This is a genomic window from Brevundimonas sp. GW821-FHT10E09 (assembly GCF_058809375.1).
Genome location: NZ_JBXASO010000006.1, coordinates 108,926 through 164,608, shown reverse-complemented (window position 1 = coordinate 164,608; position 55,683 = coordinate 108,926). Strand labels below are relative to the sequence as shown.

55 protein-coding genes and 1 tRNA gene (2 of these 56 only partly in view) are annotated in these 55,683 nt (G+C 68.1%); 42 read left to right on the top strand and 14 right to left on the bottom strand.

All coding sequences use genetic code 11. From position 1 onward, the window contains the following. The 3 genes from AC1RSI_RS07795 to AC1RSI_RS07785 all read left to right on the top strand — a co-directional run. Positions 1–716: the 3' portion of an energy transducer TonB gene (locus AC1RSI_RS07795; RefSeq protein WP_183195616.1), read on the top strand. Its footprint begins 4 nt before the window's first position; 716 of the gene's 720 nt are visible here — the last part of the coding sequence; its start codon lies off the left edge, out of view; it ends in the stop codon at positions 714–716. Positions 717–857: 141 nt separating this feature from the next. Beyond that, positions 858–934, top strand: a tRNA-His gene (locus tag AC1RSI_RS07790). 101 nt (positions 935–1,035) lie between these two features. Beyond that, positions 1,036–2,022 carry an aldo/keto reductase gene (locus AC1RSI_RS07785; RefSeq protein ID WP_154725601.1) on the top strand — a complete coding sequence of 329 codons (987 nt, stop codon included), beginning with the start codon at positions 1,036–1,038 and terminating at the stop codon, positions 2,020–2,022. Between the two features lie 100 nt (positions 2,023–2,122). Here AC1RSI_RS07785 and AC1RSI_RS07780 read toward each other — a convergent pair whose 3' ends face one another. Beyond that, positions 2,123–2,545, bottom strand: a complete 423-nt coding sequence (locus AC1RSI_RS07780; RefSeq protein ID WP_008259611.1) for a DUF2147 domain-containing protein — start codon at positions 2,543–2,545, stop codon at positions 2,123–2,125. A 203-nt stretch (positions 2,546–2,748) separates the two neighbouring features. Between AC1RSI_RS07780 and AC1RSI_RS07775 the strand changes: the two genes are divergently transcribed. The 3 genes from AC1RSI_RS07775 (at position 2,749) to adhP (ending at position 6,547) form a co-directional block, all read left to right on the top strand. Then, on the top strand, positions 2,749–3,723 hold the full coding sequence (locus tag AC1RSI_RS07775) for a GAF domain-containing protein (RefSeq protein ID WP_035310113.1): 975 nt from the start codon (positions 2,749–2,751) through the stop codon (positions 3,721–3,723). A gap of 135 nt (positions 3,724–3,858) precedes the next feature. Beyond that, the gene (gene exaC / locus AC1RSI_RS07770; protein ID WP_008261774.1) at positions 3,859–5,376 is read left to right on the top strand and encodes an acetaldehyde dehydrogenase ExaC; all 1,518 of its coding nucleotides are present in this window, start codon (positions 3,859–3,861) and stop codon (positions 5,374–5,376) included. Between the two features lie 142 nt (positions 5,377–5,518). Next, complete coding sequence (adhP, locus tag AC1RSI_RS07765) at positions 5,519–6,547, top strand: alcohol dehydrogenase AdhP (protein ID WP_008261496.1); 1,029 nt, start codon at positions 5,519–5,521, stop codon at positions 6,545–6,547. 230 nt (positions 6,548–6,777) lie between these two features. Here adhP and AC1RSI_RS07760 read toward each other — a convergent pair whose 3' ends face one another. Further along, positions 6,778–8,019, bottom strand: a complete 1,242-nt coding sequence (locus AC1RSI_RS07760; RefSeq protein ID WP_230307540.1) for an acyltransferase family protein — start codon at positions 8,017–8,019, stop codon at positions 6,778–6,780. A 131-nt stretch (positions 8,020–8,150) separates the two neighbouring features. On the opposite strand from AC1RSI_RS07760, the gene AC1RSI_RS07755 reads away from it, so the two are divergent. Beyond that, a complete protein-coding gene (locus tag AC1RSI_RS07755) occupies positions 8,151–8,972 on the top strand; it encodes a LytTR family DNA-binding domain-containing protein (protein WP_196066330.1) in 822 nt (273 codons plus the stop codon). Here AC1RSI_RS07755 and ligA read toward each other — a convergent pair. Next, on the bottom strand, positions 8,969–11,299 hold the full coding sequence (gene ligA, locus AC1RSI_RS07750) for an NAD-dependent DNA ligase LigA (protein WP_154725599.1): 2,331 nt from the start codon (positions 11,297–11,299) through the stop codon (positions 8,969–8,971). The two genes, AC1RSI_RS07755 and ligA, sit on opposite strands and share 4 nt — an antisense overlap. Before the next feature lie 75 nt (positions 11,300–11,374). Here ligA and AC1RSI_RS07745 point away from each other — a divergent pair, with 75 nt between their 5' ends. The 15 genes from AC1RSI_RS07745 to AC1RSI_RS07675 all read left to right on the top strand — a co-directional run bounded on the left by AC1RSI_RS07745 (position 11,375) and on the right by AC1RSI_RS07675 (position 27,730). After that, on the top strand, positions 11,375–12,334 hold the full coding sequence (locus AC1RSI_RS07745; protein ID WP_447941539.1) for a M28 family peptidase: 960 nt from the start codon (positions 11,375–11,377) through the stop codon (positions 12,332–12,334). Beyond that, positions 12,334–12,843: a hypothetical protein gene (locus AC1RSI_RS07740; protein ID WP_035310561.1), complete on the top strand. Its 510-nt coding sequence runs from the start codon at positions 12,334–12,336 to the stop codon at positions 12,841–12,843. Before AC1RSI_RS07745 ends, AC1RSI_RS07740 begins: the two co-directional genes overlap by 1 nt. Before the next feature lie 270 nt (positions 12,844–13,113). Beyond that, a complete protein-coding gene (locus AC1RSI_RS07735) occupies positions 13,114–14,640 on the top strand; it encodes a beta-helix domain-containing protein (protein WP_154726760.1) in 1,527 nt (508 codons plus the stop codon). 75 nt (positions 14,641–14,715) lie between these two features. Continuing rightward, on the top strand, positions 14,716–17,370 hold the full coding sequence (locus AC1RSI_RS07730; protein ID WP_035310557.1) for a TonB-dependent receptor domain-containing protein: 2,655 nt from the start codon (positions 14,716–14,718) through the stop codon (positions 17,368–17,370). Positions 17,371–17,607: 237 nt separating this feature from the next. Further along, complete coding sequence (locus tag AC1RSI_RS07725; RefSeq protein WP_154726765.1) at positions 17,608–18,405, top strand: type II secretion system protein N; 798 nt, start codon at positions 17,608–17,610, stop codon at positions 18,403–18,405. After that, positions 18,402–20,558: a type II secretion system secretin GspD gene (gene gspD / locus AC1RSI_RS07720; protein ID WP_035310465.1), complete on the top strand. Its 2,157-nt coding sequence runs from the start codon at positions 18,402–18,404 to the stop codon at positions 20,556–20,558. Before AC1RSI_RS07725 ends, gspD begins: the two co-directional genes overlap by 4 nt. A gap of 4 nt (positions 20,559–20,562) precedes the next feature. Continuing rightward, on the top strand, positions 20,563–22,059 hold the full coding sequence (gspE, locus tag AC1RSI_RS07715) for a type II secretion system ATPase GspE (RefSeq protein WP_154726761.1): 1,497 nt from the start codon (positions 20,563–20,565) through the stop codon (positions 22,057–22,059). Further along, entirely contained in the window at positions 22,059–23,276 is a 1,218-nt protein-coding gene (gene gspF, locus AC1RSI_RS07710) for a type II secretion system inner membrane protein GspF (RefSeq protein ID WP_154726762.1), read from the top strand. Before gspE ends, gspF begins: the two co-directional genes overlap by 1 nt. 13 nt (positions 23,277–23,289) lie before the next feature. Then, positions 23,290–23,739, top strand: coding sequence for a type II secretion system major pseudopilin GspG (gene gspG / locus AC1RSI_RS07705; protein ID WP_008263479.1), 450 nt, complete (start codon positions 23,290–23,292; stop codon positions 23,737–23,739). Then, positions 23,708–24,172: a GspH/FimT family pseudopilin gene (locus AC1RSI_RS07700; protein WP_154726763.1), complete on the top strand. Its 465-nt coding sequence runs from the start codon at positions 23,708–23,710 to the stop codon at positions 24,170–24,172. Before gspG ends, AC1RSI_RS07700 begins: the two co-directional genes overlap by 32 nt. Further along, positions 24,165–24,572, top strand: a complete 408-nt coding sequence (gene gspI / locus AC1RSI_RS07695; protein WP_154726764.1) for a type II secretion system minor pseudopilin GspI — start codon at positions 24,165–24,167, stop codon at positions 24,570–24,572. Before AC1RSI_RS07700 ends, gspI begins: the two co-directional genes overlap by 8 nt. After that, the gene (gene gspJ, locus AC1RSI_RS07690) at positions 24,569–25,180 is read left to right on the top strand and encodes a type II secretion system minor pseudopilin GspJ (RefSeq protein ID WP_291755183.1); all 612 of its coding nucleotides are present in this window, start codon (positions 24,569–24,571) and stop codon (positions 25,178–25,180) included. The genes gspI and gspJ overlap by 4 nt, the downstream gene beginning before the upstream one ends. Then, complete coding sequence (gene gspK, locus AC1RSI_RS07685; protein ID WP_154726036.1) at positions 25,177–26,163, top strand: type II secretion system minor pseudopilin GspK; 987 nt, start codon at positions 25,177–25,179, stop codon at positions 26,161–26,163. Before gspJ ends, gspK begins: the two co-directional genes overlap by 4 nt. Beyond that, positions 26,160–27,260: a type II secretion system protein GspL gene (gspL, locus tag AC1RSI_RS07680; protein WP_154726037.1), complete on the top strand. Its 1,101-nt coding sequence runs from the start codon at positions 26,160–26,162 to the stop codon at positions 27,258–27,260. Before gspK ends, gspL begins: the two co-directional genes overlap by 4 nt. Beyond that, entirely contained in the window at positions 27,257–27,730 is a 474-nt protein-coding gene (locus AC1RSI_RS07675) for a type II secretion system protein M (protein WP_008259418.1), read from the top strand. The genes gspL and AC1RSI_RS07675 overlap by 4 nt, the downstream gene beginning before the upstream one ends. Positions 27,731–27,737: 7 nt before the next feature. On the opposite strand, the gene AC1RSI_RS07670 is transcribed toward AC1RSI_RS07675, so the two are convergent. From AC1RSI_RS07670 to AC1RSI_RS07650, 5 genes are all read right to left on the bottom strand, one after another. Further along, positions 27,738–28,505: an acid phosphatase gene (locus tag AC1RSI_RS07670; protein ID WP_035306624.1), complete on the bottom strand. Its 768-nt coding sequence runs from the start codon at positions 28,503–28,505 to the stop codon at positions 27,738–27,740. A gap of 30 nt (positions 28,506–28,535) precedes the next feature. Continuing rightward, complete coding sequence (locus tag AC1RSI_RS07665) at positions 28,536–30,122, bottom strand: alkaline phosphatase D family protein (protein ID WP_154726038.1); 1,587 nt, start codon at positions 30,120–30,122, stop codon at positions 28,536–28,538. A 68-nt stretch (positions 30,123–30,190) separates the two neighbouring features. After that, positions 30,191–32,398 carry a TonB-dependent receptor gene (locus AC1RSI_RS07660; protein ID WP_154726039.1) on the bottom strand — a complete coding sequence of 736 codons (2,208 nt, stop codon included), beginning with the start codon at positions 32,396–32,398 and terminating at the stop codon, positions 30,191–30,193. A gap of 274 nt (positions 32,399–32,672) precedes the next feature. Beyond that, complete coding sequence (locus AC1RSI_RS07655) at positions 32,673–33,926, bottom strand: TetR/AcrR family transcriptional regulator (protein WP_154726040.1); 1,254 nt, start codon at positions 33,924–33,926, stop codon at positions 32,673–32,675. 58 nt (positions 33,927–33,984) lie between these two features. Beyond that, the gene (locus AC1RSI_RS07650; protein ID WP_230307609.1) at positions 33,985–35,019 is read right to left on the bottom strand and encodes an SMP-30/gluconolactonase/LRE family protein; all 1,035 of its coding nucleotides are present in this window, start codon (positions 35,017–35,019) and stop codon (positions 33,985–33,987) included. A 255-nt stretch (positions 35,020–35,274) separates the two neighbouring features. Here AC1RSI_RS07650 and AC1RSI_RS07645 point away from each other — a divergent pair, with 255 nt between their 5' ends. The 11 genes from AC1RSI_RS07645 (at position 35,275) to AC1RSI_RS07595 (ending at position 44,907) form a co-directional block, all read left to right on the top strand. Next, complete coding sequence (locus AC1RSI_RS07645) at positions 35,275–35,694, top strand: helix-turn-helix domain-containing protein (RefSeq protein WP_008261975.1); 420 nt, start codon at positions 35,275–35,277, stop codon at positions 35,692–35,694. Positions 35,695–35,752: 58 nt separating this feature from the next. Further along, positions 35,753–36,196 carry a response regulator transcription factor gene (locus AC1RSI_RS07640; protein ID WP_035306612.1) on the top strand — a complete coding sequence of 148 codons (444 nt, stop codon included), beginning with the start codon at positions 35,753–35,755 and terminating at the stop codon, positions 36,194–36,196. Positions 36,197–36,210: 14 nt separating this feature from the next. Continuing rightward, positions 36,211–36,549: a hypothetical protein gene (locus tag AC1RSI_RS07635; protein ID WP_008260189.1), complete on the top strand. Its 339-nt coding sequence runs from the start codon at positions 36,211–36,213 to the stop codon at positions 36,547–36,549. Continuing rightward, a complete protein-coding gene (locus tag AC1RSI_RS07630; RefSeq protein WP_008264033.1) occupies positions 36,549–36,974 on the top strand; it encodes a hypothetical protein in 426 nt (141 codons plus the stop codon). The genes AC1RSI_RS07635 and AC1RSI_RS07630 overlap by 1 nt, the downstream gene beginning before the upstream one ends. Before the next feature lie 54 nt (positions 36,975–37,028). After that, positions 37,029–37,415: a hypothetical protein gene (locus AC1RSI_RS07625; protein ID WP_008264110.1), complete on the top strand. Its 387-nt coding sequence runs from the start codon at positions 37,029–37,031 to the stop codon at positions 37,413–37,415. Between the two features lie 180 nt (positions 37,416–37,595). Continuing rightward, positions 37,596–38,102: an RNA polymerase sigma factor gene (locus tag AC1RSI_RS07620; protein WP_164952572.1), complete on the top strand. Its 507-nt coding sequence runs from the start codon at positions 37,596–37,598 to the stop codon at positions 38,100–38,102. Then, a complete protein-coding gene (locus AC1RSI_RS07615; protein ID WP_154726042.1) occupies positions 38,092–39,066 on the top strand; it encodes a FecR family protein in 975 nt (324 codons plus the stop codon). Before AC1RSI_RS07620 ends, AC1RSI_RS07615 begins: the two co-directional genes overlap by 11 nt. A 97-nt stretch (positions 39,067–39,163) precedes the next feature. After that, positions 39,164–42,313 (top strand): TonB-dependent receptor, encoded by a 3,150-nt coding sequence (locus AC1RSI_RS07610; RefSeq protein ID WP_230307610.1) that lies wholly within the window; start codon positions 39,164–39,166, stop codon positions 42,311–42,313. 11 nt (positions 42,314–42,324) lie between these two features. Further along, positions 42,325–43,695, top strand: a complete 1,371-nt coding sequence (locus tag AC1RSI_RS07605; RefSeq protein ID WP_230307611.1) for a purple acid phosphatase family protein — start codon at positions 42,325–42,327, stop codon at positions 43,693–43,695. Positions 43,696–43,945: 250 nt separating this feature from the next. Further along, entirely contained in the window at positions 43,946–44,086 is a 141-nt protein-coding gene (locus AC1RSI_RS07600) for a hypothetical protein (protein ID WP_008263362.1), read from the top strand. Positions 44,087–44,097: 11 nt separating this feature from the next. Next, complete coding sequence (locus tag AC1RSI_RS07595; protein ID WP_052004830.1) at positions 44,098–44,907, top strand: universal stress protein; 810 nt, start codon at positions 44,098–44,100, stop codon at positions 44,905–44,907. On the opposite strand, the gene AC1RSI_RS07590 is transcribed toward AC1RSI_RS07595, so the two are convergent. Together AC1RSI_RS07590 and AC1RSI_RS07585 are read right to left on the bottom strand one after the other, a co-directional pair. Beyond that, on the bottom strand, positions 44,897–47,437 hold the full coding sequence (locus tag AC1RSI_RS07590) for a cation-translocating P-type ATPase (RefSeq protein WP_035306605.1): 2,541 nt from the start codon (positions 47,435–47,437) through the stop codon (positions 44,897–44,899). The genes AC1RSI_RS07595 and AC1RSI_RS07590 overlap by 11 nt on opposite strands. 14 nt (positions 47,438–47,451) lie before the next feature. Continuing rightward, positions 47,452–48,414, bottom strand: coding sequence for a universal stress protein (locus AC1RSI_RS07585; protein WP_492322677.1), 963 nt, complete (start codon positions 48,412–48,414; stop codon positions 47,452–47,454). Here AC1RSI_RS07585 and AC1RSI_RS07580 point away from each other — a divergent pair. From AC1RSI_RS07580 to AC1RSI_RS07540, 9 genes are all read left to right on the top strand, one after another. Beyond that, the gene (locus tag AC1RSI_RS07580) at positions 48,413–49,267 is read left to right on the top strand and encodes a universal stress protein (protein WP_050771617.1); all 855 of its coding nucleotides are present in this window, start codon (positions 48,413–48,415) and stop codon (positions 49,265–49,267) included. The two genes, AC1RSI_RS07585 and AC1RSI_RS07580, sit on opposite strands and share 2 nt — an antisense overlap. A gap of 24 nt (positions 49,268–49,291) precedes the next feature. After that, complete coding sequence (locus AC1RSI_RS07575) at positions 49,292–50,860, top strand: MBL fold metallo-hydrolase (protein ID WP_035306601.1); 1,569 nt, start codon at positions 49,292–49,294, stop codon at positions 50,858–50,860. 10 nt (positions 50,861–50,870) lie between these two features. After that, positions 50,871–51,371: a DUF2267 domain-containing protein gene (locus AC1RSI_RS07570; protein WP_008262406.1), complete on the top strand. Its 501-nt coding sequence runs from the start codon at positions 50,871–50,873 to the stop codon at positions 51,369–51,371. 7 nt (positions 51,372–51,378) lie between these two features. Beyond that, the gene (locus AC1RSI_RS07565; RefSeq protein WP_008261598.1) at positions 51,379–51,858 is read left to right on the top strand and encodes a host attachment protein; all 480 of its coding nucleotides are present in this window, start codon (positions 51,379–51,381) and stop codon (positions 51,856–51,858) included. A gap of 76 nt (positions 51,859–51,934) precedes the next feature. After that, positions 51,935–52,396: an Hsp20/alpha crystallin family protein gene (locus AC1RSI_RS07560; RefSeq protein WP_008261884.1), complete on the top strand. Its 462-nt coding sequence runs from the start codon at positions 51,935–51,937 to the stop codon at positions 52,394–52,396. Positions 52,397–52,419: 23 nt separating this feature from the next. Beyond that, on the top strand, positions 52,420–52,680 hold the full coding sequence (locus tag AC1RSI_RS07555; protein ID WP_008259074.1) for a nitroreductase family protein: 261 nt from the start codon (positions 52,420–52,422) through the stop codon (positions 52,678–52,680). Between the two features lie 141 nt (positions 52,681–52,821). Further along, positions 52,822–52,980 (top strand): hypothetical protein, encoded by a 159-nt coding sequence (locus tag AC1RSI_RS07550; RefSeq protein WP_008259103.1) that lies wholly within the window; start codon positions 52,822–52,824, stop codon positions 52,978–52,980. A gap of 67 nt (positions 52,981–53,047) precedes the next feature. Beyond that, positions 53,048–53,407 carry a c-type cytochrome gene (locus AC1RSI_RS07545; RefSeq protein ID WP_008260903.1) on the top strand — a complete coding sequence of 120 codons (360 nt, stop codon included), beginning with the start codon at positions 53,048–53,050 and terminating at the stop codon, positions 53,405–53,407. Beyond that, a complete protein-coding gene (locus AC1RSI_RS07540; protein ID WP_052004823.1) occupies positions 53,404–53,871 on the top strand; it encodes a pyridoxamine 5'-phosphate oxidase family protein in 468 nt (155 codons plus the stop codon). The genes AC1RSI_RS07545 and AC1RSI_RS07540 overlap by 4 nt, the downstream gene beginning before the upstream one ends. Before the next feature lie 7 nt (positions 53,872–53,878). On the opposite strand, the gene AC1RSI_RS07535 is transcribed toward AC1RSI_RS07540, so the two are convergent. The 4 genes from AC1RSI_RS07535 to AC1RSI_RS07520 form a co-directional block, all read right to left on the bottom strand. After that, positions 53,879–54,502 (bottom strand): sensor histidine kinase, encoded by a 624-nt coding sequence (locus tag AC1RSI_RS07535; RefSeq protein ID WP_052004821.1) that lies wholly within the window; start codon positions 54,500–54,502, stop codon positions 53,879–53,881. 73 nt (positions 54,503–54,575) lie between these two features. Then, a complete protein-coding gene (locus AC1RSI_RS07530) occupies positions 54,576–54,944 on the bottom strand; it encodes a response regulator (RefSeq protein ID WP_081836113.1) in 369 nt (122 codons plus the stop codon). Positions 54,945–55,010: 66 nt separating this feature from the next. Beyond that, positions 55,011–55,601 carry a response regulator FixJ gene (fixJ, locus tag AC1RSI_RS07525; RefSeq protein ID WP_035306590.1) on the bottom strand — a complete coding sequence of 197 codons (591 nt, stop codon included), beginning with the start codon at positions 55,599–55,601 and terminating at the stop codon, positions 55,011–55,013. Continuing rightward, positions 55,594–55,683 carry the end of a sensor histidine kinase gene (locus tag AC1RSI_RS07520; protein ID WP_008259660.1) on the bottom strand. The gene runs 1,371 nt beyond the window's last position, so the window shows 90 of its 1,461 coding nt (coding positions 1,372–1,461); its start codon lies off the right edge, out of view; it ends in the stop codon at positions 55,594–55,596. Before AC1RSI_RS07520 ends, fixJ begins: the two co-directional genes overlap by 8 nt.

Genomic DNA, 55,683 nt, shown 5'->3' with positions numbered 1-55,683 from the left:
CAGACGTCGCATATCATCGCAGTCGTTACGACGTACCCAAGAAGAAGGGCTTCATGGGGGTTTCCTACCCCGTACTGATCGTCTGCCTTCTGATCGTCACCCTCCTGTTCGCCCTGCTGATCTTCTTCCTTCAGCAGTCGAAGTTCAAACTCAAGGAGTTCAACTACGTCGACGAGTCCGTCGAGGTCGAGTTGGTCGAGCCGGTTCCGCCGCCTCCGCCGCCTCCGCCCCCGCCGCCTCCGCCGACGGATACGCCGCCTCCGCCCAAGCTTCAGGTGCGGGTGCCGGCTCCGGTTCCGAACGTGACGCCTCCTCCGCCGGTGAACATCACGCCGACGAAGAAGGAAGACCGGGTCGAGTACACGGGTCCGCCCGTGAACATTCCTGGACCGCCGCCGCCTCCGGCTCCGCCGGCTCCGCCGCGTCCGTCCACGATCACGAACGTGCAGTGGTCGCGTCAGCCGCGTCCGACCGCCGACGACTTCCCGGCTCGCGCTTTGGAACGGGAAATCAGCGGATCGGCCACGGTCGAGTGCACCGCTCGGTCTAACGGCTCTCCGGCGAACTGCCGCGTGGTGTCGGAAGAGCCTGCGGGTATGGGCTTCGGTCGGGCCGCTGTCCGCGTGGTTCAGCGTGGACAACTGTCCCCGCGTACCGTCGATGGCGCGGCTCAGGACGCCACCTTCCGCGTCCGGGTGCCCTTCACCCTCGGGTAAGGCGCTCCGTCGAAGAAAACAGACGCCTCGGAGAGCGATCTCCGGGGCGTTTTTCTTTTATGCCGCGCGGTGACGAAATCTGATGAAGCCGCTTGATCCCCTGCCGCAGTCCCGGTAGAGAACGCGCCTCGCGATGCGCGGGCCGCCTTAGCTCAGTTGGTTAGAGCGCCGGTTTGTGGAACCGGAGGTCCTCAGTTCAAGCCTGAGAGGCGGTACCATCGCGCAGCGCGGCCGGGCTTGCGGCCCGTCGCTGCAGTGACCATCTCCTGATCGTCGGCGTCTTTCAGCGCTGATCCCCCACATCGACAGGAGAGCGCAGATGAAGACGCGCAAGTTGGGCCTGAACGGTCCTGAGGTTTCGGCCATAGGCCTGGGCTGCATGGGCATGAGCGCCTTCTACGGCGGCGCGGACGAGGGACAGTCCATATCCGTCATCCACCGCGCCCTCGACCTGGGCGTCACCCTGTTCGACACGGCCGAGATGTACGGCCCGCACACCAATGAGATGCTGGTCGGCAAGGCGCTGAAGGACCGGCGCGATCAGGCCTTCATCGCCACCAAGTTCGGCATCAACTACAACGCCGACCGCTCCAAGCTTCTGGTCGACGGCAGTCCGGCCAATGTCCGCCGCGCCATCGAGGGCAGTCTTCAGCGTCTCGGCGTCGATCACGTCGATCTGTACTACCTGCACCGGGTCGATCCCGACACGCCGATCGAGGAGACGGTCGGGGCGATGGCGGAGCTCGTCAAGGAGGGCAAGGTCCGCTTCCTGGGCCTGTCCGAGGCCGCGCCGGACACCCTGCGCAAGGCCCATGCGACCCATCCGATCACCGCCCTGCAAACCGAATATTCGCTGTGGACGCGGGACCCGGAAGACGAACTGTTCGCGGTCGTGCGGGAACTGGGCATCGGCTTCGTGCCCTACAGTCCGTTAGGTCGAGGCTTCCTGTCCGGCGACATCAAGTCCATCGACGATCTGGAGGCGGACGACTTCCGCCGCACCAATCCGCGTTTCATGGGCGAGAATTTCCAGAAGAACCTGGATCTGGTCGAGGCAGTGAAGGCCATCGCCGCCGACAAGGGCGTGACCGCCGCCCAACTGGCCCTGGCCTGGGTCCTGGCCCAGGGCGAGGATCTGGTTCCGATCCCCGGCACCCGCCGCATCGCTACTCTGGAACAGAACGCCGCCGCGACGGACATTGTCCTGACGCCGGAAGACCTGGCGCGCATCGATGCGGTCTTCCCCAAGGGCGCGGCCGTGGGCCACCGCTATGCCGAGGCGGCGCGTGTGGCCCTGAACCGCTAGGGGCGCAGGCCACCCGAGGCCGATCCGTCAAGCCTGACGGCAGGCATGAAAAGGCCCGGCCGGAGCGATCCGGCCGGGCCTTCGTCTGTCTGGGTCGGGCCTACTGGATGCGGGTCCAGGTCTGGGTCTTGCACAGGGGGGCGACGACACAGCCGCGCAGGTTCAGGCTGTTGTCGTTGGTCATGGTAATGGTGCCGCGATAGGTGCGGCCGTCGGCCGGGTTATAGACCGAGCCGTTGCGCCATTCGGTCGGGCCGCCGGTGAAGCCGGTCAGCATCGGCAGGTTCCGCAGGGTGCGGCTACGCAGGGCGGTGTCGCGATTATGCTCGTCCCGGACGTCGGCGTCCGCCCGGATATGGTTCGACGTCACCAGGGTTCCACACAGGGCCTGGCCGCAACGGGCGATCCGCACCTGGCCGCCGTTGGTCGGGGTCTGCCACAGGCCGGTCGGATCCGCGGCCAGGGCGGGAGAGGCGAGCGCAGCCGCCAAGGCGGCGGCGGCCAGCATGATCTTGGTCTTCATGGTCGTTCCCTTTTCTCGGGCCGGTTCGGCGACCCGTTGATATGCAGGGTGATCCGGGTTTCGGTTCAAAACAAGGCTGAACTGATCCCCTATCGCCAATGAAAACCGGACCTTAGGGAAGCTTTCGTGGCGTTCAGCCGGGTCGCCTTGACCTTGTGGCGCGGCAAGCGTCTGATCTGGCGAAACAAGCCTTGGGAGACACCATGGGCGATCGGCCAGGAAACGATCACGGAAGCCTGATCAAACAGGCGCTCGACAACGGCGCCGAGCCGGCGCGTTCGGCCCTGGCCGCATCCTGGCGTCGGTCCATGTCGCTGTACGGCCTGGATCCCGAGGACGGCGGCCGTCCCCAGACCCTGACCGAGGCGCAACTGCATGAGGCGCGCCAGGCCATGGAGCCGATGACGCGGGCGGCGCAAGGGGTGCTGGATCGGCTGTTCCTGGCCGTCGGCGACACCGGCTGCTGCATCCTGCTGACCAATGCCGACGGGGTGCCGCTGGAGCGCCGGGGCGCGGCGGCGGATGACGACATCTTTCGCCGCTGGGGGCTGTGGCCCGGCGCCATATGGTCCGAGGCGGTCGAGGGCACCAACGGCATCGGCACGGCCCTGGCGGAACACCGGCCCCTGACCATCCATCGGGACCAGCATTTCCATACCCGCAACACGGCCCTGAGCTGCACCAGCCATCCGATCCACGATCATCTGGGACGCCTCGCCGGTCTGCTGGACGTCTCGTCCTGCCGGGCCGATGCGACCGCGGGCGTGCTGGGCCTGATCGCGGCGGCCGTGGCGGATGCGGCGCGGGCCATCGAGGCCCAGACCTTTCGTCAGGCCTTCTCCCAGGCGCGGATCGTCCTGGCCGGGGATCCGGTCGAGCGGAATACGGCGGCCCTGCTGGCGGTCGATCGGGACGACCTGGTGATCGGCGCCACCCGCGCGGCCCGCCTGGCCCTGTCCATCACCGACGAGCGGATCGCGGCCCAACTGGCGGCGTCAGAGGTCCTGGGGGCGGGCTGTGTCGAGACGGAGCTGCTGGAGGCCGAGCGCGGGGCGGTGCGTCGCGCCCTGGCGCGCAGCGGGGGCAATGTCTCGGCCGCCGCGCGGGCCCTGGGGATCAGCCGTGCGACCCTGCACCGCAAGCTGCACCGGCTGGGGCTTTCGCGCGAACCTCACTGAGCCGACTGTCGCAGGCGTGCGACAGGTTTGCGCTGCACCATGAACGGCCCGTCTGGCGGATCGGCCGGGGCAGGCAGAGCTTCCCGTTCCAACGACGTCGGCAATCGACGCCCGAGGGAACGTTAGGAGTGTTTCATGACCAAACCCGAATTCGCGCGCGCCGCGACCCCCAAGTTCAAGACGCGCTATGACAATTTCATCGGCGGCCAGTGGGTCCCGCCGGTCAACGGCCGCTATTTCGAGAACACCTCCCCGGTGAACGGCCGCGTCCTGTGCGAAGTCGCACGCTCGGACGCGGCCGACGTCGAACTGGCCCTGGACGCCGCCCATGCCGCCAAGGACGCCTGGGGCAAGACCAGCGTCGCTCAGCGCGCCGTCATCCTGAACAAGATCGCGGACCGGATCGAAGCCAATCTCCAGGCCGTGGCCGAGGCCGAGACCTGGGACAACGGCAAGCCGGTGCGCGAGACCCTGGCCGCCGACATTCCCCTTGCCATCGACCATTTCCGCTATTTCGCCGGCTGTATCCGCGCGCAGGAAGGCGGAATCTCGGAGCTGGACCACGACACGGTCGCGTATCATTTCCATGAGCCGCTGGGCGTGGTCGGCCAGATCATCCCGTGGAACTTCCCCATTCTGATGGCGACGTGGAAGATCGCCCCGGCCCTGGCGGCGGGCAATTGCATCGTGATGAAGCCGGCGGAACAGACCCCGGCCTCGATCCTTCTGCTGATCGAACTGATCCAGGACCTGTTGCCCGCAGGTGTGCTGAACATCGTATCCGGCACGGGCGCCGAGGTGGGCGAGCCCCTGGCGACCAATCCGCGGATCGCCAAGATCGCCTTCACCGGTTCGACCGCCGTGGGTCAGAAGATCATGGAGTATGCCACCAAGAACATCATTCCGGTGACGCTGGAGCTGGGCGGCAAGTCGCCGAACATCTTCTTCAAGGACGTGATGGACGCCGACGACGCCTTCCTGGACAAGGCGCTGGAAGGCTTCGCCATGTTCGCCCTGAACCAGGGCGAGGTCTGCACCTGCCCGAGCCGGGCCCTGATCCATGAAGACATCTATGAGGCCTTCATCGCCAAGGCCATCGCCCGGGTCGAGGCCATCGTCCAGGGCGACCCGCTGGACCCGGCCACCATGGTCGGCGCCCAGGCGTCGGAACAGCAGCTGAAGAAGATTCTCAGCTATCTGCAGATCGGCAAGGACGAGGGGGCCGAGGTGCTGACGGGCGGCGAACAGTCGCTGCTGCCGGACGACCTGTCGGGCGGCTATTACGTCAAGCCGACCGTGTTCAAGGGCACCAACGACATGCGGGTCTTCCAGGAGGAGATCTTCGGTCCCGTCCTGGCCGTGACCACCTTCAAGACCTTCGAAGAGGCGATGGAGATCGCCAACGACACCGAATACGGCCTGGGCGCCGGGGTTTGGTCGCGCGACATGAACACCGCCTATCGCGCGGGTCGTACCATCCAGGCCGGTCGGGTCTGGACCAACTGCTATCATCAGTACCCGGCGCATGCGGCCTTTGGCGGCTACAAGAAGTCCGGCATCGGGCGAGAGAACCACCGGATGATGCTGGACCACTATCAGCAGACCAAGAACCTGCTGGTCAGCTACAGCCCCGACAAACTGGGCTTCTTCTGATCTGCATCAAGGATGGCCGGTTCCGGATCGGCCATTCTCCGATCGCTCTCTGATCCGTCTGTCCGGAGAGCTAACTCCCAGGCGGGCGGGCCGGTGTCCTGCTTCCGGTCCGCCCGTTCCCCCAAATCGATGAGGATGTTCCATGTCCAGAACCATGAAGGCCGCAGTCGTGCGCGCATTCGGCCAGCCGCTGACCATCGAGGAGGTGGCGGTCCCCGAGCCGGGTCCGGGCCAGATCCAGGTCAAGATCGAGGCCTCTGGCGTCTGTCACACCGATCTGCACGCCGCCGAGGGCGACTGGCCGGTCAAGCCGAATCCGCCCTTCATTCCGGGCCACGAGGGCGTCGGCTATGTCTCGGCTGTGGGGGCGGGGGTCACTCTGGTCAAGGAGGGCGACCGGGTCGGGGTGCCGTGGCTCTACTCGGCCTGCGGCCACTGCAAACACTGCCTGGGCGGCTGGGAGACCCTGTGCCACGACCAGCAGAACACCGGATATTCGGTCAACGGCGGGTTTGCGGAATACGCCATCGCCGACCCCAACTACGTCGGCCATCTGCCGGCCAACGTCAGCTTCACCGACATCGCCCCGATCCTGTGCGCCGGGGTGACGGTCTACAAGGGGCTGAAGATGACCGACACCAAGCCGGGCGACTGGGTGGTGATCTCGGGCATCGGCGGCCTGGGCCATGTGGCGGTTCAGTACGCCAAGGCCATGGGGCTGAACGTCGCCGCCGTGGACGTGGACGACGCCAAGCTGGACCTGGCGCGGCGGCTGGGCGCGACCGTGACGGTCAACGCCAAGACGTCCAACGACCCCGCCGCCGACATCAAGGCCCAGACCGACGGCGGCGCCCAGGGCGTGCTGGTCACGGCCGTCTCGCCCAAGGCCTTCGAACAGGCGGTCAACATGACCTCGCGCGGCGCGACCGTGGCCCTGAACGGCCTGCCGCCCGGCGACTTCCCCCTGTCGATCTTCGACATGGTGCTGAACGGCACCACGGTGCGCGGCTCCATCGTCGGCACCCGTCTGGACCTTCAGGAGGCGCTTCAGTTCGCCGCCGACGAGAAGGTCAAGGCCACGGTCTCGGTCGAGCCGCTGGAGAACATCAACAGCATCTTCCAGCGGATGCGCGACGGCCAGATCGAGGGCCGGATCGTCATGACGATCTGAGATAGACTCGGTCCACTCCAAAAAATGGAGTCTATTTCGTCTAATTCGTCTAATTCCGACGTTCAGGGCCGGTGCGTCGGGGCTGTCCGATCGCGATGTCAAAGACCTGGGCGGGATCATAAGCCCGTCTGCGAACGTGACGGATCAGGGGCTTGAATCAATTTCAAGCCCCTGATCCAGCGACGGTTTTGTTGCGGAATTAGGAGGGCTGGGCCGTCCCAGCCCTTGCATCAGGCGGGCGACCGCGCGGTTCGCTCCGCCTTCTGCGGCTTCACCCCCAGCAACAGGCCCAGCCATCCGATCCGGCGCGCGACCTCGTAGGCGAGGAGGCAGCCCAGGGCGGTGATCAGGATCAGCAGACCGGCCTCCACGCCCAACGGCAGGTGGAGTGCGGCCAGATTATAGGCCGCCACGACCGTCACCGTCTGGTGGACGATATAGAAGGGGAAGACCCCTGCCGAGAGATAGCGCAGCGCCGGAGCGTCCCGGTTCAGCCATCGCGCGCCGAAGCCCAGAATGGCGGCGATGAAGCCCGCCTGATCCAGCGCATAGACGATCCGCATCGCCTGCCTGAGCGGCTCGGACGGATTGACGTCGCCGCGATAGACCCAGGCATAGGTCGCCCAGGCCGCCCAACTGCACAGGGCGATGATCAGGGCCGGCCAACGCATCCGCATCAGGGTCTGACGCGCCGCCTCGGACCGGGCGATCAGATAGCCGAACAGGAAGGCGCCGAAGCTGAGGGCGTGGTTGTACCAGTCGTCGGTCAGGGCATGGGTGATCTCGAACCGGGGCGCCAGGAACCAGCGGATCAGGATCAGATACAGGATCGGCCAGACCACCAGACCCCATCCCCGAAAGACCCGATCGCCCGCCGCCTGAAGGGCGCGCCGAACGGTCGGCAAGGCGATCATCGCCGCCAGCAACAGGCTGTAGGGCAGCAGATAGGCGATGAACCACAGGTGGTTCCACGTCGGCGTGGTCAGGCAGCCGTCGGCGTCGCACCAGTGGCCGGTCGAGGTGACGTAGCGCAGCCAGAAGTCCTTGAGCACCAAGCTGTGCGCCGGGTCGGCCATCCCCAGGCCCTTCGCCGCTTCGACGATCTCGTAATAGCTCTGGGGCGGCACAATGACGAACATGCCGAACAGCAGCGGCGGCAAGAGGCGCAGGATGCGCGATCCGGCCAGCGCCCATCCGCTTTGCCCGCGCGCCTCGAACCCGTCCGCCAGAAACCGGGTCGCACAGCCCGAAACCAGGAACAGCAGGGTCAGCCGCCAGGGGTTCGTCAGCAGCATGATCGGCTCAAGCGCCTCGACCGGACGTGGGCTGTTCACATGGTAGTCCCAGGGCACGTAGAACATGCCGACGTGATAGAGGATCAGCAGCATGAAGGCGCCGACACGGATCCAGTCCAGATCGTATCGTCTGCCCTTCATCGCGGACGGCGACACGAGCGGGGGCGGAACAGACATGCGAGAACTCCATGGCGAATGATGCAGGCCCCGTCCTCGCGGAACGACGGACGGGTCAGCAATCGCCCGGGGCTGTGCGGTCGTCTGGCCGGGACGACGCCGGGGGCGCGGGGACGAACGGCGCGCGTATCGTGACGAGCGGATGGGCGCGTATAACGCGACGGCTGAACGGTCGTGACCTGTGGCGCTGCGCCCTGGCGGCTCTGGCCTTTTCGCTGATCAACACGCCGGTCAACATCCTGACGGCTCAGGCGGACAATCCGGATGTGGCCGCATGGATGCCCATGGTCTGGGAGGTGTCGAGCGCCATCACCCTGATGGCGGCGATCTGGATTCCCTGGCTGGCCGCCAGTCTGGCGCCGCCGGACGAGGCGGCGGGCGAGGGATGGCGGCCCAAGGCGCGGTTCGCCGTGATCCATCTGGCGGCGCTTCTGGCCTATTCAGCCCTGCACGTCAGCGGCTTCGTGGCGTTGAGGAAGCTGGGATACGCCGTCATGGACGCGGGCGCTTATCAGTTCGGCGAACGGTTCGGCTATGAGCTGCGCAAGGACCTGGTGACCTATGTCCTGCTGGTCGGGGGCTTCGTGCTGATCGCCTATCTGCGGCGGCGGCGGGACGAACCGGTGCGGCCGGTTAGTTTCGACATCCGCGACGGCGCCCGCATCATCCGCGCGCCCCTGGCCGACATCCTGGCCGTCAGTTCGGCGGGGAACTATGTCGAGTTCCTGCTGGCGGACGGGCGGCGTCCGCTGATGCGCGCGACCCTGGCGGCGGTCGAGGCCGAACTGTCGCGGTTCGGCTTCGTGCGGGTCCATCGCTCGTGGCTGGTCAATGCGGCGCGCGTCACCGGCTTGCAGCCCGACGGCTCCGGCGACTGGACTGTGGAATTGGGGGCGGTCAATGCGCCCCTGTCACGCCGCTATCCCGCCGCCCTGGCGACGCTGCGGGGCTAGCCGACCAAGGCCAGCCATTCGTCCTCGGTCAGGACCTGAACCCCGTGCTTCTCGGCGTCCTTCAGCTTGGAGCCGGCGCCGGGGCCGGCGACGAGGTAGTCGGTCTTTTTGGACACGGAGCCCGAGACCTTGGCGCCCAGGCTTTCGGCGCGGGCCTTGGCTTCGTCGCGGGTGAAGCGTTCCAGGGCGCCGGTGAAGACCACGGTCTTGCCGGCGACCGGGGTGTCGGACTTGGGCCGTTCCGCGTCGAGGATCTGGGTCAGCTCGGCCTCCAGCGCGGCGACGACCTGAAGATTGTGCGGCTCGTGGAAGAAGTGGGCCAGGGCCAGGGCGGCGACGGGGCCGACGCCGGTCACGCCGGCGATCTGGTTCAGGATTTCGGACGGGCCTTCCTCGCGCGCCACGCGGGCCAGTTCGACCAGGCCGGACCAGTCGCCCGTCATCGTCGCCAGAGACCGGCGAGCGGGGGCGGCCATGCCGGGGAAGGCCTGGCTGATCTTCATGTCCATGGTCGCCTCGGGCCAGGGATCGGCGGCGGGGGGCGTCGCCTCGGCCATCAGGGTCAGGACGCGGGGCGATATGGCGTGGGCGCCGGCCAGGGCGGTCCAGGCGTCGGACGGCACGCCCGAGGCGGCCTGGAGACAGGCGGCCTTCAGCGCGGGCCAGCTCTCGAAGGCGCGGGCCAGGACGATGGAGGTCTGTTCGCCGATGTCGCGTATGCCCAGGCCGAACAGGAACCGGTCCAGCGAGATGACGCGACGGGCGTCGATGCCGGCGACCAGGTTGCGGATGCTGGTCTCGCCATAGCCGTCTTCGCGTTCCAGCTCCTTCAGCCGCGCCTCGTCGCGCGCCAGGCGGAAGATGTCGGCCGGTTCCTTGATCCAGCCGCGCGCATTGAAGGCGGCCAGCTGTTTCTCGCCGAGGCCCTCGATGTCGAAGGCGCGGCGGCCGACGAAGTGCTTCAGCCGTTCGACGATCTGGGCGTCGCAGATCAGGCCGCCGGTGCAGCGGCGCTTGACCTCGTCGCCCTCGCGCACCGCCTCGGAGCCGCAGACCGGACATTTGTCGGGGAAGACATAGGGGACGGCGTCGGCGGGACGCAGGTCGGGGACGACGCCCAGGATCTGGGGGATGACGTCGCCGGCGCGTTGCAGGCGGACGGTGTCGCCGATACGGACGTCCAGACGTTCGATCTCGTCTTCATTGTGCAGGGTGGCGTTCCTGACCACGACGCCGCCGACGGTGACGGGGTGGAGCCGGGCGACGGGGGTCAGGGAGCCGGTGCGGCCGACCTGGATGTCGATGCCTTCCAGCACCGTGGTCGCCTGTTGCGCCGGGAATTTGTGGGCGATGGCCCAGCGGGGGCTGCGGGCGACGAAGCCCAGGCGGCGCTGCCAGTCGAGGCGGTCGACCTTGTAGACCACGCCGTCGATGTCATAGCCCAGGGTCGCGCGGTCGCGTTCCAGTTCGCGATAGACGGCGATCAGGCCCTCGGCGCCCTCGACCCGGCGCGAGCGGGCGTTGACGGGGAAGCCCCAGGCCTTGAGCTTTTGCAGGGCCTCCCACTGGGTCTCGGCGAAGTCGCTGGAGTGTTCGCCCCAGGCGTAGGCGAAGAAGTTCAGCGGGCGTTTGCCCGTGATCCGGGCGTCCTTCTGACGCAGGGAGCCGGCGGCGAAGTTTCGGGGGTTGGCGTAGGTGCGGCGGCCCTCGGCCTCGGCGGCGGCGTTGAAGGCGGCGAAGGCGGCGTTTGGGGCGTAGACCTCGCCCCGGATCTCGATCCGGTCGGGCCAGTCGTCCCCGGCCAGGGTCTGTTTCACATCGGCGATGGTGTTCAGATTGGCGGTGACGTCCTCGCCGGTGCGGCCATCCCCTCGTGTGGCGCCGAGGGTCAGCCGGCCGTCGACATAGAGGAGGTTGGCGGACAGGCCGTCGATCTTGGGCTCGGCGACGAAGGCGATGGGTTCGTCGGAGGGCAGTTTCAGGAAACGGGCGATCCGGGCGACGAAGTCGCGCACCTCGCCCTCGTCGAAGGCGTTGTCCAGCGACAGCATGGGCACGCCGTGGCGGACCTCGGCGAACTGGCTGGAGACGGCGGCGCCGACCTTGTGCGACGGGGAGTCCGGGCGGACCAGGTCGGGGAAGGCGGTCTCGATCGCCAGGTTCCGGGCGCGCAGGGCGTCGTAGTCGGCGTCGGAAATCTCGGGCGTCGCCTCATTATAGAGGGCGTCGTGGCGGGCCATCTCGGCGGCCAGCCAGGCCAGTTCTTCCGCCGCCGTCTCGGCGGTCAGGTCTTCGACGGGCGGGAAGGGGGGAATCGCGCTGGACATGTCGTCGTCTCATTACCACGGGCTGACGCCGGGCGATCCGCACGCTAGGCTGAATCATCGTTTACGGAGTCGTCCATGCTGTCCGCCGCCGCCCGATCCCTTCTGCTCGGCGGATGCGCCGCCCTGGCCCTGAGCGGCTGTGTCGAGCCCATCAGCCCGCCGCCGCCCGCGCCGATGCCCGCCGCCGACTATGGCTCGCTGCTGGACGATGTGCGGATCCTGTCGGTCGACGACATGGAGGGGCGGGGAACCGGCACGCCGGGCGGGGAGCGGGCGCGGGCCTATTTGGTGTCGCGACTCGAGGCGCTGGGCGTCGCGCCCGCGCCGTTCGGGCGGCTGCAGCCGTTCGAGGGGACGGGGCCTTCGCCGCAGGGGCCTGTCACCTATCGCGGGGTCAATGTGCTGGGCCTGATCCCCGGAACCCGGGTGGGCGACCGCTATATCGTGGTCAGCGCCCATTATGATCATGTCGGCATGCACGACGGCCAGATCTACAACGGCGCCGACGACAACGCCTCGGGGGTCGCCACGATGCTGGAGCTGGCCAAACGGCTGAAGGCCCAGGCGCCGGAGCACAGCGTGCTGCTGGTCGCCTTCGACGGGGAGGAGCGGGGGCTGCTGGGTGCGCGCGAGTTCGTCAAGGCGCCGCCCGTGCCCCTGTCGTCCATCGCCCTGAATCTGAACTTCGACATGACGGCGCGGGCCGAGACCGACGGGCATCTGTGGGTCACGGGGACATACCAGCACCCGAACCTGCGCCCGATCCTGGAGCCCCTGCCAGCGGTCGGCCCGGTCAGTTTCGCCTTCGGCAAGGACACGCCGCAGGACGAGGGGGAGAACAATTGGGTCTCGGCGTCGGACCAGGGCGCCTTCCACGACAAGGGCGTGCCCTTCCTCTATATGGGCATCGACTATCACCCCGATTATCACCGCCCGACCGATGACTTCGAGCGGATCAGGCCTGAGGTCTTCACTGCGGCGACCGAACTGGCCATCGCCGGCTTCCGCGCCCTGGACCGGTCGCTGGATCGGTGATGCGGCGTCTTTTGGCGCCAGCCCTGGTCTGTCTGGCGGCGCTTGCGGCTTGTGAGCGGCGCGAGGCCGGCCCGGCGTCCACGGCGACGGCGCCCGCCGCCACGGCGTCCTTCCGGCATCGGCTCGAAGGCGACATCTCGGGCGACTATCGGCCGGTGTCCGAACCGACCCAGGGGTGGCGGGTCGAAAGCCTGTTCATTGGCCAGGCCTCGGCCCTGGAGGCGTGGGAAGCGGCGCAGAGGGGCGGCGCACCCCTGATCCTGACGCTGTCGGGGCCGGACGGCGCGGTGCAGATCACGCCGCGCGCCTATGACCTGACCGACGAGCGCCTGCATTTCGTCGGCGTCATGCCCGATGGGCGACAACTCGTTCTGGACGCCCGCATCGATCCCGGCGCACTGGCCACCGCACGCCGCAATCTGGGCGACCGCACCCCGGTGATCACCGGCGCCATGACGGTGAAGGGCCACAGGATTCCGTTCAACCTGGGCTGGTGGAACGGCGACTGATCGGGCGAAGCTCGGCGTCTGCGCCTCTGCAACCACCGACAGCAGACGTATTCGATGTGGCGTATTGATCGGAAGGCAGATCAATCGTCGCAAAACAGATTCTATTTCTCCGCAAAACCTCCGCCGAACCTTCATGCCGAGGCGCATGCGCCGTCACACAGCATCCCTAATGACTGGAGCCGGGCAGGAGGGACGATCACGTCATCGCGGCCGGGCATGAGCTCGGTCGTCCCCTGTCATAGCTCTTTGACCAGACACGGTGGACTGACGATGACCGGCCTTCAGCTCAAGACCCTTCTCGTGACGGCGGCCAGCGCCCTCGCGCTCGCCGCCTGCGGCTCCGCCGAGGTGGCTTCGCCTGGTGAAGGCGATTTCGGCAACGGCGGCGGCGGCACGCCGACCACGCCGACGACGCCGACACCCGGCACCCCCGCCGCCGACTGCCCCACCGGCCTGACCAATGTCGGCACCATCGCCAACGGCACTCTGCGCGTCTGCCAACTGCCGACCCAGGTTCTAGGCAACCTGACCCTGTCGGTTCGCGCAGGCACCATCTACGCGATCAGCGGCCGCACCGAAGTCGGCACCGACCGTGGCGTCGATCCGGCCTCGACTACGGGCACGCAGGGCATCCTGACGATCGATCCGGGCGTGCGGGTGTTCGCCTCCAACGGCGGCGACTATCTTCTGGTCAATCGCGGTTCGCAGATCTTTGCCGAAGGCACCGCCACCAACCCGATCGTTTTCACCAGCCGCCAGGACGTCGAGGGCACGACTACGCCGACCTCGCAAGGTCAGTGGGGCGGCATCGTTCTCGCGGGCCGCGCGCCTGCGGCTAACTGCCAACTGACCGCGCCGGTCACCTGCACCGGTCAGATCGAGGGCACCAACGCCTTCTTCGGCGGCAACACCCCGGCCGATAACTCTGGCCGCCTGCGCTACATCCAGATCAAATACTCCGGCTTCGAAATCGCGACCGGCAATGAGCTTCAGGCCCTGACCCTGGCTGGCGTCGGCTCGGGCACGACTCTGGACCACATCCAGTCGTACAACAGCTCGGACGACGGCATCGAAATCTTCGGCGGCAACGCCAATCTGAAGCATATCGTCATCAACGGCGCCGACGACGATGGTCTGGACACCGACACCGGCTGGCGCGGCGGCGCCCAGTTCGGCATCGTGACCCAGCGCGCCCCGAACTCGACCAGCCGTTCGGCCGGCTTCGAGTTCTCGTCCGCCCCGACCTCGACGCCTTACGCCTCGCGTTATCTGTCGCAGCCGAAGATCGCCAACTGGACCCTGGTCGGCCGTAACTCGCCGACCGACGCCCACACGGTCATGCACTTCGACACCGGCACCAACCCGAACCTGATCAATATCGTCGCCACCTCGACCACGGGCTCGGTCGCCGGCTGCTTCGACATCGCCGACGGCGACACCCAAACCAGCTTCGACAGCGGTTCGACGCCGTCGCTGCGTTCGATCTTCATGTCCTGCTCGGTTTCGTATCGTCCGGCCAACGTCGCCCGCTCGACGGCGGTCTTCACCAACGCCCGCAACACCAATGTGACGGCGCTGGGGACCTCGACCCTGACCGCTCCGACCTCGGGCACGACCATCACCAACCAGAACCTGGCGTTCATCAACGGCGCCAATGAAAACGCCGTGACGGCGGTTGATCCGAAGACCCTCTACGGCTTCTTCGACAGCGTGACCTACATCGGCGCGGTGCGGAACGCTCAGGACACCTGGTGGCAGGGTTGGACCTGCGGCCTGACCTCCGGCTCGACCTGCTGACGATGACAGTTCCGGCGGCGACCATGAGGTCGCCGCCGGTTCTTCGCGTTTCCTGACCCCTTCAAGGCGCAGACCATGAATAGACTTACTCTGACCCTGAGCGGGGTCCTTCTCGCCACCAGTGCGCTGATCGCACCCGGCCTGGCGTTCGCCCAGACGGCCCCGACGACTTCCCCGACCGCGCAGACCCCGGCCGAACAGGTCGAGGAACAGGCGACCGAAGTCGGCGAGATCGTCGTCCTGGGCCGTTATATTCCCGAACCCAACCGCGAGAGCTCCGAAGTCGCGGCCTTCCTGACATCCGAGGACCTGGAGCGCACCGGCGACAGCAACGCCGCCGCCGCCCTGACCCGCGTGACCGGCCTGTCGATCGTCGAGGGCCGGTTCATCTACGTCCGCGGACTGGGCGAGCGTTATTCTTCGGCCCTGCTGAACGGTTCGCCCCTGCCCAGCCCCGAGCCGCTGCAGCGCGTCGTGCCCCTGGACCTGTTCCCCTCCAGCATCCTGGACGGCGTGACGGTTCAGAAGACCTATTCGCCGAACTTCCCCGGCGAGTTCGGCGGCGGCGTGATCGATCTGCACACCATCGACGCCCCGAACGAACCCTTCTTCAACATGAAGCTGTCGCTGGGCGGAAACACCGAATCCACCGGCAAGGAAAACCTGATCTATTACGGGTCGCGCACCGACTTCACCGGTTTTGACGACGACACCCGCGAAGTGCCCGGCGCCATCGCCATCGCCTTCGACCAGGGCAAGCAGATCAACAGCGCCAACTTCACTGCCGACCAACTCCAGACCATGGGGCAGTCGCTGGTCAATGCGCCGCTGCGCCTGCTGCAACGCGAAAAGACGCCGATCGACGGTGGTGTGGAACTGGCGGGCGGCTTCTCGCAGGACACGGGTTTCGGCACCCTGGGCCTGATCGCCGTCGCCGGATACGACAACAGCTGGCGCGCCCGTGGCGGCGTCCAGGAAGAGGGCCAGTTCCAGGGCGAAGTCCTGGTGCCGGTTTCAACCTATGACGTCGACTCGAACCAGAACGACATTCGCCTGAACTTCCTCGGCGGTCTGTCGCTGTCGAACGCCGACCACGAGGTCAAGTGGACCAACCTGTACGTCCGCAACACGACCAAGGAAGCCCGCTCGGTGGCCGGTCCGGACTTCGACGCCGGCGGCAGCGTCATCCGCAACGACTATACGGAATGGTTCGTGCGCCAGCTTTGGAGCAGCCAGCTGGCCGGCGAACATCAGTTCATGGATGGCGCGCTGGAGATCGACTGGCGCGCGGCCTATGCCAAGACGTCGCGGGACGCGCCCTATGAGTCGCGCTTCCAGTACGGCGTCAATGCGAACGGCGACTACATTCACAACGTTCAGGGCAATCTGATCTCGTTCAGCGAACTGGACGACGATATCGTCTCCGGCGGCGTGGACGTGGCCTACACCCTGCCGCTGTCCTCGGCGCGCGAAGCCGTCATCAGCGCGGGCGTCGCCACCCTCGACAACAACCGCGAAGCCAGCCGCCACGATCTGCAGTTCGAAGCCGTCAACGGCCTGACCGATAGCCAGCGCCTGTCGCGCATCGACTATCTGTTCTCGGACTACAATATCAATCCGACGACGCTGCAGCTGCGTGAAATCGCCGGCAGCAACGGCGCCAGCGCCTATGACGCCGAGCTGAAGGTCAACGCCGCCTACGCCATGGTCGATGCGGAAATCATCCCGCTGGTCCGCACCACGGTCGGCGTCCGCTTCGAAGACGGTCAGCAGAGCGTCACGCCGCGCGACGTGTTCGGCGGAACCTCGACCTACGAGGCCACCGAGATCGAAGAACAGTATTGGCTGCCTTCGCTGACCGCGACCTGGAACTTCGCCGAGGATCAGCAACTGCGCTTCGGCGTGTCGCAGACGATCGGCCGTCCGCAGTTCCGCGAACTGGCGCCCCAGGCCTATACCGATCCGGAAAGCGACCGCATCTTCATCGGCAACCCCTATCTGGTGGACACCGAACTGCTGAACCTGGACGCGCGGTACGAATGGTACTTCGCCCGCCAGCAGTTCATCACCGCCGGCGTCTTCTACAAGGACATGGACAAGCCGGTTGAATCCGTCATCGTCGAAGTGGGCAACCAGCGCCAGCAGTCGTATCTGAACGCGCCCAAGGCGACCATCATGGGCGCCGAGGTCGAGGTGAAGAAGTATTTCGAGTTCCCCGACCAGACCATGAGCTTCATCGCCAACAAGCGTTGGCTGGTGCAGGCCAACTACACCTACTCGGACTCCGAGGTTAAGGTGGGCGAGGGCGACACCGTCCTGACCCTGGGTGGGGCAGGTGCGCCGGAACAGGCGTCCTTCTTCATTCAGGACGGCAGCCGTCTGCAAGGCCAGTCGGACCATGTCGCCAACCTGCAACTGGGTTGGGAAGACGATACGGCGCGCTCGCAGGCGACGATCATCGTCAACTATGTCAGCGACCGGATCACCGCCCGCGGCGCGGGCACCGGCGCGAGCCGCGAGCCTGACTTCATCCAGGAGCCCGGCGTGTTCCTGGACTTCGTCTATCGCAAGGACTTCACCGTCATGGCCCGCGACATGGGCTTCGCCCTGGAACTGCGGAACCTGCTGGGAACCGAGTTCGACGAATACCAGGAACGGGGCAACAAGATCCGGGTCAACAACTACGACCTGGGCCAGAGCGCCTCGGTCAGCCTGACCGCCCGCTTCTGATCTTTGGAACAAGTGACGCGTTGCGACCGGGAGGCCTCGGCCTTCCGGTCGTTTTCGTTACTGAATGATCCGTATGGATCGCATCTGTCACCAGATGTTCTTCGTGTCTTCACACTTCGGTGCGGCCCGCATACGGACGATTAGTCTAGATCGCGGGATGGCCGTCGGGGTCGGAACAGGCATGGCGTCGTGATCGCGGCTATCCGTAGTTTTAACGTCTCTTCGGTGGCCGACCGTATGCGTCGTCTGCCGCTGCGTCGCATCGTCGAGGTCGTGCTGATCCTGCTGCTGCTGGTTCAGACGGGGCGGCTTGTCTGGCTGTTCGCAGGGCCTCAGCCGAAGCTCGAACCGCGCGGCGGCGCCGCCGCGGCGGCGCCGGTGGACATGAGTATTCTGTCGCGGTTCGACGCCTTCTTCCGCACAGGCGGGCAGGGCGCCCTGGCCGGCGCCTCGGGCGCGGACGCCAGCCAGATGCGGCTGTTCGGCGTGCGCGCGGGCGGCGTCGGCGGCGGATCGGCCATCATCGGTCTTGCGGACGGGCGTCAACTGTCTGTCGGCGTCGGCGAGGAGGTCGAGCCCGGCCTGGTCTTGCAGTCTGTCGGGTCGGATTTCGTCACCCTGGCGCGCGGCCAGTCCCTGAGCCGTCTGGAGTTCGCCGACACGCCCGCCGGGGCCGCTGCGCCGCCCCCGCCGCCGTCGACACCCCAGGTCGTGGCCCCGCCGACCGCCGCGCCCGCCTCGTCTCAGGGCGTGGTCGTCGATCCCCAAAGGCTGATGGCCCAGGCCGCGCTGCGGCCCCGGATCCAGGGTCTGGGCGTCAACGGCTTCACCGTCTCGTCGGCCGGCAATGCGTCCGAGCTGCGCAGCGCCGGGCTTCAGTCGGGCGACGTCATCCTGTCCGTCAATGGCGTGGCGCTGAACAGCCCTCAGGCCATCGGCGCCCTGCGTGGCCAGCTGGCCAGCGCCCCGTCCGCCGACATCCAATATGAGCGCGCGGGCGAGACGCGCACCACCACCATAAGGACGCGTCCATGACCGCCTCTCTGCGCAATCGCCTGAAGCGTTCCGGCGTCGGCGCCCTCGCCGCCGTCCTGGCCCTGCAGGCCCCCCTAGCCGCCGCGCCCGTCATGGCCCAGGAGGCGCGCCAGACCCTGAACGTCCAGGGCGCCGACATCCGCGCCTTCATCCAGGACGTGGCCCGCACCACCGGCCGCACCTTCATCGTCGATCCGGCCGTGACCGGGACGGTGACGGTGACCAGCGATCGGCCGCTGGGCCGCGCCCAGATGTTCGAGGTCTTCCTGTCCACCCTGCGGGCCAACGGCCTGGTGGTCACCCCGACCCAGTCGGGCGCCTATCGGATCAGCCCGGCCCAGGGCGCGGCCCAGGGGCCGTCGACGGTCGGGGCCGAACGTTTCTCGACCGAGGTCTTCCAACTGCGCAACATCGACGCAGCCTCGGCCGCCGAGACGATCCGGCCGCTGGTCGGGGCCCAGGGCCAGGTCCTGGCCAATCCCGGCGCCAACAGCGTGGTGGTGGCCGACTTTTCGGACAATCTGGCCCGTATCCGTTCCCTGATCGGCCGGATCGACGTGGACCGGTCCAGCTATGAGGTCGTGGCGCTGGAGAACGCCTCGGCGCGTGAGATCGCCGGGGTGTTGCAGCAGGTGATGGCGGCGCCGAGCGGCGGCGGGCAGGGGATGGTCACCGTCACGGCGGTGGAAAGCTCGAACTCCATCGTCCTGCGCGGCGACGGCCAGGCCCTGGCCCGCGTGCGCGGCCTGATCCATGACCTGGACGGCCGCTCGCGCGCCAGCCAGGACGTGAACGTCGTCTTCCTGGAACACGCCAACGCCGAGCAGCTTCTGCCGGTGCTGCAGCAGGTGGTGGGCCAGCCGGTCACGGCCTCGACGGGCGCGAGCCAGGGCTTGCGCACCGCCCCGACCGGATCGACGAACGGCGCGTCGAGCGGCCTGTCGCGCGCCGCCTCCAGCCTGGGTGGAGCGGACGCGGACCGCGGCGCCATCGGTTCGTCCACTGTCACCGCGACCGGACAGCGCGCCACCATCGCCCGCTTCCCCGGCGCCAACGCCTTGGTCATCGCTGGGCCGGCCGACATGCAGCGGACCCTGGCCGACGTCATCCGGCGGCTGGACGTGCGCCGCCAGCAGGTGCTGATCGAGGCCATCGTGGTCGAGCTGAGCGACAACGCGGTGCGCGAGCTGGGCGTCCAGTGGCTGTACGGCGGCGAGAACGGCGTCGGTCTGACCAACTACACCGCCAACGCCACCCCGCTGGTGAACATGGCCGGCGGCGCCTATGCCGGGCAGCTGGACAAGGACGATCCGCTGCGGGAACAGCTACAGACCCTGGCCCTGAACAGTCTGGTGGGCGCCAACGGCTTTATCGGCGGCGCCGGGGTCGAGGTCGGCGACGGCCTGTTCGGCTTCATCATCAATGCGGCCAAGACCGACAAGGGCTCCAACCTGCTCCAGACCCCGTCGATCATGACGCTGGACAACGAAGAGGCCACCTTCCTGGTCGGACAGGAGGTGCCGATCACGACCGGCCAGACCCTGCTGGACGGCAATTCCAACCCCTTCACCACGACCGACCGCAAGGACATCGGCGTTCGGCTGACGGTCAAGCCGCAGATCAACGCCGGCGGCTCCATCACCCTGACGCTGCGCCAGGAGGTGTCGGCGATCAACGGCGGGCTGACCCGTGGCGCGACAGACCTGGTGCTGGACAAGCGCGAGCTGCAGACGACCCTGGTGGTCGATGACGGCGACATCGCGGTCGCCGGCGGCCTGCTGGACCAGAACGACATCATCTCGACCGACAAGATCCCCGGCCTGGGCGACCTGCCGGGCGTCGGCGCCCTGTTCCGGTCGAACAGCCGTCAGCGCGGGCGGACCAATCTGATGGTCTTCCTGCGTCCCACCATCGTCCGCACCCGCGAGGAGGCTCAAGGGCTGGCCGCCGATCGCTGGGGCTATATGCGCGACCAGCAGCAGGCGGTGCAGCCGGATCGCGAGCCCAGCCTGGACGCCCTGGTGCGGGACTATATGCGGACCCAGGCGCCGGCCGCCCCGGCGACGGGCCAGCCGATGGTGATCGCCCCGACTGGCGTGACCGCCCCCGTCGCCCCGGTCGAGGTCGCGCCCCTGCCGCCGACCGGAAACTGATCCCATGATCACCCTGGTCAGCCCCAGCCTGCCCTATGGATTCGCCAAACGACACGGCGTCCTGCTGCTGGACGCCGGCGAGGTGGCGCGGGTGGGTCTGCGCGAGGGGGCGGATCCCAAGGCCCTGATCGAGGCGCGGCGCGTCCTGGGGCGCCCCCTCGCGGTCGAAGCCCTGAGCCAGGCGGCCTTCGACCGCCAACTGTCCGAGGTCTATGCCGGCGACCATCTGGCGGCGACCGACGGCGACGATCTGGACATGCCGGCCGGGCTGGACAGTCTGATCGACGACATCCCCGCGGCGGCCGATCTGCTGGACACGGCCGACGACGCGCCGGTGATCCGGCTGATCAACGGGATCATCGCCGAGGCGGTGCGGACCGGCGCCTCTGACATCCACCTTGAGACCTATGAGAACGCGCTGCTGGTGCGGATGCGGATCGACGGGGTGCTGCGCGAGGCCCTGAGCCTGAACCCGCGCATCGCCCCGCTGCTGGTGTCGCGCATCAAGGTCATGGCGCGGCTCGACATCGCCGAGAAGCGGGTGCCGCAGGACGGGCGCATTCCGCTGGCTCTGGGCGGCAAGACGCTGGACGTGCGGGTCTCGACCCTGCCGTCGCGCGGCGGCGAGCGGGTGGTGATGCGGATTCTGGACAAGGATCAGGCGGGCCTGACCCTGGACCGTCTGGGCATGGCGCCCGACGCCCTGGCCGCCTTCCGCGCCGCCCTGGCCGAGCCGAACGGCATCATCCTGGTCACCGGGCCGACGGGCTCGGGAAAGACCACCAGCCTGTACGCCGGCCTGGCCCTGCTGAACGACCAGACGCGCAACATCCTGACGGTCGAGGATCCGGTCGAATACGCCATCGACGGCGTGGGCCAGACCCAGGTCAACACCAAGGTCGGCATGACCTTCGCGGCGGGTCTGCGCGCCATCCTGCGCCAGGACCCGGACGTGGTCATGGTGGGCGAGATCCGCGACGTGGAGACGGCGGGGGTTGCGGTTCAGGCCGCCCTGACCGGCCACCTGGTCCTGTCCACCGTCCACACCAACGACGCGGCGGGGGCGGTGACGCGGCTGCGCGACATGGGGGTGGAGCCCTTCCTGCTGGCCTCGACCCTGCGGCTGATCGTGGCCCAGCGGCTGGTGCGGCGGCTGTGCGACCACTGCCGCACGCCCGAGATCGCCGACAAAAAGACGGCGAAACTGGTCGGCGCCAAGGCCGGGGTGCAGGTCTGGCGTCCGCACGGCTGCGCCCACTGCGGCAATACCGGCTACGTCGGCCGGGTCGGCCTGTACGAGGTGCTGAAGATCGACGATCGCGTGCGCCGGCTGATTGCAGCCGAGGCGGATGAGGACGCCGTGGTCGCCGCCGCCTTCGCCGGGGGCGGAACCCTGACGGAACGCGCCCGCGCCCTGGTGCTGGACGGCGTGACCTCGGTCGAGGAGGCGGTCCGCGTCGCCCGCCAGGAGACGGCGACCGATCCGGCGGAGGCGGCCTGATGGCGGCCTTCGACTATGTGGCCGTCGATGCGGCGGGGCGGACGGTGTCCGGCGCAGTCACCGCTTCGGACGAGGCGGCGGCGCGCGGCTGGCTGACCAAGCGCCGGCTGATGCCGCTGGAGCTGACGCCGGCCCGGATCGCGCCGCGTGCCGAGCGGACGGGCGGCGCCGGCCGGGGCGACCGCCTGAACGCCAAGACCCTGGCCCTGACGACGCGCCAGCTGGCGACGCTGATTTCGGTCTCGCCGATCGAAGAGGCCCTGCGCACCCTGGCGCTTCAGGCCGATCGGCCGGTGGTGCGGCGGGTGCTGGAAGGCGTGCATGCAGGGGTCATGGAGGGGCGTCGCCTGTCCGACGCCATGGCCTTGCAGGGCCAGGCCTTTCCGCCCCTGTACCGGGCCATGGTCTCGGCCGGGGAACAGTCGGGCGCGCTTCAGCCGATCCTGGAACGTCTGGCCGACGGGCTGGAGCGGGACCAGCAGGTGCGCGGCAAGGTGATCACCGCCGTGGTCTATCCCAGCGTCCTGGCCGTGGTCGCTCTGGGCGTGATCGCCATTCTGATGACCTTCGTCGTGCCCAAGGTGGTCGATCAGTTCGAGAGCATGAACCAGACCCTGCCGCTGCTGACGCGGCTGGTGATCGGGGTGTCGGATCTGATGCGGAACTGGGGTTGGCTGTTCCTGCTGCTGCTGGCCGGGCTGATCGTCGCGGGCGTGGTCGCGCGACGCCGACCCGAAATCCGCCTGCGTATCGACCAGGCGATGCTGAGGCTGCCGGTCATCGGCCGTCTGACGCGGGACCTGCATGGGGCCAGGATGGCGCGCACCCTGTCGACCATGATCGCCGCGGGCCTGCCGGTGCTGGAGGGCCTGACCATCACCGCCCGCACCGTGTCCAACATGGCCCTGCGTCAGGCGACGGAATCCATGGGCGAGGCGGTGCGCGAGGGCGGGGGCCTGTCGGCGGCCATGCGCCGCGCCGACGTCTTTCCCCCGCTGCTGGTCTATATGACCGCCTCGGGCGAGAGCAGCGGACGGCTGGAGCCGATGCTGGAACGGGCCGCCGACTATCTGGAACGTGAGTTCGCGACCTTCACCGCCGTGATGCTGAGCCTGCTGGAGCCGGCCATCATCGTGGTCATGGGCGGGGTCGTGGCGATGATCGTCCTGTCGATCCTGCTGCCCATACTTCAGATCAACACCCTGGCGATGGGGTGAGGAGAGTTTAGTGATGACGTCAGAAAACCAGAACAAGCGTAAGAAGCGTCAGGGTTTCACCCTGGTCGAACTGATGGTGGTCATCGTCATCATCGGCCTGCTGGCGACCGTGGTGGCGCTGAATGTCCTGCCCAGCCAGGACCGGGCCATGGTCGGCAAGGCCAAGGCGGACATCTCGGTTCTGGAGCAGGCGATCGAGACCTATCGCCTGGACAATCTGAACTTCCCCACCGACCAGCAGGGGCTCGAGGCCCTGGTGTCCGCGCCGGCCGGCCTGGCCCAGCCGGAACGCTATCGCCAGGGCGGCTATGTGCGTCGCCTGCCCGAAGATCCGTGGGGCAACCCCTACCGCTATCGTCGCCAGAGCGCGCACGGCCAGCAGTTCGACGTCTTCTCCCTGGGGGCGGACGGCAAGGAAGGGGGCGAGGGCAATGACGCGGACCTCGGCAACTGGCAGGGCTAGGCTTCAGCGTCGCCGTTCTGGATTCACCCTGGTCGAGCTGATGGTCACGGTGGCCGTCATCGGATTGGCGGCCGGGGCGGTCGCCCTGTCCTTGCCCGATCCCCGCCCGGCCGTGGGTCTGGAGGCGGAGCAGTTCGCCGCCCGGCTCTCGCGCGCCCGCGAGGAGGCGATCCTGACCAATCGGCCGGTGGCGGCGGATGCGGACACGGCCGGCTATAGTTTTTCCAGTTTCGACGGCGCCGTCTGGACGCCGCTGAACGGCGTCTTCATCGCACGCACCTGGGGCGAGGGCGTCGCGGCGCCGGCGGACCCTGTGCGCATCGTCTTCGATCCCACCGGCGTGGCTGACCCCGCCCGGGTCCGCCTGACCCGCGACAACCAGTCCCGCACCGTCACGGTCGACGGCGCGGGCGAGGTGTCGATCCATGATTGATTCCGTTCCAGCAGCGCGTGGCCGTCGGGCCGGCGGTAGGGCTCTACACGTCCGCGCCGGGTTTACTCTGATCGAAATGCTGGTGGCCTTGGCGGTGTTCGCCCTGGCGGCCATGGCCCTGTTGAACCTGTCCGGCGAGAGCACCCGTTCCGCCGTGCGCGTCGAGGCGCGCACCCTGGGCGGTCTGGTGGCCGAGAATGTCGCGGCCGAGGCCATGATCGCGCCCAGCCTGCCGGTGGGCGAAGTCAGCGGCGAAACCCAGATGGCCGGCCGCGTCTGGCGCTGGCGTCGCGTCGTCACCGGGACCGAAGTCGCCGGTATGGGCCGGATTGACGTGCGGGTCTTCACCGACGAGGGCCAGGTGGCCGACCGCGTCCTGTTCCGGGCGGCCGGGGCATGAGGGCGCCGCGCACGAAGTCACGGGAGGGGCGGGCGGGATTCACCCTGGTCGAGGTCCTGGTCTCGCTGGCCATCTTCGCCCTGCTGGCCGGGGCCGGCGCCCTGGTGCTGAGCCAGACCATCGACGCCAAATTCGCCATCCGCGCCGAGACCGACCGCATCGGCGATCTGCAACGGACGCGCGCCCTGCTGAAGGCCGATCTGGCCCAGGCGTCGCCGCGTCGCACACGCGGCCCGACCGGCCGGCCCCTGCCGCGCGCCCTGATGGGGCAGGAGACGCCCGGCGATCCCATTCTGGTCCTGGTTCGCAACGGGTGGTCCAATCCGGACGCGGCGCCGCGCCCGTCGCTGCAAAGGGTCGAATACCGGGTGGTCGAGGGGCGGCTGGAGCGGCGCGTCTCTCCCTATCTGGACGGCGCCCGCGCGGGGCCGCCCCAGGTGTTGTACCGCGGGGTCAAGGACGCGACCGTCACCTTCATCCAGAACGGGTCGGAGGCGCCGGCCTTCATCTCGACCAGCGACCGGCCGCTGCCGGACGCGGTGCGGATCGTCATGACCCTGGACGGTTTCGGCCGCCTGGATCAACTGTTCCTGGTCGCCGCCGCATGAGACGGCTGCGGGGATCGCGCGAGGGCATGGCCCTGCTGACCGTGCTGCTTCTGGTGGCGGTGATGGCGGTCGTGGCGGTCGCCATTCTGGACGATGTGCGCTTCTCGGTGCGCCGCACCACCAACGCCGAGACCCAGGCCCAGGCCCAGTGGTACGCCGCCGGCGCCGAAAGCCTGGCGCGGCGCCAGATCGCCGACCTGGTCAAGATCGATCCCGCCCGCACCCCGCTGGAGCCGCGCTGGAACGGCCGGGTGCTGGAGTTTCCGGTGGAGGAGGGCGCGATCCGCGCCGTCGTCACGGACGGCCAGGCCTGTTTCAACCTGAACAGCCTGGTCTTCGGCCAGAACGAGGACCTGTTTCCCCGCCCCGAAGCCACGACCCAGTTCGTCGCCCTGGGCGCCGCCCTCGGCCTGTCGCGCGCCCGGATGGCCGCTGCGGCCGCCGCCCTGACCGACTGGATGGACAATGACGCCGAGGCTTCCCCCGGCGGGGCCGAGGATGCCCGTTACGCCGGCCTGTCCACGCCGTATCGCACCGGCGGCGTCATCCTGGCGGACGTCAGCGAGATGCGGGCGGTGGCCAATATGGACGACGCCCTGTATCGGCGGCTGCGCCCCTATGTCTGCGCCCTGCCGGCGACCACCCAGACGACGCTGAACATCAACACCCTGAGCCCGGCCGAGGCGCCCCTTCTGGTCATGCTGACGCGCGGCGCCCTGGGGCTTCAGGGCGCGCGCGCCGCCATCGCCGCCCGCCCGGCGCTGGGCTGGTCCAGCGTCGACGCCTTCTGGAGCCAGCCGGCGCTCAAGGGCTTCACGCCCGATGATGAGACGCGCGGGCAAGTCACGCTGTCGACGCGCTATTTCGATCTTCGGGTCGATATCGACTATGGCGGCGCCCACGCCGTCCGCACCGCCCTGATTCACGCCGCGCCGGACGGCGGCGTGCGTACTGTCATTCGCCGCTGGACCCCTGAAGAATGAGCCAGACCCGTATCGTCATCATCCCCCCGGCGGCCTCGATGCCGGCGCCCTTCCTGACGTTCGACGCCGGGGGACGCGTGCTGCAACGCGGCTCGCTGCTGCTGGAAGACTCGGCCGCGACGCTCGATGTCCGCACGGTGGCCGTCGCTCCCGGCGCCGATGTCCTGGTGCGTTGGCTGGACCTGCCGGTCGGCGGGACGGCCCAGGTGCGGGCGGCGGCGCGCTGGGCGTTGAAGGACGATCTGGCCGGCGATCCCGAGCGCACGGTCGTGGCCCTGGGGCCGGTCGCGGGCGAGGGGCCGCGTCTGGTCGCCGCCGTGGGCGCGGGTCTGCTGGAGGCGTGGATCGACTATCTCGCCGCTCTGGGCGTGACCCCTGTCGCCATAGTGCCCGACTGTCTGATCCTGCCGGCGCCGGCCGACGACGCTCTGAGCGCCGCCGTCTTCGGGACCGACATGGGGCTGCGCGGCGCGCATTTCGCGGCCACGGTCCAGTCCGATCTGGTCGAGGCGGTGGCGGGCGGGCGCCCCCTGATCCGCATGGACGATCCCGAGACGCTGGAGCGGCTGCTGGCGGCCGCAGCGGCGGCGCCGGCCGTCGATCTGTTGTCGGGCCTGGAGCGCAAACGCGAGGTTCGGGCGGGCGGCTGGCGGCTGGCGGCCGGTTTGGCGGCGGCTCTGGTGGTGTCGCCCCTGATCCTGACCCTCGCCGTCGGCGCGCGCGATCAGGTCGCCGCCGACCGGGCCGAACGCCGGACCCTGGCCCTGATCACCGAAACCATGCCCGACGCCGCCCGCGCCAGCGATCCGATGGAGGCGGCGCGTCGCCAGATCGCCGTGGCCCCGCCGCCGGGCGGCCTGGCCTCGGTCAGCGCCGCCCTGTTCGCCGCCGTGGAACAGGTCGAGGGCGCGGAACTGGACAGTCTGAGCGCCGATCCCGGCCAGGGGGTGCGCGCGACCGTCAGCTATCCGGCCTTTTCGGACCTGGAGACCTTGCGGACCGCCCTGGCCGCCTCGGGCCTGTCCATGTCCGACGCCTCGACCGTCGAGGACGGCGGGCGGGTGGTCAGTGAAATCATCGTGGGAGGCGCCGCATGAACGGCCTGATGTCTCAAGCCGCCGCCTGGTGGGACGGCCGCACCCTGCGCGAGCAGCGGATGCTGACGGTGATGGGCCTGGCGATCGCCGCCGTTCTGGTCTGGCTGCTGATCGTTCGTCCGGCATGGGCCTGGCGGGCCGATGCGGCCGAGGCGCGAGCCGTGGCCGAGGCCGATCTGGCCCTGGTTCAGACGGCGACGGGTCGCATGGCGCGGACAGACGCCGCCAGCAGCGACGTCGATGTCGCGGCGGTGGTCGCAGAGGTCGGTTCGATCACTGGGGTGACGCCGGTCATGGGCATGTCGCCGGACGGCGGCCTGGGCTTCAACCTGACCAATGTCTCCAGCACGGCGGCCTTCGGCTGGTTGGCGGCCCTGCATGACCGCAAGGTCGAGGCCACGACGCTGAACGTCGTCGAAAACGCCGATGCGACGATCAGCGTCGAGGGCGTGCTGGCGCCCTCGACCTGAAGCCGGATCAGGGCCGGGCGGCGCGCAGGGTCTGGAGTTCGCGCTGGGCCTGGATGAAATCCGCCTGGAAGTCAGGGTCGGCCTTCAGGCTGGCCACCAGGGCGGCGCCGACGATCCGGCCGGCCTCGACGTCGCTGGGGTAGTGGACGCCGCAGATCACCCGGCTGTCGCCATAGGCTAGGCCGCGCGCCAGGATCTCGTCAGCTTTGTCCGGCGCCATTTCCGACAGGACCAGGGCCCAGGCCCAGCCCAGGGCGGCGTGGCCCGACGGATAGGAACCGCTGGCCGTCAGCCAGGGCTGGGGCGCGATACAGGTGGCCGCCGGCTCGGCGACGAAGGGCCGGGGGCGGCGGACGCCCTTCTTGACTGGGGTCTGGATCGTTTCCAGGTCGCCCAGCATCCGGCCCAGCAGACGGGTCAGGGTCGGCACGCGCTCGGGGTCGAAGGTCACGCCCAGGGCCGGGGCGAAGACACGCGGGGCCGAGGGGGTCTCGATCTCATTGTCCGCCTGAGCCATGGCCCAGCGCGCGCTGCCCTCCAGCGCGCGGGTCGCGCGATAGGTCTCGATATCGGCCTGTTCACGCAGGGAGCCGGCGGCGGGCGGCGGCGGCAGGAACCGGGCGGCGTTCGGCGCCGCGTCTGCGGACAGATAACCGTGGGGATGATCCTGGAAACCGGTCCAGAACACCGGCGCCGTGTCCGGTGTCGCGGCGCAGCCGCTCAGGGCCAGACACAGGACCGCCAGGCCGCGACCGGCCGAGGAAAGAAGGGACATTTAGACTACGCTTCTCAGACTGTGGGGAAATCAGGCGGCGACGGCGCCGGGACGGCCGTCCTCGACCACCCAGCTGTTCAGGGTCGAGACCGCTGCATGGGGATCGCGCACGTCGGAGATGGCGCGATAACGGGTGTTCATCCGATCGCGGTCCATGTCGATGGACATATAGCCCCGCACCCGGCTGTCGAAGAATTTGATCTGCGGGTTGTTCGGCATGTTCGCCATCAGGGCGTCATAAGGCGGACCTGAGGACGAGATCGAGGTGCCGACGAATTCGGTCGCCACCGTCGCGGATGACGGATCGGCGCTGACCCGCTTGACGTCATTGGTCCAGAACGAGTGGTAGTCGCCGCTCAGCACCACCGGATTGCGGGGCTTCAGCGTCGCCAGGGCGTCGGTCATCCGGTCGCGGGCGACGGGATAGCCGTCCCAGGTGTCGGTCCAGTAGCGGGTCTCGGCGTCGCCGTTTCCGAACCTCAGCCCCGCCATCACCAGATCCTGGCCCAGGATGTTCCAGCGCGCCTGCGACCGGGCCAGGCCGTCGTAAAGCCAGCGTTCCTGTTCGAAGCCCAGGAAGGTGCGGGCCGGGTCCAGCCGGTCGGGGCAGGCGGCGTCGGTGACCACCTGGCCCTTGCCGCCGTTGACGCCGTCGGCGCAGGCCTGTTTCGAGCGGTACTGCCGGCCGTCCAGCATGAAGAACTGGGCCAGCCGGCCATAGCGGACGCCGCGATAGATCGGCATCTGCAGCCGGGCGTCCAGCCGCGTGCGGCGAATGGGCATGGCCTCGTAGAAGGCCTTGTAGCCGGCGGCGCGGCGCAGCAGGAAATCATTGGGCATGACGCCGGGCGTCTTGGACCAGACGCCGGAATAGTCGTCCTGAATCTCGTGGTCGTCCCACACCGCCAGACAGGGGGCGACGGCGTGCAGCCGTTGCAGGTCCGCGTCCGTCCGGTGCAGGGCGTACCGGTTGCGATAGCCCGCCAGGGTCGTCGCCTCTTCCAGTCCGTAGGGCCGCACCACATTGGCCGCCTGGGCGCCCGTGCGGGTGTATTCGTAGATATAGTCGCCCAGGAACAGGGTCAGGTCCGGCGCCTCGTCGGCCATATGGCCATAGGCGCTGAAATAGCCCGACTCCCAGTTCGAGCAGGAGGCGACGGCCAGACGCAGGCGGTCGACGTCGGCGTTCGGGGCGGGGGCGGTGCGGGTGCGGCCGACGGGGCTCTGCTGACCCTGGGCGGTGAACCTGTACCAATAGGGGCGGTCGGGGCGCAGACCTTCGACCTCGATATGCAGGCTGTGGGCGTCGGTGCGATCCGCCACGGCCTCGCCCGAGGCGACGATGCGGTTGAAGGCCTCGTCCGCCGCCACGTCCCAACGCACGGCGACCGGGCCGCCCATGCCGCCCAGGCCGTCCGGCGCCACCGGATCGACCGCCAGCCGCGTCCACAGGACGAAACCATCGGGGGCCGGATCGCCGCTGGCGACGCCCAGCGGGAAGACATAGGCCCCGCCCGCCTGGGCCTGAGCCTGCCCGAACCGCAGCACCAGGGGCGCGGCGACCAGGCCGCCCAGCAGAAGGCGGCGGTTCATCGGAAGGGTGGGCTTCAGCAGCATGGGGGGCTTTCCAACGGGAGCAACGGATCGGGCGGACCGGCCTGAAGCCGATCCGCCCTGTCCTGGTCTTAGAAGTCCATCGTCAGACGGACGCCGACGGTGCGGCCCTGGTTCGGCGAACTGGTCGGACGAGCGCCGCCGTTGAAGTTGTTGCGGGTCTCTTCGTATTCGGTGTTGAAGAGGTTGCGCGCCCACAGACCGACGCGCCAGTTGGCGTTCTCCGGACCTGCGCTCAGATTGGCGTTCCACAGCCAGTAGCCAGGCAGAACCGAAGCCGAAGAGGCGTTGTAGATGCCGTCGCGCTGATTGTAGTTGGTCTCGGCCCGCAGGGCGAAACCGGCCATCGACCAGTCATAGGCGATGGAGCCGCCGTAGTTGAACTTCGGGAACTGCAGCGGTTCGCCCGAACGGTCGTTCGAGATGATCACGTCCCACGGTCCGTTCGCCGGATTGGCGGCGTTGGTCGCCGTGGCGTCGATGGCGAAATACTCGCTGTATTCGCCTTCCTTGTAGCCGTAGTTCTGGCTGATCGTGAGGCCGGCGAAGGGCGTCCAGGTCAGTTCGATTTCGCCGCCGTAGATTTCGGACTTGGGCACATTGGTGATCTTGCCCAACTGGCCGGTTTCCCGGCTGTATTCGGTGCCCTGAATCTGCTGGTTCTCGTAGTCGTAGAAGAAGACCGCGCCATTGACGCGCAGGGTCTTGTCGAACAGGTCCGACTTGATCCCTGTCTCGTAGGCGATGACGATTTCGGGCTTGAAGGGGGTCTGCGACTGACCATTGTAGGTGGTGAAGCCGCCCGACTTCACCCCACGCGCGACACTAGCGTAGAGCAGGGCGTTTTCGGCGAGATCGTATTCCAGGCCGAAGCGCCCGGTCCATTCCGACAGCGAGATATCGTAGGTCTTTTCCGGTCCGACCGCGACGTTCAGGCGACGCGTGCCGGTCGTGGTCAGGCTGCGGTCTTCGTTCTCGTAACGCAGGCCCGCGATCAGGCTGAGGCGATCCGTCAGGGCGAAGCTGTTGTGGGTGAAGACGCCGATGGCCTCGACCGACTGGTCGTAGGGGGTGTTGATCAGGTTGCGGTTGGCGCCGCGGAACTCGGTGTAGAAGCCGCCGTCGATGCTCTCATCGGCATAGTGGGCGCCGACCATCCAGTTCAGACGCCCAGCCTGGTTCGACAGGCGGGCTTCCTGCGAGAAAGCTTTGATTTCGTTGTAGAAATAGACGTCCGACTCCGCCGCCGGCGTGCCGTCCCAGTCGTTGTATTCCGAACGGCTGAAGGTCTGGTAGGCGGTGATGGTGTTCAGCGTGGCCCAGCCCAGGTCGGCGCGGACGCGGGCGCTGAGGTCCAGACCGTCGTTGTCGCGGCCCGGCTTGGCGTCCAGGCTGCGGCCGGAAACGCCGGCCAAAGCCTCGGAGATCTTCCAGCCGGTGATCCGGCGGGCGGTGTCGGCCGGATAGGTCACGCTGCCGTCGAAGACTGGATAGTCGCTGCGCAGGCGGAAGCCCAGGCCGTCGGACTTGTCGATGGAATAGGTGGCGGCCAGATCGACCGTGACGTCTTCCGAGGCGTCCCAGGTCAGGCGGCCGCGCACGGCGGTCTTGTCGACGTCGCCCAGTTTCTGGCCGGTCGTGCGGTGATACTGCCAGGCGCCGCCCTGTTCGGTGACGGCGGCCAGGCGGCCCAGGAGGCCGGGAACGATCTGACCCGAGACAAAGCCCTCGACCTTGTAGCGGTCATAGGAGCCGTATTCGGCGGTCAAGCCGGCGTGCCGGTCCGCCGTCGGGGCGTTGGTGATGATGTTCACCGCGCCGCCCGTGGTGTTGCGGCCGTACAGGGTGCCCTGCGGCCCGCGCAGCACTTCCAGCCGGGCGATGTCGAACATCGCGCCCTGGGTGGTGATCGTATAGGGGTGGGCGACTTCGTCGACGTAGACGCCGACGGTCGAGGCGTTGTTGCTGGAATATTCGCGGGTGCCGATGCCGCGGATGCGGAAGGCGGGCTGGCCGCTGCCGAACTGGCTGTCCACTTCCATATTGGGCACGACATTCTCGATGTCGTTGATGACCTGAACGCCCTTCTCGTCCAGGTCCTGGCCGCCGATGACGCTCAGCGCGAGGCCGACGTCCTGGCTGGCCTGGGCCCGACGCTGGGCGGTAACGACGATGTCCTCGACCGTCGCCGACGGAGCCGAGGAAGATTGGGCGGCGGCGGGCAGGGCCGCGGCCAGGGCGAGTGCGGCGCTCGAGACGCCGAGGAGCAGACGATGCATTGCACGATCCATTGCGGGCGGCGCGCGCAGGCACCCCCTGCCGCACGGGCCGATCTGTTGATGATGCTGTCGAACAGCCGTTCGGTTCGGCGATTTGACGGGAGCGGCCCCTGGCGATGGGGAGGAAGGCTGGAGCCGCTGGCGTCCCGCAGAAAAACAACTGTTCGACAACGGTTCGGCATTAGGCGCGCCCTGCTAAGCTTTTATGACGCTTGTAGGAAGACTTTCTGTCAGGCAGCGCCCTGGCAACCTGAAGCTGGAAGTAACGCCCGTTCTATGGCTCTTGCTGCGCCACAAGCTGGGTCGCGGCGGTCTTGAGCGTTGCGCCCGACAGCGGAATCCCCGTCGCCGAGGCGACCAGGGCCTGGCCCTTGATCCAGAGCGCGAACCGGGTGGCGGCCAGTCGGGTCAGGTCGAAACCCGTCGGCCAGACGCCGGCGCTGTTGTAGAAGGTGCCGCCGCCCTCTGGTCCGCGCAGGACCATGGCGAGGTCCTGAAGCGGCGGATCTCGGCGGGCCTCCAGGCAGATGCTGGCGATCAGGCGGGCGTATCGGGTGTAGAAGCCCTCGGCCTGAGGATTGATCGAGACGGTTGGCGTCATGAGCCTTTCCCAGGTCTCGAGCGTGGCCGCGGAAGGGTCCATGTCGGGGCGCCGCCTCGCCAGATAATGGGGCAGGTCGCGGAACACGCTGTGCCACACCGCATCCACGACGAAGCGACGCATGTCCGGCCAATGATAGGCGATGGTGGATGTGGAGGTGCCGGCCACCAGGCTGACCGAGCGATTGGTCACGCCGGCCACGCCGCCGGCCAGGATCTGGTCCGCCGCGATGTCGAGCAGTTTGAGCCGCATCGAATCGACCTCCAGTCCAGCAGCCGGCGCCTGGGGCAGAAACAGGTGTTCGCGATACCAGAAGGTGGCCGGGGCGGGGCCGTCGTCTCGGCCCAGGGCTCGGTCGACCAGGGCGCCCAGGCCCTCGGCGCTGATGACCTCATAGTCGGTGCGGCCCAGAAGGGCGCCGGCGTAGAATTGTTCGGTGACGAGACAGGCGGTCAGGGGCGCCGCGAAATCGGCGGCGTCGGGGACGGTCGCCAGATAGGTCCGCCAGGCCGCCTCGCGCATCGCCTCCCAGCGTCGCATCAGGTCATGGCGCGCCTCGCCCAGGTCCGTGTCCAGCAGCAGGGCCTCCCAGACCCGAACAAAGCCGGCTTCGGCTGCGGCGCGGAGCCTCAGATAGCGCAGAACAAGGGCGAGCAGGGTGTCGCGGCTCGCCGGCAGACCAGCCACGGCGCCGAAGAAGCGCTGATGAAAAACGGCGTCCGCCTCCAGCGCATGTTCGCCGACCGCCAGGACCAGGCCGGACTTGGCGCCGAACAGGTTGACGATGACGGTCGTGCTCTTGCCGACGGCCTGGGCCAGGTCGCGCAGGGTCAGTTTGCGGAAACCCTGAGCGATCACCAGGTCGATGGCCGCCTCGATGATCCGCTGCGCGTCGGTCGATCTGGGTGAGGCTTGTCGCTGAAGCATAGGCGTCAATGGTCTGGCGAAGCCGCGATGTCGAGACCCTATGGAGGTCGTCAGACCCTCAGCCCAGGGTCAAGGTCCGCAGGCGCAGAAGCCGGTCTCCGGCCGTGATGAACAGGCTCCGGCCGTCTTCGCCGAAGGTGCAGTTCGCCGCAGCCCCGCCGGTGTCGATACGGCCCAGGATGCGCCCCTCGGGCGTCAGCACATGTACTCCGCCGGGACCTGTGGCGAACAGATGGCCCGCGCGATCGACGGCCATACCATCCGGCAGGCCAGGATTGGACGGCCCGACCTGATCGGAGAAGTCCATCAGCACGCGCGGCTTCATCGCCTGCCCGGTTCGGCTCAGATCATAGGCCAGCAATAACGGGCGTTCGGGATCGGAGACCGCCACATAGAGGGTCCGCTGATCCGGCGACAGGCCGATCCCGTTGGGGAAGCTGAGACTGTCGTCCAACAGGGTCACGACGCCGTCGGGGTCCAGTCGATAGACGCCGTTGTACGCCGTCTCCTTCAGCGGCGACCGGTCCATGTCCTTCAGTCCATAGGGCGGATCGGTGAAGAAGATCGCGCCGTTGGAGGCCTGGACCAGGTCATTGGGCGAACTGAAGCGGGCGTCGCCATAGCGGGTCGCCAGCAGGGTCTTGGCGCGGGTGGCCAGATCGACGCGCGCAATGGCGCGGGCGCCATGATCGGCCATCAGGATCGAACCGCGGGGGCCGGCGATCAGTCCGTTCGACCCTGGCTCTCGAAAGACAGACGCGTCCGCCCCGTCATAGCCCGACGGCTCCATGAAGACCGAGACGCCGTCCCTCTCGGACCAGCGATGAATCCGGTTCTCGGGCACGTCGCTGAACAGCAGATAGCCGCCGTCAGCGATCCATACCGGGCCTTCGGACCAGGTGAAGCCCGAGGCGAGCGTCTCCAGCCGGGCGTCCGGGGCGATCAGGCGGTCCAGCGCCGGATCGTGACGGATCACGCGGGCGGCGGAGGCGGGGGCGCGGGCCGCGGCGCAACCGGCGCCGACGAAGCTTCCCGCGAGGCTTCCAGCGAGAACGAGACGACGAGAGAGGGTCAGGGCGAAACTCCGGGACAAGGGGGAGGGTTGGTGTGGTTTCAGGGCGAGACGGCGCGGCGCGCAGGCTTCATGATCATCGGGCTTGTTTCAATCTGAACGGCCGACGCGTTGCGGGCGGAGCGCAAGTACTGGAGCTTTTTCCTGTCGCGACAAGCCATCATCCTGTCGCATCATCGAAGCGATGGCTGTCGGCGCCTTCCATATCAGCGGCAAACGTCGGCGAGGCCGTCAGGCGGCTTGACGACTCGGGTCGGACCAAGGCTAGCTTTCGCCATGGCAAAAGTCGCGATCAAGACGCCCCAGGGCGATAACCTCAATCCCGTAGACCTGCACGTTGGCCGGCGTGTCGCCGAACGCCGCCAGGCGTTGCGCTACAGTCAGGCTCAACTGGCCCAGGCGGCCGGGGTCACCTTCCAGCAGATCCAGAAGTACGAGCGCGGGAGCAATCGGATCGCCGCCTCGCGTCTGTGGGAGATTGCGGAATTCCTGAACGTGGATCTGAACTACTTCTTCGAGGGTCTGGGTTTGCCCGATGGACCCGAGGCGCGCATGGGCGGCGCACCCACGAAACAGACGGCCGAGATCGCCCGGCGGGCGCCCGAGCTGTCGGTGCGAAACCAGAAGCTCGTTCTGGACCTGATCCAGCAACTGGCCCGGGTTTCTGCAGAGACCGGCGCGGAAATCGATGTCTAGACTTCGGCTCGCTGTCCGTTGCGGACGGCGAGCCCTTTCGCGGATCGGACGCTAGGCGATGGGGCGACTGACGCGGCGCGAGATCGAATGCGTGCAACTGGCCGGCCTGAGACTGTCAAATCAGGAGATTGCAGACGTGCTGGGCATCACGCCCAGCACCGTGGCGAACTATCTGCAAAGCGCCAACGCCAAACTCGGCACCAGTCACCGGCGGGCGGCGGCCCAGGCGCTGGGCATTCAATACCCAGGCGCCGGAATGACCGATGCCGAACTGGCCGAGCGGCTGCCAGAACGACTGCGTCCGGCCGTCTCGCCGGGCGTGGGGAACCCGATCGATGACCGGCCCTGGGCGGCGCGCTTCTGGCGACCGCCTCCGGCGAACCGGTTCATCCGTCTGGGCGTCATCGTCGGCGCGACGGCGCTCTGGCTGCTCGTACTGGGCGGTCTGACGTCTTTGGTGATGACGATCTTCTCGACGCTCGACGCATGGCGGCCCTCTTAGCCGGGATCCTCGCCATGAATCACAAGACCGACTTCGCCAACTTAATCGCCAGACGACTTCAGACCGCTGAACAGGCGCTCGATCAGGCGCTCGCCGAAATCAGCCTTCTGACCCACGACATGACGCGCCACCGCGCCGGCGCCCGGTTCGCCGCCCAGGCGGGCCACCAGGCCCTGGTCGACGTCCAGGCCGCGGCCGGGGCGCTTGTCGAGGGGCGGTCCCGGCTCGTGGCCAGTCACGATCGACTGGCGCGCATCGCCCGCACGCTCGGCATAATCGTCACAGCCGGCGGACCGCTGGAGGGCAAGGATCAGCCCGCCGGCGGAGCGACGGCGCTGGCGCTGGACGCCTGATGCTCCAGGCGGGGCTGCTGATCATCAGTCTGGTCGCCCTGGCCGCCCCTGTCGTCTGGGGCGGTCGCGCCGACCGCTGGGCCGCCGTGCTTCTGCTGGCGGACATGGTGCTCAGCCCATTGGCGCAGCATCTGATGCTCGGCGATGTCCGCTGGGGCGTCGCCCTGGTGGATCTCGCCTGCGCGATCGGCCTGATCGGCCTGGCGTTGCGGGCGGACCGCTGGTGGCTTCTGTTCGCCGCTGGTCTGCAGGTCGCCGTCGTCCTGACCCATTTCGCCGCCCTGGGCCCCGCCTTCATCTATAACTGGACGGCCGTCACGGTCAGGCTTGCGACCTGGATCGCCTTGCTGATCGTGCTTCTGGCCGGCGCCTATGAAGCTCATCTGGTGCGCCGGTATCGATTGCTGCCTGGCGCGCCGGCCTAACTCACTCTTGTTGATTTCGCCGTCGCCAGGGGCTGACGGCGAGGAGATTCCCCCATGGCCGAGAGCCACATGCCGACCTTCGCCGACCTGTTCGCCGAATGGGACATCCTTCGCCGGTTCGACGGCTTCCTGCCCGATGAATTTGCATCCTACGAAGCCTGCTGCGCGGCCGAGCGCGATTTTGAGATGCGGCTTGAGCGGTGCGAGAGCCAGTTGCTCGCCTGCACGCCCACTTCCGAACGGGAAGCCGCCTGGCTGCTCGAGGTGATCAATACAGGCGAGGGGCTCACGCCTCAGACGTTCGCCACATTGAACCGCATCCAGGCGTGGATGATGTCGCGCGGCATGACGGCGGAGGGGATGGCTTCGACATCGCCGCGTCCCTCACAGATACGGTATGCCGCGTCCGCCGCAGACAGGGAGGCCGCCCCCAGGCCTTGAATCGTCGCGCACCGTCGAAGCCGAGGCTTGGTTCCCGGCGCGGGCAGAGCCTGCGTTGGGGCGCCAGGCCAGGCTCGACGGCGCCCGTCATTCGCGGATGCGAAGTCAAATCGACATCAAGATGTCGAATTTCCGTTACGCGCCGCTTCTATGTCGGCCCCTTCGGTAAGGGGCCGCCCAGTGAGTCACGAGCACGAAGTGGGGCAGGCGCTTGTGACGCACAATCGTGCGCTTCTCGCCTATGTGCGACGGAGACTGGCGTCGAGCGCCGATGCGGAAGACGTCGCGCAGGAGGCTATTCTGCGTGTGCTTTCCCGTGCGCGGGTGGCGCTGATCACGGATCCGCTGTCCTACGCGATGCGGGCCGCCCGCAATATTCTGATCGATCGCGCGCGCCGATCGGAAACCACGCCTTTTGACGATTTCGGCGAGACGGACCACCAAGCGGACGGCGCGGCGTCTCCCTTGGAAGCGCTGGACATGAACCAACGGCTGCGTCTGTGTCAGAAAGCCCTGGACGCCATGCCCGCCGTGCGCCGCGAGGTGTTCGTGAGACGCCGCGCCGGCGAGGAATCCTATGAACATATCGCCGGCGAATTGAACATGTCGGTCGAGGCGGTTCAGAAACACTATAGTCGCGCCGCTCAGACGCTTCGCAAGACGGCGGAGGGGCGTCATGTCGACTGAAACCTTTGACGCTCGTGACGACCGGGCGGCGGCCCTTTGGGCGGATGAAAAGCAGGGAGACGGCTGGACCCCGGCGCGGCAGGCCGCGCTGAACGCCTGGCTGGCGGGGCGGCCCGATCGACAGCGCCTGCTGGAGCAGCATGAGGCTCTGATCGCCGATCCGGCCGTCCTGTGGGTGGCGCGGCGAGCCGCTCACCGGACGGCGAAGCCGGGCCTGTTCGCCTCGACGCCGGCCTGGGTGAAGATCTGGGCGCCGGCGGGCCTGGCCGCCTGTGTCGCCTGCGCGGCCCTGTTCGTCGCGACCTCTTCCCTTCGGGGAGAGATGATCGTCGGTCGTCGCGGGGTTCCGCAAGCCGTGGCCCTGGCGGATGGCTCGGCGGTCCGGCTGAATGGCGCAAGCAAGGTGCGTGTCCTGCTGGGCGACACGGAACGGAGACTGCGACTGTACGGCGAAGGCTTCTTCGAAGTCGCCCATGACGCTGGCCGCCCCTTTACGGTGGAAGCCGAAGGGGTGCGGATCACCGCCGTCGGCACTCGGTTCAATGTGGACTCTCTCGAGACCCCTGACGGCCCGATGGTCGAGGTCGTGGTGTTCGAAGGCGCCGTCGACGTGACGCCGACCAAGGGGGGCGTCGTGAGAATCCGGGCCGGGGAGCGTGGTCGGGTGCTGAAGGCCGGTGTTCAACGCGCCAGCTTGCGACAACCCGAGGCCAAGACCGACCTTCCATCCTGGACCAGGGGGTGGCTGGAACTGGATGAGACGACCCTGACCAGCGTGATCGGCGATCTGAAACGGACCACGGGGGTGGAGGTCTCACTCTCTGATCCGAAACTGGGCCGTGCGCTCGTGAGCGGTCGTTTCTCGTATGAGAACCCCGAGAACGCCCTGGCCGCGATCGCCCGGCTTCATGGGCTCAGGCTGACCCGAAAAGACGCTGGCCACTATCTGCTGTCTGAAGCTTAGGTGACGGATAGAGCAAGTTTTCAAGACGGGTGTCAGGACCGCGATGTTCGTCGTCTTCCCCAATAGCGGCCAGGTTCGGCCGCGGGGAATCTATCACATGCGTATTTACAAGACCGGCCTCCTTGCGGCGGCCGCCGTCGCCGTCCTGACATCCGCCGCCGCCCCGGCCCAGGCCTGGCAGGCCGCCAGCAGCGCCGAGGCGCGCGCCGCCATCAACATCCCGGCGCAGGATCTGGGACGTGCGATCCAGACCCTGTCACGTCAGACCGGCCTGCAGATCGTCTTCGACCCTGAACTGACGCGGGGGCAGCGGGCTCAGGCCGTTTCCGGCTCCATGACTCCCCGTGAGGCGCTTCGCCGGATGATTGCGGGCTCCGGCGTCGAGGCGCGCGAGGTTCGCGGCGTTCTGACCCTGGTGCGCCAGACGGCCGAGGCGTCCATGCCCACCCCGGATGCGACGGTGCTGGAGGAGGTCCTGGTGGTCGGCTACGCCGCCGGCATGCGCCGCTCGCTGGACGCCAAGCGCGACGCCGACTTCATATCCGACGTCATCAGCGCTGACGACATGGGCGACCTGCCGGCCAACAATGTGGCCGAGTCCCTGTCGCGCCTGCCGGGCGTCAACGCCGTGCGCAACCACACCACGGGCGAGGGCGACCGGATCACGATCCGCGGCCTGTCGACCGAGCTGAACAACTACACCATGAACGGCGTCCGCATCGGCGGCACCGGTTCGCCGGACGACAGCTTTTATCGCGGCGTGCGGCTCAGCTTTCTGCCGCCGGAAGGCATCGACTCCATCACCGTGGTCAAGAGCCTGACGCCGGACCGCGACGGCGACGCCCTGGGCGGTTCCATTGACATCCGCACCCCTACCGCCTTCGACCACAAGCCGACCTACGGCGTCCTGTCGGCCTCGGCCGGTCTGCTGGACAAGTTCGACGACAAGACCTCGGGCGAAGTCTCCGGCTCCTTCGGCCGCCAGTTCAACGACCACTGGGGCGTGTTCGTCACCGCCAGCTGGTCGCGACGCAAGTCCCAGTTCGAACAGAACGGCGTCGATGGCGATAACCAGCCTCCGGTCTGGTACGAAGACAGCGAGAGCCTGGGCTGGGATACCAGTACTTTCGTTCTGCGCGGCATGAACCTGGCGTTCGGCGAGACCGAGGTCGAGCGCAAGGGGTTGAACGCCAGTCTCGACTATCGCGGCGATCACCACGACTTTCACTTTCGCGGTCAGTTCAATGAATACACCCAGGACGAGTTCGACAACCGGCTGAACTTCCGCAATGACACGTCGAAGAACTCCACGCGACTGACCCAGGTGGACAAGACCGCCACGGGCCTGGCCAACCCGGACGACGCCATCATAGGTTCAGGCGCCAAGGGCAATATCTATTCCTATACCACCGCCCAGATCGTCGACCGGGACGGCGACGGCGTCATCACCGATGCGGACCGATCGACCAAGTCCTACTACACGCTGAACGGCGCCTCGGGCACTTGGGATCCGCAGGGTTTCCGTCTGCGTCGGTTTTGGGAAGGCTCGCGCGAGACGGGGTCTCTGATGTCGCTGAACCTGGGCGGCGTCAGCCGCTACGGCGACTTCAAGCTCGACTACGATCTGTCCTACGCCAAGTCCGAGGACAATATCGACGACAGCTACGACATGGAGTTCCGCAGCGACAAATACGGCTGGCTGGGCAACAAAGGCGTCGATATCGTCAACTTCGGCGACAGCCGCTTCCCCAAATGGGTGCTGAACGACGCCGGCATGGCGGCGGTGCAGGACCCGGCGCAATACAAGTATGCGGGCCTGTCCGGTGAGGTCGGCGGGGCGCAGGAGGATCTGTGGCAGGGCCAGTTCAACGCCGAATGGCGGCCCGTTTCGCCCTGGCTCGACTCGGTAAAGGGCGGCGCGAAATTCTATTCCTCCAAACGCGCCACCTATAGCGGCGAGTTCCTCGATCTGGACGCGGAGGGGACCCTGGCGGACTTCTCGGCCTTCTACGGCAGGGAGGTCACCGACCTGTTCGACGGCGAATATACGGGCCTCTATCGTCTGGGCGTGATCATCGACAATCAGGCCATGTTGGCCGAGCTTCAGCGGGCGATGAACGGCGACAGCAGCTTCTTCGAAGGCTTCGCCACCGATCCCTCCAGCGCCAAGCTCAGCGGAGAAGACAGTTTCGAGTTCAAGGAAGACATTCTCGCTGGTTATCTGATGGCCACGGCCCGCTTCGGCGACGCTCAGATCATCGGCGGCCTGCGGGTCGAGAGTACGCGCAACGACATCTCGGCCTATGTGCTGGACGAGGTTCAGGGTGAGCGATTCACCACGGACAAGAGCGACTTCGTCAATGTCCTGCCGTCGATCCACCTGAACTATGCGCTGAATCGCAACACCAAGGTGCGGGCGGCGATCTGGACCAGCTTCGCCCGTCCCGACATCGCGCGCATGACCTCGGCCCGGGAATACAGCTACGACATCGATCCGGACGGCGACGGCGAGGAGAACCCCACCTCGGACTGGGTGCTGATCGGCATCGAACAGGGCAACCCGGATCTGAAGCCGATGAAGGCGATCAACTACGATCTGTCGATCGAGCGCTACAACGGCGACACCGGCGCCTATTCGCTGGGCCTGTTCTACAAGGATATCGAGAACTTCCTGTTCCGCTCGGCCTCCAGCAACATCCGCGACGGCACGGCGGGGGCGAACATCGGGCCGGACGGCGTCACCATCTCCATGCCCAACAACGGCAAATGGGCCGAGGTTTACGGCGTCGAGATGAGCGCCCAGCAGATCTTCTACTGGTTGCCGGGCGCCCTGTCGGGCCTGGGCGCCAGTGTGAACCTGACGCTGCAGCATTCGGAAGCCGAGACCGGGATTTCCTGGCACCCGGCGGGCTACACCCTGCCGCTGATGGAGACGCCCGAGGCCATCGCCAATGTACAGTTGTTCTGGCAGTACAGCGGATGGGAAGCCTATGCCGCCTACAGCTACCAGTCGGAATTCCTGGAGGGAATTCAGGACTTCGGCAATAATCCCTACGAACAGGACTATGAGTTCGTGGACCTGAACGTGCGGCGCAAGCTATGGGGCGGCGCCACCGCCTCGCTGCAGGTGCAGAACCTCTTCGACAACCACACCTACTGGTACACGGCCGGTTCGAGCACGGCCTCCAGCCGGGCCTATATCAAGAACGGGCGGTCGATCTCGCTCGGCCTGACCTACGTCTTCTGAGGGTGACGAAAATGATGTTTGTTCGCACCCTCATGCTCGGGGCCGCTGTCGCGGCCCTGGGCGTCTCCACCGGCGCCCAGGCCCAGGCACTGGCCCAGACGCAGCGTCCGGATCGCCCCGAACCAGCGCCGGTCCAGGCGTCCGAACGCCCGATAGCGCCGGCGACGGTGCAGCCGGAGCGGATCATTCTCAACCTGACCGCTGATCCGGCCCATCAGATGGCCGTCACCTGGCGCACCGCGCCGGGCCTGGACGGTCAGGTGGAGTTCGCCGAGGCCCAGGACGGGCCGGACTTCATCGCCTCCGCCGTTCGCGTGGCCGCGACCACCGACGACGCGGTCCTGGCGGTGCGCGAGGCGGCGGACTTCCGCGCCGCCTATCATTCGGCCGTAATGAAGGGGCTGAAGCCGGCGACGGTCTATGTCTACCGGGTCGGTTCGGGTGAGGCCTGGTCCGAGTGGCTGCAGTTCAGGACGGCCGCCGCGACGCCCGAGCCCTTCACCTTCCTGTATTTCGGGGACATGCAGAACAATATCCTCAGCGAGGCGTCGCGCACGCTCAGGATGGGGTTCCGCAAGGCGGGCGACGCCGCCTTCGTCATCCACGCCGGCGACTTGATCAACCGGCATGACAGCGACAATGAATGGGGCGAATGGTTCGCCTCGGGCGGCTTCCTGTACGCCCAGACGCCGCAGATGCCGACGCCGGGCAATCACGAATACGGCCGCGGCCCGATCCTGAACCCCCAATGGCGCCGGCAGTTCACCCTGCCGGAGACCGGGCCGGCGGGCGCCGAACGTCTGAAGGAAACCGCCTGGACCGTCGATTATCAGGGTCTGCGCCTGATCTCGATCGACGCCCCGCTGTTCCATGGCGACGAAGCCATGCGGGCCGAAATGGTGCGATGGCTGGATCAGGTCCTTGCCGACAATCCGAACCGCTGGACAGTGCTGTTCCTGCACTTCCCGCTGTTCTCGATCGACCCCGACCGGGACAACAGCCGCGTCCGCGATGCGCTGAAGCCGCTAATCGACAAGTATGGAGTGGACCTGGTGCTTCAGGCCCACGACCACGGCTATGCGCGCGGCGCCATAGGCGAGGGGGCCATGACCAACGCCGGCCCCGGCCACAGGTCGGACCAGGGCTCGACCTATGTGGTCTCGGTCGCCGGGCCGAAGATGTATCCGATGGCGGATCTGACCTGGGCCGACCGGACGGCCGCGCGGACCCAGACCTTCCAGACGCTGTATGTGTCGCAAGACGCGGTGGTCTATCGCGCCTTCACCGCGACAGGCCGAGAACTGGACGCCTTCCGCCTGACGAAGGGCGAGGAAGGGGTCGCCAGGATGGAAACGCTGGAGGGGGAAGAGCGGGGGGACTGATCCGCCCTTTTTTTCTGAAGCGCCGGAGGCTGGCGTTTTCCGGCCCGAGTCAGGGTGACGGGCTGGCCAACTTATGGTCCGGACCGCCTGCATGCGTTTGGCGGCGCCGGCCACATAGGCGGCGCGTCGTCGGATATCCTCCGCAGTCGAGGCGTCCGACGAGCGCCGTCAGAGCCGCAGAGTCTTGATATTGGTCAAGGCCGCCTCCCGGATATCTGCTGATCTGCCCAGCGCTCGCTAGGAGACGGCCATGACGCTCAGCACCGAGGACGTGATTCACGCGTTTGAAGAACGTGTTCACATCGAGCTCACCCGCAACTTTGGCCGCTTCGAGGGCGACGCCATCGACGCCTTCCTCGCGCGCCAGACCGGCGCGTCGAGCCTGGCTTGAGGAGTACGGCTATGACCCTGCGCAGCGTTATGTTCCACCTCGATGACGGCGACGCGCCGCTGCGCTTCGCGCCGCCGTTTCTGCAGTTCGCCCGGGACTACCAGGTGCGCGATCTCGTCGCCGCCGCCCCTGGGCGGCTGCCCGATCCCTTCGTCGCCGCAGCCTTTCCCCTCGCACAGGCGCAGGCGCGAGAGCGTGAGATGTACGACCTGATCGAGTCGCTCCAACAGGCCCTGTGCGAGGCGGCCGACGGGTTCGCGCTCGACTTCCGCAGCGCCGGGGTTCTCGATGTGACCGCCTTCCTGCTCGACCAGGCGGCGCGTTGCGACCTGATCGTGACGCGCCAGCACCGTGCGCTGGACACCGATCTGGGTCAGGCGGATCTGAGCCGTCTGGTCCTCCAGGCCGGCCGACCGGTGCTGGCCGTGCCGAGGTCCGCCGAGACCCTGCGGTTCAGACGGGTCCTGATCGGCTACAAGCGCTCGCGCGAAGCGCGCCTCGCTCTATCCGCCGGACTGCCGCTGATGTCGCGCGCCGACCGTATCCTGGTGGCGGCGCTGGGGGAGGGGACGACCGCACCCCAGCTGGCGGACGCCGTCGACTTCCTCAAGGGGTACGGATTGCCGGCGGAGGGCTGGCAGAATACAGACATAGCGGACGCCGATGCGGCGGAAGGCTTACTGCAGATCGCCGAAGACGACGACAGCGATCTTATCGTAGCGGGCGCCTATAGTCGCGGCCGACTGAGGGAAGTCGTGCTGGGCGGCGTCACCCACGCGCTGTTGCAGCAGACCGGACGCGCCTGCCTGCTCATCCACTGAGCGGCGCCGTCTCCGGGACGGCCGCCCTGTGACCAGGACTCCGGTCCTTCCCCGTGAAGTCGCCGGCCAGACGGGCCAGCACGGCCCACCCGCCGCCCAGGACTGCGACCGCGACTGCGGCGGCCAGAAGCGCAGGGCCGGGCGGCTGGAGGGTGAACATCCGGGCGAGGGGCGGCGCGGCGAAGATGAGGCTCATCGCCCCCGACATGAGCAGGACGATGACCCAGTAGGCGCGTCGCTGGCGCGCGAAGATGCGCGCTGAGGCGGCGGAATCGACCAGGCCGAGCATCAGATTGCCCCCGATCAGGGCCAGGAAGGCGGCGCCCCGCGCCTCGGCCTCGGTCGCCCAGGACAGGCCCCAGACATACAGGCCGAGGACCAGGACGAGGACGCCCGCGCCCTGGGCCAGGGCGGCGATCACCTGCCTCGGTCCGAACAGCGGCGATCCCGCCGGACGGGGGGGACGGCGCATGGCGTTCCGCTCGGAGGGTTCGGCCTCGAACACCAGGGCGCAGATCGGATCGACCGCAAGCTCGAGCAGAACGACATGGAGGGGAAACAGCAGCGGCGGCAGGCCCAGAAGGACCGGCGCGAGCGCGAGGCCGGCGATGGGCACGTGGATGGCCGTGACATAGGTCAGGGCCCTTTGCAGGTTCGCGAAGATGCGGCGTCCGAGCCGCACTCCGCCGATGATGGAGGCGAACCGGTCGTCCAGCAGGACGATGTCCGCCGCCTCGCGCGCGACATCCGTGCCCCGCTGTCCCATGGCGATGCCGATATGGGCCGCCTCCAGAGCGGGGGCGTCGTTGACGCCGTCTCCGGTCATGGCGACCACGCCGCCCGCCGCCTTGAAGGCCTGGACCAGCCGCAGCTTCTGGTCGGGCGTGACCCGGGCGAAGATGCGAACGTCCCTGACACGGCTCGGAAGGGCCTCCTGCGACAAGGCGGCGACGTCCTGGCCGGTCATGACGCCGGCCGTCTCGTCCAGACCGGCCTCGCGGGCGATGGCCAGAGCCGTGGCCGGATGGTCGCCGGTGATCATGGCGACGGCGATCCCGGCTTCGCGCGCGTCCCGCAGCGCTGCAGCCGCGTCGGGGCGCAGCGGATCGACAAAGCCCAGCAGGCCTTCGTAGACGAAGACGGCCTCCCAGGGATCGTCAGGAAAAGACTCCGAGGTTCGGCAGGCGGCGACGGCGAGCACGCGCAGGCCCTCGCCGGCGAGGCGGTCCACCGCGCGAAGCTGCGCGGCGGCCTGGTCCGGGGGCAGGCGGCACAGCCGGAACACGGCTTCCGGCGCGCCCTTGGCGGCCGCGAACGCGCCCTCCGGTCGGGACCAGAGCTGCACGACCACAGGCTTCTCCGGGCGCAGCGGCCAACTCCTGACCGGATCGGACTCCGACGCCGCGCTAAGGCGCAGCACCGCCCGATCCATGGGGTCGATCGACCGGCGCGCCGAGGCCAGGGCGGCGGTTCTCAGCACGGCGGCGCCGGAGGCGGGCAGGCCGTCGGCGATCGCATGGTCGACGCCGTCGACCGTCAGCCGGACCAGCTCCATGCGGTTCTCGGTCAGGGTTCCGGTCTTGTCGACGCACAGCAGGGTGACGCCGCCGAGCGCTTCAACGGCGGCGGGGCGGCGCACGAGGACATTGTGGCGCGCCAGCCTCCAGGCGCCGAGGGCCATGAAGACGGTGAGGATCATCGGGAATTCCTCTGGGATCAGCGCGATGGCGAAGGTCATCCCCGCCAGGATCGCCTCCATCCAGTCGCCGCGCGTCAGGCCGTAGGCCGCAGTGATCAGGGCGCAGAAGACCAGGGCGGCCAGGCCCAGAAGACGCACGAGCCGCCCGGACGACCGTTGCAGGGGCGTGGGCTCGTCGCCCATCTCGGCCAAGGCGCCGCCGATCCGCCCCAGCGCCGTGCGAGGTCCGGTCAGGATCACTTCGGCGACCGCGTGCCCTCGCACGATCAGGGTTCCCGCGAACAGGCGCGCATCGTCGCCCGCGCCGCCGGGCGTCCTCAGCACTGTGGCGGATTCCCCCGTCAGGGCGGATTCGTCCACGCCCAGCATGTCGCCCCCGAGGAGGCGGCAATCTGCGGGGAGTCTTTCACCCTCTCCGACGAGGACGAGGTCGCCGGGCACGAGATCCTGGGTCGGAATGCGGCGTTCGCGACCGTCCCGGATGACGCGCGCGGACGGCTGGGCGAGGGTCCGCAGCGCCGCCAGGGCGCGTTCGCCGCGAAGGTCCTGAACGACCACAAGGGCGAGGGTCACCAACACGCCGCCGATCAGGAAGAGGCCCTCGCCATGATCGCCGATCACCAGATAGAGAAGCGCCGCCGCGGCCACGAGAAGCAGCATCGGCTCGCGCGCCGCGTCGTAGACGCTGGCCCGTATCGTTCGGTTTTCAGGTTGCTGAAGGCTGTTCGGCCCGCCGCTCTCGAGACGGCGGCGCGCTTCGGCCTCCTCGAGGCCGCGCCTGTCTCGCGGGGACGCCGCGACGTCCCAGGCGTCGGCGAAGTCTGGCGGCATGCGTCCGGGCGAGCCTAGTGCGCGAGGAGCAGGCACAGGTCGCTCCGATCCAGAAGCGATCGGGTCACGCCTCCGAGAACCCACTCCCTCAAACGGGAATGACCGTAGGCGCCGGCGACCAGAAGGCCGCAACCTGTCTCCTTGGCGTGGTCCAGCAACCGGTTCCCTGCCGCAGCGTCTTCGGCGGACAGGATCTCGATATCGACCTCGATCCCGTGACGCGCGAGAAAGGTCGCGACCTCGACGAGCGCGGCCTGGGCGTCGCCGCGATCCTCCCCGGCGCAGACCTGGGCCAGACGAACGCCCGACGCCTGCTTGAGCAGGGGAACGGCGCCGGCGACCGCCCGCCGGGACTCCCGCGTGTCCTTCCAGGCCACCAGGGCCGGCCGGCCGAGCGCCGGGCCCGCACTGGAAGGGACGATCAGGACCGGGCGTCCGGCGCTCATGATGATATCGACGGGGTTCGACCGGCCATAGGGCGGCCTGGGGATGCGGCCCGGCATGACGATCAGGTCCGCGAGGCGGGCGTGCTCGATCAGAACGTAGGCGGGCCATCCGATCCGGCCGCGCCAATCGACGGCGAGACCCTCGGCCAAGGCGCGAAACCGTCTTTCGGCCGTCAGGAGCTCCGCCTCGGCGGTCGCCTCGTAGTCGCTGAGCAAGACCGTGAGCGCGGCGCCGCCGGTGAAGGGGTCGTCGCCGATCAGCGGCGGAACGGCCACGGTGCACACGCCGGTCAGAGCGGCCGAGAACCGCGCGGCAAGTTCAACGGCCTGGCGGACGGCGGCGTCGCCCGCCTCTCCGGACTCCACGGCGACGATCAGGCTGGCGTAGGTCATGGCGTTCTCCTTGGACAGCAGGATGACGCCTTGCGGGGAGGGGGCCTTGATCAGGGTCAAGCGGCCCGATTGACATTGATCAAGGTGGAGGCCGGAGGGCGCGCCCAGGGTGTCGGTCATCAGGGAGAAGCGGAACATGAGCCTGAAGCGCTTGGTGGCGATCACGGACGGGGGCGCTGGCGACGGCGAGACCTTGGCCTTCGCGGCGGCCCTAGCTGCCCAGCACGAGGGGAGTGTGGAGGTTCTGCCGGTCTATCCGGACATGGCCGTGGACATGGTGACGCTGGGATTGACCCTCGGTTCCACCTTGTCGCAGGAGGCGATCGACGAATTGGCCCGGGCGCAGCTCGAATTGCAGCGCCGCATCGAGGCGACGGCCGCCCGTGCCGCAGCCGCCCATGACGTGGTCTTCGGCGCCGGCGACGGCGCCCCCCGGATGGCGGTGCTGGAGCGCGGGCTGCGGCCGGCCCTGGCGCTGACGCGCATCCTGGCCCTGTGCGACCTGGTCGTCATGGGACAGGCCTATGCGGCCGGCGCGGGGCGCGACGCACTCGCCCAGATCCTGCTCGACCTGCGCGCGCCGGTCCTGGTCGGCCGTGGCGATCCAGCCAGGCTGGACGGCCCGGCCGCCATCGCCTGGGACGGCAGCCCGCAGGCGGGGCGGGCCGTCCGCGCCGCCCTGCCGCTTCTGGCCATGGCGTCGGAGATTCATATCCTGCAGTGCGTGTCCGGCCTCGACAGGTCCACAGCTGACCCGGATGTCGATCGGCTCAACGCCTATCTGAAGGCCCATGGCGTCGGCGAAGGGGTCGCGGTTCTGGTGGAGGGTGAGGAGGGGCCGGCCCTGGTCGGCGCCGCGCGCTCCCGCCGTTCGGGCCTGCTGGTCGCGGGCGCCTACGGTCATTCGCGGCTGCGCGAGACTATGTTCGGCGGCGCCACGCGGGCCTTCCTGAAGGACGCGGACGGGCCGAGCCTGGTCCTGGCGCACTGACGCCGTGATGGAAAGATCCTGCGCGTGAGCCTCACCCTGACTTTCCACGGCGCGGCGGAGTGCGTGACCGGCTCCTGCATGCGGCTGGACACCGACCATGGCCGGTTCCTGGTGGATTGCGGCATGTTCCAGGGGCCGAAGACGCTGAAGACGTTGAACTACGAAGCCTTTCCCTTTGACCCGGCTTCGATCGACGGCGTCTTTCTGACCCATGCCCACATCGACCATTCCGGCCTGCTGCCCAAGCTGGTTCGGGCCGGCTATCGCGGGCCGATCTACGCCACCCGCGCGACGCGCGATCTGTGCGAGGTGATGCTGGCCGACTCCGCCGAGATCCAGGAAGGCGAGGTGGAGCATCTGAACCGACGCAAGCTGCGTCGCGGCGAAAAGCCGGTCGAGCCGATCTATTCGACCGTCGACGTGGATCCCGCGCTGCGCCTGTTCCAGACGGTGAAGTTCGGCGAACGGTTCGCGGCGGGGCCGGGCATGGAGGCGACCTGGTGGCCGGCCGGGCATCTGCTCGGCGCGGCGTCGATCGAACTGGCGATCGCGGCAGGCGGGGAGACCGTCCGCCTGCTGTTCTCAGGCGACCTGGGCTCGGGGCGCCAGCCCTTCCTGCCCGCACCCGACGGCCCCCGCGACGTGGACCATGTGATCCTGGAGAGCACCTATGGCGACCGTGACCGCGAGGATCTCGACCTGGAGGGACGCCGCGCAGGGCTGGCCGAGGAGTTGCGGGCGGCCCAGGCGGCCGGCGGGCCGCTGCTGATGCCGACCTTCGCGGTCGGACGGGCGCAGGAGCTGATCCTCGACCTCCTCGCCGTCATGGACGCCGACCCCGCGCTCGCCGGGGAAATCTACCTGGACTCGCCGCTGGCCATTGAGGCGACCGACGTCTTCCTGCGGCGGGGCTGGAATCCGGACGCCGGCTCCAATCCGTTCGAGACGTTGCGTCATGCGACGCGCCTGCATCATCTGCAGCGGCCGCAGGAGAGCGACGGCCTGGAGCGCATACGGGGCTGGCACGTGATCCTGGCCGGCAGCGGAATGTGCGACGCCGGCCGGATCCGTCGCCATCTGAAGCGGCTGCTGTGGCGACGGGAGACGACGGTGCTGATCACCGGCTTCCAGGCGGCGGGAACGCTTGGCCGCCTGCTGCTGGAGGGCCGGCCGATCCTCCGCATCCAGGGCGAGGACATCCGGGTCGGGGCGCGGATTCGCACCCTTGACGCCTATTCCGGCCACGCCGACGCGACGGATCTCGTGAACTGGCTGAAGGCGCGCGGACAGGTGGGAGGAAGCGTCCTGCTCGACCACGGCGAACCCGTAGCGCTGGAGGCCCTGCGCGCAAGGCTGGCCGACGGAGGATGGAGAACGGCCGTCCCGGCCATGGACGACGCCTTCGTCCTGACGAAGACCTCGGCCGAGCGCCTGGTCGGGGGGCGGCCGCGCCTGGCGCCGGGACAGGCGGCGCGGCTCGATTGGCACAATGATCGGGCCGACTTCCTGGTGCGCCTGAACGAGGTTTTGCAGGCGCAGCCGGACGACGGCGCGCGGACGGCGCTGTTGCAACGGCTTGGTCGTCTGCTGTGACCGACGGCGCTTGACCGAGATCAAGGCGGCCGTCCGGCAGGCGTCGATGCTGCGACGAAAGGAGGAGGACGTCATGAGCACCGGGCTTCCCGTCTTCGACACGACGGTCCAGGAGACGAATGAATGGCTGCGCGCCGTCGAGACGCGGTTGCCGCCGTGCAGTCGGGTCGAGGCCTACGGGGCCACGCGCGCCGTGCTGCAGGGGTTGCGCGACCGGCTGCCGCTGGCGTTGGTTCTTGGCCTGTCGGCGCAGCTGCCGATGCTGATGCGAGGTTTCGTCCTGGAAGGCTGGCGTCCTGAGGAGGCCGGCGGCTCGCGGGACCTCAAGACCTTCCTCGACGACGTCGAAGGCCGGCTGCCGCCCGGGTTTCCGCGCGAGACGATTGCGGCCGCGCAGGCCGTGTTGGCGGTCGCCGCCAAGCGGCTCGATCCGGGCGAGGTCGACAAGATCATTCGACATTCGCCGGGTGCGCTACGCACGCTATGGCCGGTCGAAGCCGGGGGGAGGTGAGGTCGTCATGCGCAAGGGACTGCTCTTCGTGCTGGCCGACGGCGGGCGCGCCCGGTTCGTGGAACGGGACGTCGAGACCGGCGCCTTCGTCACCCTGGAGGCCATCGACAATGCGGCCTCGCTCCGTCGTCTGCGCCGCGAACTCCGCGCCAGCCCGCCGGCCCGAACCTTCAACAGCGTGGGGCGGCTGCGGCACGCCGTCGGACGGGAGGATTATCTGCGCCCCGCCAAGGAGGCCTTCGTCGCCACTGTCGCGAGCCGCGCCGTGGAACTGGTGCGACGGCGCGGGCTTCAGGGCGTGGTCCTGGCTGCGCCTCCGCAACTGATCGGGCCGCTGCGACGCCGGTTCCGCGACGGCCGCGTCGCGCTTGTGGCGCGCACGATCGGCAAGGACCTGACCCGGGAACCGGACCATGCGCTCGACACCTGGTTCGAGCGTCTCGGCCGGGGGCGGCTGCTGGGGCCGCTGACGGGATATTCGAGCTGATTTGACGCTTATCAAGACGCGTCGGCGGCGCATCGGGAATTGTCGTGGCGTTCAAGCCATTCAAGGAGATTTTCTCATGGCCTCCCACCCGACATCGCCTTCCGTTCCCGCCAGGTCGGCCGTTCCTGGTCCCTTGGGGCCGATCCAGCGGGAATTCGACCGACTGTTCGACCGCTTCGCCGGCTGGAACATCGGCTCCGACCTCGCCCTCTCGCCGCGCATGGACGTCACGGAGACCAAGGACGGCCTCGAGCTGAGCATCGAGCTTCCAGGCCTGACCCAGGCGGAGGTCAAGGTCGCCGTCGAGGACGAGGTGCTCACCGTCAGCGGCGAGAAGAAGGCGGAGAAGACCGTCGAGGAGAAGGACTATCGCCTGTCCGAGCGCAGCTACGGCGCCTTCTCGCGCTCGATCGTCCTGCCGCGCAGCGTCGACGCCGACAAGATCACTGCGGTGATGAAGGACGGCGTGCTGAAGATTTCCGCGCCCAAGGACGGCCAGGCGACGACACGGACCGTCGCCATCCAGGCGTCGCATTAGGCCGTCGCGACCGGGAGGGCGTCATGGACGCGCGTGACGCCATTCGAGGCCGCCGGGCGGTCCGTCTTTACCGCCACGTCCCTCTCGGTTGCGATCTCATCCAGGGGGTGGTCGAGGACGCCGTCTGGGCGCCCAGCGGCATGAACCAGCAGCCCTGGCGCTTCTTCGTCATCGAGGGGCGCGAACGGCTCGCCCGGTATTCTGCGAGCCTATGGAGGGGGCTTCAGAGCATCTTGATATCGGTCAAGGTTATCGTCGGCCAAACGACCATGATCCTCCGATGAAAGGAGTTTTCCATGTCCCATGAACGGTCTGAAACCCATAACCCCCACGATGCCGCCGCCCGTCTGCATGATGCCGTCGATGAGCGAACGGCGGCCTTGCGGAAGTCCGCCAAGCGCTGGCGAAAGGCGGGGCGCAGGGAAATGCGGCGCCTGAGACGCGAGGTCGAGGCGGGCGCGGAGCATCTGGGCGATCAGGCGCGCGCGCGGCCGGTGACGAGCGGCGCGATTTTCGCTGGTCTGACCGCCTTCGCCGCCCTTGCGGGGTGGGCCGCCTGGCGCAGCCGACGTCCGGACGCCTGAGGCGCGCTCGCCCCCGAACACGCGCCGCCTCGGACAAGAGCCAAGCTGACAATTGGAGAAACAGCCCATGATCCGCGTTCATCTTGTCGCCCTGGTGTTGATCAATCTCGCAGCGGCGGCTGCCGCTCAGGAGCCGACGGTCGAGCGGACGGTCCAGCAGGACGCGGCCGATCGGGGCGGCTGGGTGGCGCGGCGGACCTGCGCCAGTTGCCACGCCGTGGCGCGGACCGGAACCAGTCCGATGGAGACGGCCCCGCCCTTTCGCGACATCGTGCGACGACGGTCCCTGTCGGAGCTTGAGAACCGCTTCGTCGACGGCGCGATCGCCGACCATCCGTCGATGCCGGACTATGTGTTCCGGGCGCGCGAGATCGACGACCTGATCGCCTATCTGGAATCGCTCCAGGCGGAGGAGCGCACGCCGTGACCGAGCGTCTTCCCGCGCCGCCCGAGGTGGTTCGCCACGCGGTCCGCCTCCTTGACAGCCAGAGGCTGGCGACGGTCGCGGTCAACGGCGCCGACGGCTACCCCTGGGCGGCGACGGTCGGCTATGTGAACGAAGGCCTGATCCTCTATTTCGTCTCTGCGCGCGACAGTCTTCGGACCGAGCGTCTGGCGGCGGACGACCGGACGGCGGCGGTGGTGCGGTCCGGCGCCGACTCAGCGGACGCCTTGGGCGTCGCCATGACCGGGCGCGCCGCAGAGGTTGTCGACCTCGAGCTCGTCGCGCACGTCAACGACCTGATTGCGAAGTGCAGACGCGATCAGCATGCCTTCGGCGCCGCCTCCAACGCCGTGGCGCTTTTCCGTTTCTCGCCGGAAAGCCTGAGTCTCGTGACGGTGAGCGACGGCCGCAGCGCGCCCCGTCGTTTCCGGCTGGATACTGTTTAGCCAGGCTTTACACAGGGAAGACCAGTCGGACCCACGTTCCGGAACCGCTTGTCTCATAGGCGAACTGGCCTTCCAACTGACGACACAGGCTGCGCACCAGCGACAGGCCGAACCCTTCCGGCAGCCGACCGCCGGCCGCGCCTTCTCCGTCGTCCGTCACGGTCAGCATCAGGCTTTCTCCGGCAGGAGCCAGCAGGACGGAGATCCGGCCGGAGCGTCGCGCCAGGCTATGCTCCAGGGCGTTGCCGACCAATTCCGCGGTGACCGCCGCAAGAGCCGAGGCGCGCTGGGCGTCCATCGTGGAGGGGTGGACGTCGATGTGGATCTCGGCGTCCCGATCCAACGCGTCGAGTTCCGCCACGTCCCTGCAGACGTCGCCGAGCAGATCGTCGAGGCGGACGGTCCCGCCATTCTCCTGCAGGCGCTGGTGTAGACGCACGACGGTCTGGACCCGGCGACTTGCTTCCAGGAGGACGCCGGCGGCTTCCGGCCGCGCCGAACGCCCTTCGAGGCGCAGGAGGCTGACGACAGACTGCAGGCTGTTCCCGATCTGGTGATGAGCCGCGCGAACAGCGTCGCGCGCGTCCTGGCTTTGCAGCGGCATGGCGATCTCCTTGTGGTTGTCGGCCAAGCTACCCTTCGCCGGCAGGTCGGCGTTTGATCCAAGTCATGCGCGGACGAGGCGCGGCCCGAAATCCGCCGGACTAGGGCCGGACCACGTCGGCGAGCCAGGCGAACAGACCATCATGAAGCCGGGTCTTGTCGAAGATCGGGACGCCTGCGGCCCGCGCGCGGTTCTCCAGGTCCGTGGGCGGGTGAGTCGTGATCAGGGCGGCAGGCCCCGCTACCCCTTGCTGACGGAGCAAGGACAGAAGCTCGAGCCCCTGAACATCGGGAAGATTCTGGTCAAGGATCAGGGCAGCGGCGGATTCGACATCCTGAGCCAGCGCATGGGCGGCGTTGACGGCCAGGACGACGGTGAAATTCCTGGTTTCGAGGGCGAAGGCGAGCGCGGCGCGGACAGCGGGGTCGTCTTCAACGAGCAGAACGACCGGTGGTGGAGATAGAGACATGGACGGCTTCAAAGTGAAGCCTTTGGTTAAGGCGTCTGCCGTCCAACCGCATTGATCTGGCGCAAGTCAGAGGCCGGCGGCCAGGGCGATCCGCATCAGCTCCGCCATGTTGTGCGCGCCGGTCTTGCTCATCAGATTGGCGCGATAAATCTCGACGGTCCGCGGGCTGATGTCCAGTTCGAAGGCGATCACCTTGTTCAGCTTGCCCTCCACGACTCCGGCCAGGACGTCCCGTTCGCGGGGCGACAGCGAAGACAGCCGGGCCTCGGCCTCGCGCCGGGCGGCGTCCGGCTGCGGCCGCTCGGCGAGGGCCGACCTGACGGCGTCGACCAGGTGTGCGTCGCTGAAGGGCTTCTCCAGGAAGTCGTGCACGCCGGCCTTCATCGCCTGGACCGCCAAGGGTACGTCGCCGTGTCCGGTGATCACCACCACGGGCGTCTGATCGCCCTCGTCGCGGAGCCGTTTCACGAGTTCGAGACCCGTCATTTCCGGCATGCGGATGTCCGTCACGATGCAGGCACCCCGGTCCTCGACATCGGCCAGGAAGGCGGTCGCTGAAGCATGAAACTGCGCGTCGAGCCCGTGGGCCTCAAGAAGAAAAGCCAGCCCCTGGCGAACGCCGTCATCATCGTCGATGACATGGATTCGGTCACTCATCTGCGGTCTCCTGGTCCGCTGTCGGCAAGGTGAAGATGAATCGGGCTCCGCCTTCCGGCGGATTCTCGGCCCAGATGCGGCC

What these genes read in the sequence shown, in the direction of transcription:
- AC1RSI_RS07595 (WP_052004830.1), top strand. Translation starts at nt 44,098, where the DNA reads ATGACCCTGCGCAGCGTTATGTTCCACCTCGATGACGGCGACGCGCCG.
- AC1RSI_RS07550 (WP_008259103.1), top strand. Translation starts at nt 52,822, where the DNA reads ATGCGGCGCCTGAGACGCGAGGTCGAGGCGGGCGCGGAGCATCTGGGC.
- AC1RSI_RS07610 (WP_230307610.1), top strand. Translation starts at nt 39,164, where the DNA reads ATGCGTATTTACAAGACCGGCCTCCTTGCGGCGGCCGCCGTCGCCGTC.
- ligA (WP_154725599.1), bottom strand. Translation starts at nt 11,299, where the DNA reads ATGTCCAGCGCGATTCCCCCCTTCCCGCCCGTCGAAGACCTGACCGCC.
- AC1RSI_RS07555 (WP_008259074.1), top strand. Translation starts at nt 52,420, where the DNA reads ATGGACGCGCGTGACGCCATTCGAGGCCGCCGGGCGGTCCGTCTTTAC.
- AC1RSI_RS07675 (WP_008259418.1), top strand. Translation starts at nt 27,257, where the DNA reads ATGAACGGCCTGATGTCTCAAGCCGCCGCCTGGTGGGACGGCCGCACC.
- AC1RSI_RS07625 (WP_008264110.1), top strand. Translation starts at nt 37,029, where the DNA reads ATGGCCGAGAGCCACATGCCGACCTTCGCCGACCTGTTCGCCGAATGG.
- exaC (WP_008261774.1), top strand. Translation starts at nt 3,859, where the DNA reads ATGACCAAACCCGAATTCGCGCGCGCCGCGACCCCCAAGTTCAAGACG.
- AC1RSI_RS07780 (WP_008259611.1), bottom strand. Translation starts at nt 2,545, where the DNA reads ATGAAGACCAAGATCATGCTGGCCGCCGCCGCCTTGGCGGCTGCGCTC.
- gspG (WP_008263479.1), top strand. Translation starts at nt 23,290, where the DNA reads ATGACGTCAGAAAACCAGAACAAGCGTAAGAAGCGTCAGGGTTTCACC.
- gspF (WP_154726762.1), top strand. Translation starts at nt 22,059, where the DNA reads ATGGCGGCCTTCGACTATGTGGCCGTCGATGCGGCGGGGCGGACGGTG.
- AC1RSI_RS07725 (WP_154726765.1), top strand. Translation starts at nt 17,608, where the DNA reads ATGCGTCGTCTGCCGCTGCGTCGCATCGTCGAGGTCGTGCTGATCCTG.
- gspE (WP_154726761.1), top strand. Translation starts at nt 20,563, where the DNA reads ATGATCACCCTGGTCAGCCCCAGCCTGCCCTATGGATTCGCCAAACGA.
- AC1RSI_RS07645 (WP_008261975.1), top strand. Translation starts at nt 35,275, where the DNA reads ATGGCAAAAGTCGCGATCAAGACGCCCCAGGGCGATAACCTCAATCCC.
- AC1RSI_RS07565 (WP_008261598.1), top strand. Translation starts at nt 51,379, where the DNA reads ATGCGCAAGGGACTGCTCTTCGTGCTGGCCGACGGCGGGCGCGCCCGG.
- AC1RSI_RS07590 (WP_035306605.1), bottom strand. Translation starts at nt 47,437, where the DNA reads ATGCCGCCAGACTTCGCCGACGCCTGGGACGTCGCGGCGTCCCCGCGA.
- AC1RSI_RS07615 (WP_154726042.1), top strand. Translation starts at nt 38,092, where the DNA reads ATGTCGACTGAAACCTTTGACGCTCGTGACGACCGGGCGGCGGCCCTT.
- AC1RSI_RS07560 (WP_008261884.1), top strand. Translation starts at nt 51,935, where the DNA reads ATGGCCTCCCACCCGACATCGCCTTCCGTTCCCGCCAGGTCGGCCGTT.
- AC1RSI_RS07745 (WP_447941539.1), top strand. Translation starts at nt 11,375, where the DNA reads ATGCTGTCCGCCGCCGCCCGATCCCTTCTGCTCGGCGGATGCGCCGCC.
- AC1RSI_RS07635 (WP_008260189.1), top strand. Translation starts at nt 36,211, where the DNA reads ATGAATCACAAGACCGACTTCGCCAACTTAATCGCCAGACGACTTCAG.
- AC1RSI_RS07585 (WP_492322677.1), bottom strand. Translation starts at nt 48,414, where the DNA reads ATGTTCCGCTTCTCCCTGATGACCGACACCCTGGGCGCGCCCTCCGGC.
- AC1RSI_RS07600 (WP_008263362.1), top strand. Translation starts at nt 43,946, where the DNA reads ATGACGCTCAGCACCGAGGACGTGATTCACGCGTTTGAAGAACGTGTT.
- AC1RSI_RS07655 (WP_154726040.1), bottom strand. Translation starts at nt 33,926, where the DNA reads ATGCTTCAGCGACAAGCCTCACCCAGATCGACCGACGCGCAGCGGATC.
- AC1RSI_RS07785 (WP_154725601.1), top strand. Translation starts at nt 1,036, where the DNA reads ATGAAGACGCGCAAGTTGGGCCTGAACGGTCCTGAGGTTTCGGCCATA.
- AC1RSI_RS07735 (WP_154726760.1), top strand. Translation starts at nt 13,114, where the DNA reads ATGACCGGCCTTCAGCTCAAGACCCTTCTCGTGACGGCGGCCAGCGCC.
- AC1RSI_RS07630 (WP_008264033.1), top strand. Translation starts at nt 36,549, where the DNA reads ATGCTCCAGGCGGGGCTGCTGATCATCAGTCTGGTCGCCCTGGCCGCC.
- AC1RSI_RS07545 (WP_008260903.1), top strand. Translation starts at nt 53,048, where the DNA reads ATGATCCGCGTTCATCTTGTCGCCCTGGTGTTGATCAATCTCGCAGCG.
- AC1RSI_RS07605 (WP_230307611.1), top strand. Translation starts at nt 42,325, where the DNA reads ATGATGTTTGTTCGCACCCTCATGCTCGGGGCCGCTGTCGCGGCCCTG.
- AC1RSI_RS07775 (WP_035310113.1), top strand. Translation starts at nt 2,749, where the DNA reads ATGGGCGATCGGCCAGGAAACGATCACGGAAGCCTGATCAAACAGGCG.
- AC1RSI_RS07740 (WP_035310561.1), top strand. Translation starts at nt 12,334, where the DNA reads ATGCGGCGTCTTTTGGCGCCAGCCCTGGTCTGTCTGGCGGCGCTTGCG.
- gspK (WP_154726036.1), top strand. Translation starts at nt 25,177, where the DNA reads ATGAGACGGCTGCGGGGATCGCGCGAGGGCATGGCCCTGCTGACCGTG.
- AC1RSI_RS07665 (WP_154726038.1), bottom strand. Translation starts at nt 30,122, where the DNA reads ATGCTGCTGAAGCCCACCCTTCCGATGAACCGCCGCCTTCTGCTGGGC.
- AC1RSI_RS07700 (WP_154726763.1), top strand. Translation starts at nt 23,708, where the DNA reads ATGACGCGGACCTCGGCAACTGGCAGGGCTAGGCTTCAGCGTCGCCGT.
- AC1RSI_RS07670 (WP_035306624.1), bottom strand. Translation starts at nt 28,505, where the DNA reads ATGTCCCTTCTTTCCTCGGCCGGTCGCGGCCTGGCGGTCCTGTGTCTG.
- fixJ (WP_035306590.1), bottom strand. Translation starts at nt 55,601, where the DNA reads ATGAGTGACCGAATCCATGTCATCGACGATGATGACGGCGTTCGCCAG.
- AC1RSI_RS07530 (WP_081836113.1), bottom strand. Translation starts at nt 54,944, where the DNA reads ATGTCTCTATCTCCACCACCGGTCGTTCTGCTCGTTGAAGACGACCCC.
- AC1RSI_RS07580 (WP_050771617.1), top strand. Translation starts at nt 48,413, where the DNA reads ATGAGCCTGAAGCGCTTGGTGGCGATCACGGACGGGGGCGCTGGCGAC.
- AC1RSI_RS07640 (WP_035306612.1), top strand. Translation starts at nt 35,753, where the DNA reads ATGGGGCGACTGACGCGGCGCGAGATCGAATGCGTGCAACTGGCCGGC.
- AC1RSI_RS07760 (WP_230307540.1), bottom strand. Translation starts at nt 8,019, where the DNA reads ATGTCTGTTCCGCCCCCGCTCGTGTCGCCGTCCGCGATGAAGGGCAGA.
- gspJ (WP_291755183.1), top strand. Translation starts at nt 24,569, where the DNA reads ATGAGGGCGCCGCGCACGAAGTCACGGGAGGGGCGGGCGGGATTCACC.
- adhP (WP_008261496.1), top strand. Translation starts at nt 5,519, where the DNA reads ATGTCCAGAACCATGAAGGCCGCAGTCGTGCGCGCATTCGGCCAGCCG.
- AC1RSI_RS07660 (WP_154726039.1), bottom strand. Translation starts at nt 32,398, where the DNA reads ATGCATCGTCTGCTCCTCGGCGTCTCGAGCGCCGCACTCGCCCTGGCC.
- gspI (WP_154726764.1), top strand. Translation starts at nt 24,165, where the DNA reads ATGATTGATTCCGTTCCAGCAGCGCGTGGCCGTCGGGCCGGCGGTAGG.
- gspL (WP_154726037.1), top strand. Translation starts at nt 26,160, where the DNA reads ATGAGCCAGACCCGTATCGTCATCATCCCCCCGGCGGCCTCGATGCCG.
- AC1RSI_RS07730 (WP_035310557.1), top strand. Translation starts at nt 14,716, where the DNA reads ATGAATAGACTTACTCTGACCCTGAGCGGGGTCCTTCTCGCCACCAGT.
- gspD (WP_035310465.1), top strand. Translation starts at nt 18,402, where the DNA reads ATGACCGCCTCTCTGCGCAATCGCCTGAAGCGTTCCGGCGTCGGCGCC.